Below are 57,671 nucleotides of genomic sequence, written 5' to 3'. Positions count from 1 at the left end.
AAGAAGACGGAACTATTCTTACCTACGACATCGACAAGTACAACATCGATATGCTGAATAGCGGAAACGTATTGCTTTATCTTTACGAAAAAGAGAAAAAAGAAAAATATCTGAAAGCGCTACAAACGCTTCGCTTACAAATTGACGAACAGCCAAGAACCAACGAAGGTTCTTTCTGGCATAAAAAAATCTATCCTTATCAGGTTTGGCTGGATGGTCTTTACATGGGAATGCCTTTCTACACACATTATACGAAAGATTTTATAAAAGGTGCAGAGGCAACAAAAGCGTATGATGATATTGTTTTCCAGTTTGATTCGGTTCAGAAAAATCTCTTGGACAAAAAAACAGGATTGCTGTATCACGCTTGGGATGAGAGTAAAAAAGAAGCCTGGGCAAATAAAGAAACCGGACTTTCACCCAATTTCTGGGGAAGAGCAATGGGCTGGTACGGAATGGCAATGGTAGATGTTCTTGATTATTTACCTAAAGATCATCCGGGAAGAGCCAGAATTATTTCTTACCTAAAATCTTATTCTGATGCGATAATCAAGGTTCAGGATAAAAAGTCAGGCCTTTGGTATCAGGTTTTGGATAAGCCATTGGCAAACGGTAATTATGAAGAAGCAACTGCATCCGCAATGTTTGTTTATACAATGATCAAATCAGTAAATAAAGGATATCTTCCAAATTCATATAAAGCTGCTGCAAAAAAAGGCTACGAAGGAATCATCAAAAATTTAATTACAGTTGACGAAAACGGAGTGGTAAACTTAAATAAATGTTGCGCTGTTGCCGGACTAGGAGGAAAACCTTACAGAGATGGTTCTTACGAATATTATGTAAATGAAGAAATCCGTTCTAATGATGGAAAAGGAACAGGACCATTTATTCTGGCAAGTTTAGAATTTGAAAAATAAAACCTCAAGTCTGCAGCCAATCTCCTAAAACCTCCAATGAATCTGATTTTATGACGAAAAACATTTTAAATATACTTTCTATCACCGCATTTTCAATTGCGTCAACTTATTTGAACGCGCAGGAAAAGCCTTATGTTTCAGAAGTCTGGACTGCCGATCAGGGAAAAAATTACAGAAATCCGATCTTATACGCAGACTATTCAGACCCTGACGTTACGCGCGTTGGTGATGATTATTATATGACCGCTTCAAGTTTCAACGAAGCTCCGGGATTGCCAATCTTACATTCAAAAGATATGGTCAACTGGAAATTGGTCAACTATGCAATCCAGGATGTTTTGCCGAAAGAACATTTCGCAGTTCCGAGAAGAGGTGACGCAGTTTGGGCACCAAGTATTCGTTTTCATAAAGGTGAATTTTATATTTATTGGGGCGACCCAGATTTTGGAATTTACATGGTGAAAACTAAAGATCCCCTCGGAAAATGGGACGAACCCATTTTAGTAATGGAAGGAAAAGGTTTGATTGATTCTTGCCCTTTCTGGGACGAAGACGGACAAGCCTATTTAGTTCACGGTTGGGCAGGAAGTCGTGCCGGAGTGAAAAGTATTTTATCTTTAAATAAAATGAACCCCGAAGGAACGAAAGTTTTAGATAAAGGTGTTCACATTTTCGATGGTCACGATGCACATCCGACAGTTGAAGGTCCAAAAATGTATAAAAGAAATGGCTATTATTACGTTTTCGCTCCGGCAGGTGGCGTTGCTACAGGTTGGCAATTGGTTTTAAGATCAAAAAATATTTACGGTCCATACGAAGAAAAAGTAGTTCTTGAACAGGGAAAAACAAAAATCAACGGTCCACATCAGGGAGCTTGGGTTGACACGCAATCAGGTGAAGATTGGTTCTACCATTTTCAGGATGTGGATGCAGGAGGAAGAATCGTGCATTTGCAACCAATGAAATGGGAAAAAGGCTGGCCTGTAATAGGAATCGACAATGATAAAAACGGAATTGGCGAACCGGTTCTTACTTATAAAAAACCAAACGTTGGTAAAGCTTACCCTCTTGTAACTCCAGCAGAAACGGATGAGTTTGATGGTGAAAAATTAGGTTTACAGTGGCAATGGAGCGCCAACGAAAACATTGTTTGGTCTTCTAAACTTCCCGGACAGAAATTCCTGAGATTATTCTCCATGAAAATGGCTGAAAATGACAAAAACCTCTGGAATGTTCCGAATCTTCTGACTCAGAAATTCCCGGCTCCGAATTTTGTGGCTTCTACTAAAGTTAAACTGACTCCCGAAGATGCTAAAGAAGGAAAAACTGCCGGACTTTTAATAATGGGAATGGATCATGCATCGATTGTCATCACCAATAAAACTGACGGATATTATGTCCAATTGAGAAAAGCTGAAAAGGCTGAAAAAGGAGGCGAAGAAAAAGTTTTGTTTGAAACCAAATTAAAAGGAAACGAAGCTTATTTTAAAGTAAACGTTAATGAACCGAACGGAATTTGCACATTCAGTTACAGCGAAAACGGAAAAAATTTTATCAAAGTTGGCGATCCATTTCAGGCAAAACCCGGAAAATGGATTGGAGCTAAAGTGGGATTATATTCTGTAAGTACACAAAAAGCAAACCGCGGTGGCTATGCAGATTTTGAATATTTCAGAATAACAAAAAACTAATTTTTCCACTCGCAGATTTTGCTGATTTCGCAAATTAATTTTACCTTAATTAAATCTGCCCGATCTTTTTAATCAGCGAGAGTAAAAAATCAAAAAATCTCAGATTTCAAAACTTTGGTGGTTGATAATTTTAAAAATGAACAAAACATTTAATCATATCATTTTATTTTTAGTTGCAGCATTTCTTCTGTCGTCATGTCAGCCTCAAAATGCCGTTACTAAAAATAAAAAAGATAAAAAAGTCACTCATATTTACCTCATCGGCGATTCTACAATGGCAGATTACACAGGAAATTATGAGCCTGGTAAAGATTATATGAAAGTTCGTTATCCCGTTACAGGATGGGGACAGGTTTTTCAGCCCTTTTTTGTAAAAGACAGTTTGAAAGGTTTAAATGGATTAAAAGATTCGGTAAAAATTATCGACAGAGCGCATGGTGGAAGAAGCACAAGAACATTTTTTCAGGAAGGAAGATGGCGATATGTTTATGAAAATCTGAAACCCAACGATTATGTTATTATTCAGTTTGGTCATAACGACGGTTCAGAAAAACATACAGAACGTTACGTGAATATCGAAGGCTACAAAGAATTTTTGAGATTATTTGTCACTCAAACGCTACAAAAAGGAGGAAAGCCAATCATCGTAACCCCGGTTGCAAGAAATTATCCGTGGAAAGATGGCAAACTGGAAAATGTTCATGGAGAATATTGGCAGGCTCCGATTGATATTGCGAAAGAAATGAACATTCCCTATATCGATTTAAACAAATTATCGATGGATTTTTTTACAAAAAAAGGTCAGGATTACGTGAGCAATCATTACTTTATGAATCTTCCTGAAGGAATTTATGAAGCATATCCTAAAGGTCAGAAAGACAATACACACTTTCAGCCGGACGGAGCAAAAGTGGTGGCACAAATGGTATTCACTGAATTTAAAAATATAATTAAAACTAAATAGTAAAAGAATAATGAAGAAATCATTCAAAATAATTAGTCTTGCCGCAGCAATAATGTTTTCGGGGCAAATCCATGCACAAAACTCTGATATTTATAAAGAAATTGAGTTTAAAATGCCGCAGGTGATGGAAACTTCTTTTCCAGCTAATACCGTTTCAATTAAAGATTTTGGAGGTATTGCAGGCGGAAAAGTAAAAAATACCGACGCTTTCAAAAAAGCAATGGATGCTTTGGTAAAAAAAGGTGGTGGTAAACTGGTGGTTCCGAGAGGAATCTGGTTAACAGGACCAATCGTGTTACAAAGCAATATCAATCTTCATATAGAAGATGGTGCTTTCATTACGTTTAGCAAAGATAAAAATGATTATCCTTTGGTTGATGTGAGTTTTGAAGGATTAAATACAATCCGCTGTCAATCTCCAATTTCTGCCAGAAATGCTACAAATATTGCGATTACAGGAAAAGGCGTGATCGACGGAAATGGTGATGTATGGAGAGCCGTAAAAAAAGGAAAACTTTCTGAAACTGAATGGAAAAAATTTGTTGCATCAGGCGGAATTGTTTCTGCTGACGGAAAAACCTGGTATCCTTCAGAAAGTTATAAAAAAGGATTTGAAAGCAGCTCAAGCTTCAATGTTCCCGATAAAATCTCAAAAGCTGAACTGGAATCTGTAAAGGATTTTCTTCGTCCGGTAATGGTAAGCATCGTAGGTTGCGATAAAGTTCTTCTTGACGGACCGACTTTTCAGAATTCTCCTGCGTGGAATCTTCACCCCTTGATGTCTTCAAATATTATTCTTAAAAATCTTACGGTTAGAAACCCGTGGTATTCTCAAAACGGTGATGGTTTAGATTTAGAATCTTGTAAAAATGTTTTGATCTATGACAATACTTTTGATGTGGGTGACGATGCCATCTGCATCAAATCTGGTAAAGATGAAGACGGTAGAAAAAGAGGAATGCCTACTGAAAATGTGATCATCAAAAACAACGTAGTTTATCATGGTCACGGAGGTTTTGTGATCGGAAGTGAAATGTCGGGAGGCGCAAGAAACATTCACGTTTCAGACTGTACTTTCATCGGAACCGATATCGGGCTTCGTTTCAAAACAACCCGCGGAAGAGGTGGCGTTGTTGAAAATATTTATGTGAAAAACATTGATATGATCAACATTCCTACACAGACCATCGGCTTTAATATGTTTTACGAAGGAGCTTCTCCTGTTTTGGAAGACGGACAAAAAGCGGAAGGTAATAAGGTTCCGGAAAAAGTATTTGCGGTAACTGAAAAAACTCCTGTTTTCAGGAATATTTATTTTAAAAACATCAATGCAGTTAATTCTGATGAAGCAGTAAGCATCAATGGCTTGGCTGAAATGAATATTAAAAATATCGTAATAGAAGATTCTCAGTTTGACACCAGAAAAGCACTGACCATCGTTGATGCAGACGGAATTGTATTGAAAAATGTTACATTGAAATACAGTGAAGGAACCGGTGCAGTGGTTTATAACAGTAAAAATGTGGACCTTTCAACACTTCAGTTAGAATCGACTCAAAAACCAACAATAAAAGTTTTAGGAGGCAAAACTTCTGCGGTAAAATTACCCAAAAATGTAACTGGTGAACAATTGCAGGTTTCCAAAGAGATTGCAAAAAATGCAGTGAAGTAATCACAATTTGAACGGTTTTTTAAAAATTAAAAAATGAGTTTTCACAAACTATATTTTCTTTTTGTTTTTTTTGTAGGAGCAAAAGCATTCGGTCAGACAAGACCGAATGCTACTCCTTACACAAACGAGGCAACGTATGAAAAACTTAGAAAGAAACATCCGTTTATTACTCCTTTGAACAGACCTGTTCCGGCAAACATTGGGATTCATAAAGATGTAGAATATGACAACATCAACGGATTATCTTTAAAAGCAGACATCTATTATCCTCTCGATACATCTCAAAAACATCCGGGAGTTGCTTTGGTTCACGGTGGCGGCTGGATTTCCGGAAGTAGGGAAAACGAAAAATATATGGCTCAGGAATTGGCAGCAAAAGGTTATGTTGCCATTGCAGTCGGTTATCGATTAGCTGATGTTGCAAAATATCCTGCAGGAATAGAAGATGTTGAAACAGCCATTAATTGGTTAAAAAAAAATCATAAAAAATATTCTCTTGATAAAAAGAAAATAGCCGTTCTGGGTGAGTCTGCAGGAGCCCAAATTGCCACTCTGGTTGGTGTCAAGAAAAATAATAAAATTCAGGCAATCGTCAATGTTGATGGAATTGTTTCATTTATTCATCCCGAAGCTGAAGAAAGCACTTATGCTGCATATTGGTTAGGCGGTGACAGAAATGTAAATCTCAAAAACTGGACAGAAGCCTCTCCTTTAGAATATGTAGATAAAAATACACCTCCTACCCTTTTCATCAACAGCTCACAACCACGTTTTCATGCCGGAAGAGACGACATGATGAAAAAACTGAAAAGCTTTAATATTCCGACAGAGTTTCATGAAATTAAAGATACACCACATTCCTTCTGGTCGGCAGAACCTTGGTTTACAGAAACTTTAAATTTAACGGTTCAGTTTTTAGATAAAAATTTAAAATAACTTTATATGAAAAAGTTTCTTTTAATATTCTTTATTAGTTTAGCTCAATTTTTTTTGGCTCAAAATGCTCCTTACCGTACTATAATAGTTGCAAAAGACGGAAGCGGAGAATTTTCAGCGGTTCAGAAAGCCATCAATTCTGTCAGAGATTTAGGTCCCGGTGAAGTTTTAATCAAAATAAAAACAGGGACTTATAATGAGAAAATTGTTATTCCATCCTCAAAACATAAAATCACTTTACAGGGCGATAGCAAAGACAATACAATCATCACCAACAATGATTTTTCCGGCAAACTTGATCTATTGAATGAAAAAATGACCACTTTCAATTCTTACACCCTTTTGGTGATGGCGGATGATATTAAAATTTCTAATCTTACCATTCAAAATAGCTCTTGCAATGAAGGTCAGGCGGTTTCACTTCATGTGGAAGGAGATAGATTTATCATTAAAGATTCCAAAATTTCAGGTTGTCAGGACACAATTTATACTGGCGGAAATCACAGCAGACAATACTACGAAAACTGTTATATCGAAGGAACGACTGACTTTATTTTTGGCTCGGCAACAGTTGTTTTTAAAAATTGTACGATTAAAAGTTTAGCCAATTCCTACATTACCGCCGCATCGACAGATCAAAGCAAGAAATACGGTTATGTATTTTTTGATTGTAAACTGATTGCAAAAGAAGGAATCACAAAAGTTTTCCTCGGAAGACCTTGGAGACCGTATGCAAAAACGGTGTTCATCAATACCGAAATGGGAAAACACATCGTTTCCGAAGGCTGGAATCCGTGGAAAGGTGACAAAATGTTCCCTGAAAAAGAAAAAACAGCTTATTACGCAGAATACAACAGCAAAGGTGAGGGCGGAAATATGGCTCTAAGAGTTCCATGGTCGCACCAATTGACTAAAAAAGAAATGAAAAATTACACCATCAAAAATATTTTTGAAGGCTGGAACCCGCATATGAGTAATAAGTAATTGGTAATGAGTAATTATTACCACAAGAAAACGACATAGGAAAATGGAGCGTTAAGAAAATTAAGTTTTCATCCGTTAAAAAATTCCCACTGTTGAAGCGCGAGACCAATTTTTAACCGAAGAACAAACTTTGAATTTGTGCAAGTTTTGGGAATTTTAGGATTAAAATTTAGTTTTTAGCGAAAGTTTCCAAGTCTTGAACTTTTGGCTCTTTTGTTTCAAGACAAAGAACATATTTATAAAATTATTTAAAATGAAAAAGATACTTTTAATTCTAGGCATTGTAATTTCATCATTATCAATAGCACAGAAAAAACCAACCCTATTTTTAATCGGCGATTCAACCATGTCAAACAAAGACAATCCCGATAAAAATCCGGAACACGGATGGGGACAAGTTTTACCCCAATTTTTAACAACCGGAATTGAAGTGCAGAATCATGCGATGAACGGAAGAAGTTCAAAAAGTTTCAGGACAGAAGGAAGATGGGATAAAGTTGATAAACAGCTTAAAAAAGGCGATTTTGTCGTTATCCAGTTTGGTCATAACGATCAGAAACTGAAAGATTCTACAAAATTCACCAATCCTCATACGCAATATAGAGCCAATCTTGAGAGATACGTAAACGAAACCAGAGCAAAAGGAGCAACACCCATCTTGATGACGTCAATTGTCAGAAGAAATTTTAATGAAAACGGAGTTTTAATTGATACACATTCTGATTATCCTTTGGTTGTGAGAATGGTTGCCAATGATATGAAAGTTGCTTTCGTAGATTTACAGCTTTTGACCGAACAAATGGAAATCTCTAACGGACCGGAAAAATCAAAACTGCTTCACCTGCATTTCAAAGAAGGGGAAAATTCTTATTATCCTAAGGGAAAAGCTGACGATACGCATTTATCAAAACTCGGCGCAGAAACGGTTGCAAAACTGGCTTTGAAATCGTTGAAGAGCTTGAAAATCGGTTTGGAAAATTATATAAAATAGTTTTAAACACAAAACACAAGAATTTTACTCGTTCTTGTTATTTTTGTTCGTAAAGTCGTTTCATTCACCAATTAAACGTTCTGTTTGTCATCCTGAAAGGATCTAAATTATTCTTAATTCATTGTTAAGATGCTTCCAGCATGACAAAGTGAGTGTAAAATTTAATTAATAATTTAAAAAAGTATAAAATGAATTTCAAAAAAGAACCCTTCTTTGACGGAAATTCCGAATGGGAAGATTTAGGAAACGGTGTCTCAAGACAATTCGTAGGATACAATTCTCAGGTTATGATGGTGATTGTAAAATTTGAAAAAGATGCGGTCGGAGCATTGCATCAGCATTTTCATTCACAAATCACTTATGTTGCTTCCGGAACATTTGAAGTAACCGTTGATGGTGAAGTTAAAATATTACAGAAAGGTGACGGATTTTTTGCTCAGCCAAATATTTTTCATGGTGTAAAATGTCTGGAAGAAGGACAGCTGATTGATGCTTTTACACCATTTAGAGAAGATTTTCTTAAAGATTAATTGATCAGATTCAAACCTCACAGGTTTTTGAAACCTTTGAGGTTTAGAAATACATTTTAAATTAACAAACAATGAAAAAATCTGTTTTAATCATATTGATGATGGTTTTTAATCAAATATCCGCACAAGAAAAAATTAATATCTGGCCAAAAGGTCAGATGCCAAATTCCAAAGGATTATATTTAAAAACCGAAGAAAAAGATGGAAGAATTACACAAATCAAGGAAACCGAGCTTTTTGCTTTTTTGCCTCCCAAAGAAGACAGAAAACAGATGTCTGTTATCATCATTCCCGGCGGCGGTTATTACAAACTTACTTACGATCTGAACGGTTTCCAAATTGCAAAATGGTTTAATACTTTAGGAATTTCAGCCTTTGTTTTAAATTACCGGTTACCGATTTCCCCCGATGTTAAACAGAGAGAACTCGCTCCGTTACAGGATATTCAGGCAGCGATAAAATATCTTAGAAAAAATGCTGATCAGTATGGTATTTCACCCGATCAGGTCGGAGTTATAGGAACTTCTGCAGGCGGACATTTAGCTGCAATGGCAAGTAATATTTCTACAGATTACACAGAATTAAAAGGCGATTGGGAAAATTTGTCTACCATTCCGAATTTTGCTATTCTGGTTTCTCCTGTTATTGATTTAGGAGAGTTTGCACACGCAGGAAGCCGCAACAGCCTGCTTGGTGAGAACGCTTCCCAGGAAAAAATCAGCGAATATTCTATGCAAAACCGTGTAACAGAGAAAACACCGCCTACTCTTTTGATTCATGCACAAAATGATAAAGCAGTTCCTGTGATGAACAGCATTTTGTATTATCAGGCAATGACAAAAAATAAGGTAAAAGGCGCCATGTTTATTTTCCCTGAAGGAGAACATAAAATCGGAATCATGAACAGAACCGAACTGACCGACAACTGGAAAAAATTATGTTCGGACTGGCTGAAAACGATAAGTAATAAGTAATTGGTAATATGTATTTTTTTTAAATTGTGCTTTTGCAGGTAACCATTATCTTTTATTAAAAATAAAAATCCTGATACTTTCATATCAGGATTCTGTGTTTTACTCGGAAATTTTGTTTTTCTTCAGCCATTTCGGAAATTCTTTTTCTATAAGCTTGGTTCCTGATTCATTATACCAGCTGTATCCCATTCTTCGCTCTTCAGAAACATCTTCATAATTAAATTTTACGCTTCCGTCACGATCGCCGAAGATCGGTCTGTTGGTAGGAATGTCATAAAATCTCGCCCAGACTGCAGATCCTTCTTTTTTACTTAAAGTACGGATTGCTTTGCCACCCTCTTTCGAAACATCATAAGCATAACCATCGATTTTACTTTCTTTAAACCACTGTATTGCAGATTTGACGGATTTTTCAATCTCAGGAGTTACTGGCTGCATCATAAGAAATTTGACAATATTTACGGATTCTCCGGTTGCCAGAGACATCGGCTCAAAAGCTCTGGCTTTTTCAGGTTTTAACGTGATTTCATTATACTGGTCTGCCCAAATTGAAGGCTTTCCATTTTGGAGAACCTGAGTTTTCAAAATACATGTAATTCCTTTTTGTAGAGCGACTTTTGACTTCTCCTTTAACTGAGGATTTACGACTTCAAAACCTTCTTTTCCTTCAGATATATTGTACAAAATCGTCAATACGTTGATCATTGCATTGTCATTGTAAGTCACCTGCTTTCTGTAGATCGCCGAATTTGGAAAATACTGCGGAAAACCACCATTCTCGTACTGCATAGAAAGTAAATATTCAATTCCTCTTTCTGCTGATTTTAAATAAGCCGGATTTTTTGTTGTGCTGTAAGCTCTTATCAGTCCGTTGATTTCTTTTGACGTTGCATTATTATCGATGGTGGCAAGATCATTGTCGTTCGCTTTGATTATTTTTAAAAGTTTAGAATCTATTTTTAAAGTGTAATCAACATTTTTTTTATCGCTGTTATGTTTTCCCCAACCGCCGTTCGGAAGCTGATAAACCAACATTTTTTCCGCCAAAGTATCTTTTACCTGAGCAGAAAAAACCGTTGTGATCAAACAGAAAGATGCAATTGTGAGTTTTAAATCAGTCATTTAAAATTTAGTTATTTAATTGTAATAATTAAAGGATTGGCAAGAATCTGCGTCTGTTTCTGAAGCATTTTTTCCCAGTCACTTTGAGTTTGTATCTGTCTACTTTTCTGCCACGCAAATCCTGCGTAATAAGTCAGTTTTTCCTGAGGTTTCGTTACCACGAGCAAATTGCTCTGATCCGGAGTTTCAGATTTGAAAGCTACCGATTTTTGAACGATTTTAGGATCAATTACGATTCCTTCGCCTACAAAAGCATCATCTATTTTTTCCCAGTGCAGATAATATCCGTTTTTATCATTGAGTTTGCTCTCGCCCTCATTTTTGTGCAAAGTAATTCCTACAGTATAATTCGGAACAGGTTTTTCGGATTCAAAAGTTGATTCAAACTTAGAAAAATTTGAACCCAGATCAAGAGAAATTCTTTTGGTTTCTTTCACACCAAATTCACTCCACGGAGCATATGTTAGCTCGAATACCGTTCTCAGCGGACCTTCTGCAATTGTTTTGGAGGTAATAAAATTCCGGGAAACCTGCAGTTGTTCATCTTTCCAGATTCCGATGCCTCCCGTTCCGCGGCTGTCTCCTACGTGATAAGGATCGTAGCCTTCTCCTCTCGTGTCTTTGTGATAAAACATAGGATCAGTCAAATATCCTTTGTACCATTTATTAATTACGGGTTGATCCGTTCTTTTCAGCCAGATATCGACACCACTTGAAAGTGTGCTTCCTTTTACTTTTGCCAAAGCTTCCGCCTGACCTTTCGGACCATACACTCTGAAAGCAACCTTATCATTTTCCCATGTGTAATCATCTGCTCTTTCAGGAACCAATCTTGAATAAGTGGTTACTTTACTTTCAGGAACAGGAGTTGTTGCATCTGCAACAATTGTATAAGAGTTTGTTTTTTTCGCATCTAAATTTGCCTGAAAAAGCAATTCGTCATTTTTTCCGTCTCCATCGTTGTCAATCCATTGAATAGGAAGATATTGTTTTTGGGCATCTTTTATTCTTAAGTCTTCTGCTTTATTTTTCCCTAAAAACGTCTTCAGCTGATCAATTGAAATAGAAACGACTTCATTTCTTGCAAAATCCTGAGTATTTTTCACCTGAATTAAAGTCTGCGCAATCACGGAATCCGCCGTTATGCAAACGATTGCACAACTTAATGCTTTTGTTAAAAGTTTATTTATCAACATAAAAAGTCATTTTATCAAAAGTAAAAATATTCTTTAAATTTTCACTTTTTAAAACCTTAAATCTTTCATAAAAAATTAATTAATTTCCCAGACAAAATTTCTTTATTTGTAAATGTTAATTAAATCCATAAGTAAGGATCACACTTTTTACAAAAAGCACAGTTTCATAGAATAGTGGGTTTGGATTTTACTTATTTTCGGTTTCGTTTAGATGATTTATAATTGCTTGATAATGATGAGTAATTTTCAGCTTCAGAGTTGATCTTTAATTAATCAGACTACCTCAAATCCTTTTTAATAACCAGATATTTTAAATCTTTATCTCCGGCATTGCTTATGCCATGCTCCGAATTTGGCGGACAATACAAACTCGTATTCGAACCTACTTCGATCGTTTTACCATCAAGATAAAAAGAAGCCTTTCCTTCAAGAATATAAAAAAACTCTTCTTCAGGATGACGGTGTGGCGCGTGGGTCGATTTTCCCGGTTCCACAATGCTCATTTTCAGAGTATTTTCTTCAGTAAGTTTTTTATCGGCAAACCAATACTGATATCCTGATTTTGTTTTTGTAGCCTTGGTCAAAACAAATTCATTCACACAGTTTTCTATGGTATATTTAGCAGATTCTTGCGCTGTAGATATTTTCTGAGCATATCCTGTTTGTTGACACAGAACACTAAAAACTATGGCTATTGTAAATTTGTTTAATTTTTTCATTCTTTGGAAATTATAAGTAAAAAAACAAATTTAAAAATTTAAAGCAATTCTCCCATTCCGTGAAACCGTTTTGTCAATATCCTTTTTATTTCTAAATTGCGCTATCTCCCGAAAAAGAGAGTGATAAGCACAAAAAAATTTATGAATCAGATTATTCCATTCGACTTACAGATACAGCACCATTCATACATCAACTATACATTTGTTTTAAATAAATACAACTTCCTTGAAAAAATATCTTTTCGAGAAGTGACGGAAGATCTGGAAAATTTAAACCTACAAATTTCATCCTCACTCGGAATATTTGAAACTTACAATGTTTATATCGACCAACTGAAAAAAGGTTCGTTGTATAAAATATCATTATTCAATTTTGCCTTTGATAATGCTTTGCTTAGAAGTCTTTCAGAAAAAGATTTAGACACAATCACAGTTGAAGTCCTTCAGAATAACGCATCGCTTTTCAGACAAAATTTTTCTGTTGAAGTGCTCCCGGTTGATTATTTTGGCGGTTTACAGACGTTTCCACAATTATTGGCTTCTTATGTGACTCCAAACCATTCGCTGATCTATAAAATTAAATCTGATGCGATAAAAATTCTTGAACAGAACAATCTGAATCCGTCTTTTGAAGGATATCAGGCAAAAGATAAAGAGCGTGTTTTACAAATGGTTTCGGCTATTTATAAATCGATTCAGAATTTAGAATTAATTTACAGTGCGATGCCGCCGAGTTTTGAGGAAACCGGACAGAGAATCCGGTTAGCAGATCAGGTTTTAGAAACAAAATTCGGAAACTGTATTGACATTTCTCTCCTGTTTGCAGCATGTCTGGAAGCAATTGACCTGAATCCTATTCTCATAATTACAAAAGGTCATGCCTTCGTCGGCGTCTGGCTCGATGATCAGAGATTTGATGCAATGGTCAATTTTGATCAGGCCGCCATTTCAAAAAGAATTGCCAGCGGAATTAAAGAAATTGCTTTGGTTGAATCGACCCATCTCTGCAAAGGAAGCACTCTTTCATTTAAACAGGCGATGAACAGCGCCGAAACGCAGATCATGGATTCTCACAATTTTATCTTGTCGATTGATATAAAAAATACAAGATCAAACGGTATTTCTCCATTACCTTTATTAAAAATTGAAAATATATTTAATGAAGATTTAAAGATCAATTCTCAATTAAATAATGATGATCTGGATGATGATTTTGAGATGGGAACTTTGTATTCCGATCTCGAACTGACCGACACTTCAAACCTCACCAAGCAGAAGATCTGGGAAAGAAAACTGCTCGATCTGTCACTCCGAAATAATCTTCTCAATCTGAGATTTACCAAAAGTATGCTGCAACTGGTAGATTACAAAGTCAATTTGCTTGAAGACAGTTTGGCAGACGGAAAAACTTTTACTATTCATCCGAATAACAATCAGCCGGTTCTGAGAAAATACAATCTGTATCATGAGCCGCTTCATCCATCGCAACCTCTTTTCCAATTGGCGGATGATGAATTTAAGTATAACAAAATCCTAACCTATTATCATCAGGATGATCTGGATGCCATTCTGACCCATCTTTTCAGAAGTTCAAAATTAGCTGAAGAAGAAAACGGAAAAAGCACTTTGTACTTGGGAATCGGACTTTTAAAATGGTACGAACCTAAAAATAAAGATGTTCCAAGATTTGCACCAATTCTTTTGATTCCAGTTGAACTTTCGAGAAAATCGGTAAACTCCAAATTCATGCTTCGAAGCCGTGAAGAAGAAACGATGATCAACATTACACTTCTGGAGTACCTGAAACAGGAATTTAAATTAAATCTAAACAGCTTAGAAACTCTACCGACAGACGAGTTAGGCGTTGATGTTCCTAAAGTATTAGCCATAATTCGAAATGCAATTTTGAATCTTGAAGGTTGGGATGTTTTGGAACAAATGGTTCTCGGAACTTTTTCGTTTAACAAATTGATTCTTTGGCAGGATATTTCGAAATATGCTGAAGAAATTCAAAAAAGTTCGATTGTCAAAAGTCTGATCGACGGAAAGCTAAGTGAAACATTAGAATCAGTTGAGCTTGATACCGACAATCTGGAAAATATGTCTGCTTCAGAACTGATGCTTCCGATTTCCACAGATAATTCTCAACTGAATGCAGTAAAAAATGCCCATCAAAATAAAACGTTTATCCTTCACGGTCCTCCGGGAACAGGAAAATCGCAGACGATTACCAATATCATTGCAGATGCTTTGGCGAATGATAAAAAAGTATTGTTTGTTGCTGCAAAAAAGGCCGCTCTGGATGTTGTTCACAGCCGGTTGGAAAATATTGGTCTGGGAGCTTTCTGTCTCGAACTTCATTCCAACAAATCAAAAAAATCTGATGTTCTGAAACAGTTTGAGAGAACTTTGGAAGTTCCGAAATATCAAATCAATGCAAATTTTGCGGAAGAGGCGAAACGTCTTGATCACCGCAAATTGGAATTAGGAAAATACATCAATCAGCTTCATAAAAAATTTAAAATCGGATGGAGTCTTTTTGATACTATTTCTTATCTCGAAACGCATCAGATCAAAATGGATGACCGTTTTATGATTGATATTCCGTTAGAAAACATTGACGTTACCACCTGGAATAACTGGAAAGACTGGCTGATTCCTTTTGCTTCTATCGTTCAGAAAATCGGGAAACCCTCTTCTCATCCTTTACAACTGATAAAAACCGAAAGTCATCAATATGAAAATAAAAATCTGATTATCAATGCGATCAATCAATATATAGATAAGGAAAGTGCAGCATTAAGAATCAAAGAAAACCTTCAGTTACAAAAATCTGATAATAATTCGGTAACTGATTTGCTGGAGTTTTTACAAACCAATTCAGTTAAAACCAATCTTATCGATATCAGCTTTGACGAAACGCAATCGAATCTGTTTAAAAACTGGCTGACTCAGCAAGATTTGCTTCAGAAAATTGAAAATCAGATTTTGGTACAGTTTAATTCGGGAATTTTTAATCTAGACATTCAGCCATTGAATATTTTGTGGAATCAGGCGAAACACACCTGGTTTATTCCAAAATGGTTTAAGCAGAGAAAAGTAAAGCAACAATTGAACGGTTACAGCAAATCCGGAATTGAATCTGATGTGCAGATTGATGAATTGTTTGCGAAGCTTGAAGAATTTAAACAAATTAAAAATCAGCTTTCGAATCAGAATTTTGCATTGATTACAACTTCTGCGACTCCTTATTTTAACGGAAATTCTTATGATATTTTAAGTATTGAAAAAGACTTCAACATTATTCAAATTGCAAAAGATTTAGGTCAGAAAACCGGAACTCAGAACTTTCAGATGTGGTTGAAGGAATTTTTAACCAAAAACGAAACGCAACAAAACTTACCTGATTTTATCAATCAAATTAAAGGTTTTCAGGAAAGCAGAATTGATCTTCTACATTATATTTCTGAAATTCCTGCGAATCCGGAACTTCAAAATATTATTCAGAATATTGACCAACTCGACAATTGGGTCAACTATAATGTCTTAAAAGCTAAGGCAAAAGATCTCGAACTCGATTGGTTTATACGATTTTTGGAACAGGATGTACTCAACACAAATTCTATCGAACAGGAATTTGCGAAAATCATTCATCTGAATTTATTCATTAAAACCATTTATAAATTCCAGACACTCAACAGCTTCGACGCCGATATTTATGAATCTCAGATTCAGCAATATAAAGATCTGCACAAAGAATTTACGCAGCTTACGAAAAATCAATTGATTTTAAAACTGAGTGACAGAATCCCGAATTTTGTACAGGAAGCCGCTCAAAGTTCAGAAATCGGAATCTTACAAAAAGCCATCCGAAACAAAGGTCGAGGTTTGTCGATCAGAAAACTGTTTGACCAGATTCCTGCTTTGATTCCGAGATTGAAACCATGTATGTTGATGAGTCCGATTTCTGTGGCGCAGTATTTTGATGTGAATCAGGAACATTTTGACCTTGTAATTTTTGATGAAGCATCACAGTTGCCGACTTCAGAAGCGATCAGTGCTTTGGCGAGAGCAAAACAGGCAATCATTGTGGGAGATCCGAAGCAAATGCCGCCAACAAGCTTTTTTGCTTCCTCAAAAATTGACGAAGATAATATGGAACTGGAAGACCTTGAAAACATTCTCGATGATTGTTTGGCTCTTTCAATTCCTTCAAATTATCTTTTGAGACATTACCGAAGCAAACATGAAAGTCTGATCTTGTTCAGTAATGCTCATTTTTACGACAATAAATTGCTCACCTTCCCTTCTCCTGATGATCTCAACCGAAAAGTGACGTTTGAGTTCATCGATGGGTTTTATGACAAAGGAAAAACGAGAACCAATGTAAACGAGGCAAAAACGATTATCGGTTATATCAAAAATCATTTTCAGAATAAGAATAAAAAGTCGATTGGGGTGGTCACATTCAGTCAGACTCAGCAAAATCTGATCGAAGATTTATTACAGAAATTATTCCAGGAAAATCCTCATCTGGAAGAATTTTCGATGAATAATGAAGAACCTATTTTCATTAAAAATCTTGAAAATGTGCAGGGTGACGAAAGAGATATTATTTTGTTTTCTGTGGGCTACGGACCGGATGAAGAAGGAAAAATTTCGATGAATTTCGGACCGCTGAACCGTGACGGCGGATGGAGAAGGCTGAATGTTGCGGTGACGAGAGCCCGATATGAAATGAAAGTATTTTCATCTTTGAAAGCTGATCAGATTGACCTCAACCGTACCAATGCTGAAGGCGTAAAAGGTCTGAAAAACTTCCTGAATTTCTCTGAAAAAGGTTTGGCAAATCAAAATCCGGTTGTTCAGAATCAAAATGAAACATCGATTGTCAGCTCGATTGCTCAATTTTTGGAAACTCATGATTTGAAAGTGAAAACCAACATTGGAACATCAGACTACAAAATCGACATCGGAATTATTGATCCTGAAAATAACAATGAATACCTGCTTGCAATCTTGGTAGACAGTGAAAATTATTTTAAAATCAGTACAACCAACGATCGTGAACTTCTTGCCCCGAATGTTCTGAACAGTCTTGGATGGAATGTTTTCAGAATCTGGACACTGGACTGGATTAAAAACAAGGAAAAAATTATTATTGAGATCAAAACGCAGCTTGAACAGATTAAAAACAATGTAAAAATCAAAGAAGAGGAAAATTCAGAAATAAAAATTCCTGTTAATCACCTTTTGAGCGAAATTGATCAGGAAGAAATGATTCCTTCTTCTCTACCTTATGTTTCAGCAGAAATTATTGCTTCACAAGATGCGAATTCTGAGTCTATTTATTTCCCGGAGAACAGGAATCTTTTGGAAAATCAAATCACGAAGATCATTGAAACAGAAGCACCGATCAGCCAGAATATGTTGCTTAAAAAAATCCTGAAACTCTGGAATACTTCGAGAGCGGGTACGAAACTTAGCAGTTATTTGGATGAAATTATAAATTCTGTCCCGAATGTAAGCAATACTGAAACCTATCAGAAATTTTATTGGACAGAAACTATCAAGCCTGAAAACATATCTGATTACAGAGATAATTCAGTCGAAAAAAGATCGATCGATGATATTGCCGCAGAAGAAATCTCTATGGCGATGATGGAAATTATGAAGTCAAATTTAAGTGTTAATAAAGATGAATTAATCAGGGTAACTGCAAAACAATTTGGTTTTTTGAAAGTGGGTGCACAGATTGAAACGGTAATAAAATATTGTATTGATGATTTGATCAGAAAAGAATTGTTGGTTGAGAATGAAGGAAGAATTGTTTACACAAATAAATAGATCAATAAAAGTAATTTTCATACCTTCGTTTTCGCAAATAATCATCGATGAAACTACTTATACAATTTATTGCACTGTTCTGCTGTCAATTTATTTTTGCTCAAGGCTTTGAATATACCTCTGAGCAAAAATTAAAACAAGATTCGACAAATTCTCGTTTTTATAACTCAGAAAAAAAACTTTTAGATTCTACTTCGATAGCAGATAAAACAAAGGGAATTGAAAATAAAAAAAAATCTTCTGATACAGAAAAATCTATTGTGACACAAAATATTGATATCATTAAGGAAATCAATGCTGTGTTAAATTATAAGATTAACCGAATTTGGCGAAGAGATTTATACTGTCTGGTTTGCGAAAATTTTGATACAGGAAGGGTTGCGTAAATTATGATTTGCCAAAATTTTATAATTACTTTAATTTTAAAATTTCACCTCTTTCAAAATCAATTCTAAAATGATCTGCAGGCTCTCCGGAAGAAAGCGTATTCAAAATTTTGAAAAATAATTTTAATTGTAAGAGAAACTCATCTTTTGTAGTTAAATTTTTGAAATTATCATTCAGTATTTTAAACTGTGAAAGTCTTTCTTTTGGAATGTCTTTTTTTGCCAGTTCGTCTGCAGACTGCAATTGATAAAGATTCAACAAAGCATCTTCAAAATTCCACTTATTGAATTTCACTGAATTTATTTTAATTGAATTTTTATTATCAACACTTAAATAAAGTAAATCTTCACCGGAAAGTTTTCCTGCTTTTTCGATAAAATTTTTTGACCAGTCGGATGGAATAAACCTCAGTCTCACCAATTCTTTTAAATGAAAGAGAGTAAAATCACGATATGTTCTGCTTTTTAAAATATCTGCCTTCCATATCTCATTTCCTCCTTTATTTCTTAAGACTTCATATTCTTTCTGATATAACGGAAAAAGCTCGTTGAAACGCGGAACCTTATTTACGGGAATTGTTTGCACTTCGAAATCAGTCTGCGAACTGACCTTCAGAATTTTATATCCCGGAAGATAGGCTGCCAACGAAGGAACCTGAATATTGACCATCATTTTTCCATTTTCAAATTTCCTTACTCCGGTGTCGTTGATATGCATGTGTCCGGCAAAATGCAGTCTTAAGCCCACATCCGCAAAAACCTCAGCGACCTTATCAGTTGGTAGCCTGTCTAGTTGCCATTTATTTTTTCCGAGTAAATTTTTAATATCATCAGAGGCATTATCATTAAAATCGAGCATTGGATAATGGGTAAAAGCAACCAGAACTTTATTGTTTTTCTCTGCTTCCTGTGAAATTTTCTTTACCCAATCGATAAGATGTTTTTTGCCTGATAAGACGTTGTTGTACCCAACAGATGCTCCGTGAAAATTGCCCGGATCTTTTGGATTTCCGTTTTCATCTTTGGGCAGATAGGTGTTTCCGTCAATTGCCAAAAGCCAGATTCCATCTATTGGTTCTACGACATAACTGAGATCAGGAACTTTAAATCCCGGTCTTACCTCATACATTCTTTCAGCATATTCAGATTTTTTTAAAGCATTTCCGAATGTATAGTTCTGATAAGAAACAGTATCAAACGGAGTCTGCCAAAACAGGTCTTTCTCAGACGGCGTAAAACCAAAATTTTTCAGTTCATCCAATATTTCGAGATAACCCGACATGGCGATATCTTTGGTTATAATGGTTTGCTGGTTTTTATTTTTCACCAACTTCTGGTCGCTGAAAATATTAACAGGACTTCCCCCTTCTCCTAAAAAATCATCTTTTCCGCCTTGTTTTAAAAACGGACTTACAGGATCGTGATTTCCTGTGGTGATGAAAAATCTGATTTCGTATTTTTTTTGATATTCATCCAGAATTCTTTTTAATCCACGAAGATTATAGGCTTGCCCGTCATCAGTGTAGTCACCGGGAAGCGCTACGATCTTAATTCCTCTTTTTGCGATATCATCCAAAGCTGCCAGAAATGCAAAATAGTTTTCGTTAAATATTCTTGTAGAATGCAACTGAGAATCCATTGTTCTTAAAAGTGTTTTCTTTTTTGTTTTTGGATTTTCCACACCTTTGAAAGCGTTGTCCGAAAAATCTCCGTACAAATCCTGAAAATGAATGTCCGCCAAAAAAGCAACCTCTACAGGTTTTTGTTGTGCATTTAGGTTAATCGAAGAAATTATGAAAAGAAGAAAGCAATATGTATAAGAATTTATCAAAATAGAAATTTTAGTGCTGAAAGATATATTTTCATTATCAACTGAATGTTGCTGTAAGTTTATATTTATTTTAAGTTTGCCATTGTGATTTAAGTTTAAAAAGAACAAGCCATCGCCTTTTCAGAATTTTCTGTATTAAGGATTATATTAAAAACACTTATTAATTAATCAAATTATAAAAATCCTTTTTTAAATATTGACATAAAGCTGATCTCTTATGCTCTATTTTTTTACGTAAAAACACGTATCAAACAATTTAATACAGAAAGTTTATTTATTTAAAATAGTTACACATAACTAGTTATCAGTACGATTACCATATTAATAATTGTAAAAATTTATGAATATTTACATCATAACTAAATATTACTCAAAATATTATTGCAGATTACAATTAACATTTTTATCTTTGACAATACCAAATCATTAAGATTTAAACAATCCGTAATAACACGGAAAATCAATAAACCATTACAAAATACTAATAGTAGAAAAAATGAAGGTTTCTAATTGTACCATTGCAAAAATAACAGCGTATAGTCTTCTGACTATGATGACGGTCATGTTACTTTGTGTAGTAGTTGTCAATCAAACTCTTTTAAACAGTTTATTTTTTGCTGTAATTATTGTATTGAGTATCCTATTGACAAAAATCAGAATCGTCACGTATGAGTTTTCAGGAGGATGTGTAACGATCCGAAAAATACACCCTTTTAGTTTTAAGAAATTTACATCTCCGACAGTAGAATTTCCACAAAACTATATTCATGATTACAATGTAAATTATCATATGGTTTCAGGATCTTTGATATTAAAAGTGAGATCTAAAAGAAATAAAAAGTATGCAGTGAAAATCAAACTTTTCGGATTTACTTATGCCCAAAGGCAAAAGATATCATCATCACTGGTTTCTATTGTATCTCAAAATAATTTTGATCCCATATAATAATATACTAAAATAACATTTAAAAAATCTTATTTTAGGCATAATAATTGCAAAATATTTTTCCGAATAAAGACAACCAAATCATCATTATATTCTTTGAAAAATCCCCATAGTTTTATTGTAAACTGGGGATTTTGTTTTTTTTAGGTTATCTTCCACTGTCCCTCTAGTCACAATCTTGAAACCGCTTAGCAATATAAATCAGACTTACACAACCATGGAGAACTACTTTCTTCAAAATGTAATGTTAAATCAGGTTCTGTATCCTCCCTACTCTCTTCCTTAAGGTTAAAAAGCTCAAATGATTTAACAAATTTTGATTTTGATTTTTGCAACTCCTTCTGAGGTAAGAGAATCTTCAATTTTTTGGAAAATAGAATTTTATCAGTCAAAATCAAATGTTTCACTTACATTTCACACAGCAAAAACAAAAAAGCACCTACATTTCTGTAAGTGCTTGATTTAAAAAGTGGTCCCACCTGGGCTCGAACCAGGGACCACCTGATTATGAGTCAGGTGCTCTAACCAACTGAGCTATAGGACCTCAAAATTTGGTTAAATTTTGTGATTGCAAAAATAGCAAAATTTCTTTCACTACAAAACTTTTTTATTGTTTTTCTTGACAAAGTTCTACCAAGACACCATTGGTAGATTTGGGATGGAGAAAGACAACTAATTTGTTATCAGCACCTTCTTTCGGTTCTTCAGAAATAAATTGAAAACCCTCTTTTTTTAATCTGTCAACTTCCTGCAGAATATTTTCTACACCAAAAGCCAAATGATGAATTCCTTCGCCTTTTTTTTCGATGAATTTAGCAATCGGGCTTTCGGGATTATTGGCTTCCAGCAATTCTATTTTACTTTCACCTGTTCCGTAAAAAGATGTAGTAACCCCTTCCCTTTCGACTGTTTCATTTTTATATGATTTCTTTCCCAATAGTTTTTCAAAAAGCTGATCAGAAGCTCCCAAACTTTTTACAGCAATACCGATATGCTCTAATTTCATATGTAGATTTATTATTTAAAAGTCAACTTAAGACAATTTACCAATGCTTAAAATATAGTTCATATTGCAATTTTGATTCAGAAACCAAATTTCAATGAGCAATTCAAACAAAAATAGTAAATTTGCAGAACTTATGGAAAGCAATAGACAAAGAAAAGTAGCACAGATTATACAGGAAGATTTCGCAGAACTTTTCCGCAAACAGTCAGCAGAAAGCAAACAGAGTTTTTTAGTATCTGTTTCTGATGTCAAAATTTCACCGGATTTAGGCGTTGCCAAAGTGTATCTTAGTATTTTTCCACAGGAATTCAGGGTTTCAATCATGAAAGAGATCGAGGAAAATAAGGCACAGTATAGAAATTTTCTTGGTCAGAAAATGGCGAAGCAGGTACGGGTGATCCCTCATCTGAATTTCTACCTCGATACCGCTCTTGATGACGTAGAAAAGATCGAAAAAGAACTTAGAGGTGAAGGCGACAATCCTGTATTGTAGAAGATTTGAAAAACATTGCATTTTACATAGCATCACGATACCTTTTATCTAAAAAAGGCAGCACTGCCGTCACTTTCATTACGTGGTTGGCAGTTGGGGCTATGACGGTGGCTGTCGCTGCAATGTTTGTCATCATCTCCGTTTTTTCCGGTCTTGAGGTTTTCAATCAGAATCTTATATCTAATCTTCATGCCGATTTAACAATAAAAAGCAGTTCTGGTAAAACCATTACTGATCTGAAGAAAACCAATAGTATTTTAAAAAACAATAAAGATATTCTTCATTTTTCAAGAGTCATCGAAGAGAAAGTTTATGTGAACTATAACGGAAAAGGTGATATTGCATATTTAAGAGGTGTTGATTCTGCCTATACCAAGGTCAATCCTATCGATACTGCCATTTTTTATGGAAAATATCCCAGTTTTCAGTATTCCAATGAGGTGATCATGGAAAACTCTCTGGACAACAGACTTTCTATCCCTGTCGATACCATACAAGATTTTGCAACGGTTTTCATGCCTAAATCAGGAACCGGTATCATCAACAAGGAAGAAGATATTTATAACAAGAAAAACATCATGGTGACCGGTGTTTTTCCGGGAAATGACCAGCTGAACAATTATATCATTGCACCAATTGAATTATCTGAAGAATTATTACAGCTTCCCGGAAATTCAGCTTACCAAATTGTTATTAAACTTAAAAACCCTGAAAACGCAGACCAGGTAAAAAAAGATTTGCTCAAGTCTCTTGGAAAAAATGTTGAAATAAAAACAAAGCAGGAAGAGAATGCCGCATTCTGGAAAATGATCAATACAGAAAAGCTTTTTATCTATCTTATTTTTGCATTGGTTATTTTTATTACCACTTTTAATCTCGCAGGTGCTATTATTATCTTACAGCTTGATAAAAAAGAGCAGGCAAAATCTTTGATCTCATTAGGATTTCCATTAAGTCACCTTAGAAAAACTTATTTTTACACAGGGATTTTAATTGTAGTTTCCGGCGTTATTTCAGGTTTGATACTGGGAAGTGCACTCTGTCTTTTTCAACAGTACACAGAATTTTTCAAAGCTGTCGAAAATGTACCCTTCCCTGTAAGAATCGTCGCAGAAAACTATCTCATTGTAGCAGCAACGGCGTCACTATTCGGAATCTCTATTTCGTGGTTTTTCTCTAAAATCAGCAAAGATTACATTACCAAAAGTTAATATAAAAAGGTTAATTTTTTTCGTAAATTTGCCTTCCAATTTAAAAAAAATGAAGCGAATTTTATATTCTTTATTACTAAACCTTGTATTCATCAGCGCTTTTGCGCAGGCTCCAAGTGGATACTATAGCTCTGCAACCGGAACCGGAGCAGCACTTAAAACTCAGCTTAAAAATATTATAACCACAGGACACAATCCAGGCTCTTACGGTGGTCTGTGGATAGCTTACCAAACAACAGATATTGACAATTTTTACGAAAACGACGGTTCAGTTTTAGATATTTACTCAGAAAACCCTACAGGTACAGATCCTTATACTTACAGTGTAGGTAGTGCCAATCAGTGTGGAAATTACAACAGCGAAGCAGATTGTTACAATCGTGAGCATATTATTCCTCAAAGTTTATTCAACGAAGCCTCACCAATGGTATCTGATATTCATTTCATCCGTGCTACGGACGGCTATGTAAATAACATGAGAGGCAGTTTTCCTTTCGGAACAGTAGGAGTTACCAATTACATTTCAAATAATGGTTCCAAAAGAGGAAGCTCTGTATCTCCAGGATATACAGGAACTGTATTTGAGCCTATCAACGAATTCAAGGGCGATGTGGCGAGAATGATTTTTTATTTTGTTACAAGATATGAAACACAGCTTTCTAGTTTTAGTTCAGGAGATATGCTTGGCAACTCTGCTTATCCAGGGTTACAGCAATGGCAGCTTGATCAGTTGCTTGCATGGCATGCGTTAGATCCTGTATCTGCTGTAGAAATTGCAAGAAACAACGCATCATACACTTATCAGGGAAACAGAAATCCATATATTGACAACCCACAATATGTTAATTTAGTTTGGGGAACACCAACTACCGACACTCAGGCCCCGACCGCCCCAACTAATTTGGCTGCAAACAATCCAACTTCAAACTCCATATCATTGAGTTGGACAGCTTCTACTGATAATATAGGGATTACAGGATATGCAATCTACGTCAACGGAGTATTACATTCTACAGTGACAGGAACTACAGCAACCATTCAGGGATTAAATCCTTTAACAACCTACAGCTTCTACATCATTGCAAAAGATGCTGCCGGAAACTCTTCTTCTCAAAGTAATACTGCTTCAGCAACTACATTGGCAGGACAACCGGGAGGCGGATCTTGCGGAACTGAAGATTTTTCAAATATGCCTGCAAATGCTTCAAATTACACTACCAGAACCTGGACATCGAATGGGATTAACTGGATAGCAACTGATGCACGAACCGATCAAGAGATCAACGGAAGGGCAATTACCATTCAAAACGGAAGTCTTACCAGCTCATCAATTTCGGGAGGTATTCAGAGTTTAACTGTTACCACACTTCGTAAATTCAACGGCAGTTCAACTACTCTGAACCTACAAATCAACGGAGTGACGGTCGGAACAGTACCTTATGGTGATACTGCCGTTACAACAACAATTAACAATCTTAATATTTCAGGAAATATAACAATCTCACTTATCAACCCTGTGTCATCCAACAGAGTTGCAATTGATGATCTTTCGTGGACGTGTTACAATGCTTTAAGCACAAACGAAACTATAAAAGAAAAATCATTCAGCATTTACCCTAATCCGGTAAAAAACAATGAATTATTTGTAAAAGGTGAAAACTTAAGCAAAATTCTAAAAGCTGACATCTATGATCTATCAGGAAAACTGATTCAAAGCATTGCCAATCCTTTCAAAAATTCCAACAAAATCAACCTTCACAGAATCACGAAAGGAATTTACATCCTGAGAACTGACCATACTTCTACAAAATTCATTGTAGATTAAAAAAAATATAATTTAACTTAAAGACCGATTTTTTCGGTCTTTTTTTTATTTTTGATTTATGGATTCAAAAAAAAAACTAGGTCTTATCGGGAGAAATATTTCCTATTCCTTTTCCAAGAAATTCTTTGAAGAAAAGTTTCAGAAACTGATGCTTGATCAACTTTCGTATAGTATTTTTGATCTTCAGGAAATAAATGAAGTTAAAGATCTATTCCAAGATCCTGATCTTTTAGGCTTTAATGTAACTATTCCTTATAAAGAAAAAATCATTGATTATCTGGATGAACTCAGCGATGAAGCTCAAGAAATCGGTGCAGTCAACTGTGTCTTAATAGAAAACGGTAAAAAAACCGGATACAATACAGATGCTTTTGGCTTTGAGAAAACTTTAAAAATCCATAGAAAACCTCACCAGAATTCTGCCCTGATTTTAGGAAACGGAGGGGCAGCAAAAGCGGTAGAATATGTTTTAAATAAAAATGGAATTTCAACTCAGACTGTCTCAAGAAAATCAGAACTCAATTTTAAAAATCTTGATAAAGAAACCGTACAGAATCACCACATCATTGTGCAGTGTACTCCTTTGGGTACCTTTCCGAATACAGAAGATTGCCTGGAATTTCCTTTTGACGGACTTTCAAAAGATCATTTGGTAATTGATCTGATTTACAACCCGAATTACACCAAATTTATCATTAATTCTGCAGAAAAAGGAGCAAAAACAGTCAACGGATATTACATGCTTGAGCAGCAGGCAGAAAAAGCCTGGGAAATTTGGAATTTTAAAAAAAAATAACATAAATTAGTACTTTATTTGGCTTTTCGCTATATTTAAAGAATAAACGCCACTCACATAAAAGATTTGCTATGACTACAGAAAACAATCTTTCTGAAAACGAAGAAAACAAAATTTCTACCGAGACATCTCCACAGGAAGCACCGGAAAATACAGCTCCCGAAGAACAGAGTATTCAGGAAGAGGAAACGGAACATGCCGAAGACCTTGCACATGAAGATATCTCTCTGAATGATGCTCTCAAAGAAATGGAAACTATTATCAATTCTAAAAACGCAGGTGAGAATTTCAAAAGATTCAATGTGTTGAAAGAAAGAGCAAATCACGCCATTCACGATGAAATCGAAGACAAAAAGCACGAATATACCGATGCAGGAAATGCCCCTGAAAATTTCAGCTATGAGCATCCTGCACAATCGAAACTTTCTGCACTGATCCATATTTATAAAGAAAAGCATGATGAGTTCCAAAAAGGTCAGGAAGAAGAACAGAAAAAAAATCTTGATCACCGTCAGGAACTGATTGACAGACTGAAAAATTTATACACCAATTCTGAACCTGGAACCAATCTCTTCAAATCAATTCGTGAGATCAAAGAAGAGTGGTCAAAAGCCGGACAAGTTGCAAAATCTGAATTTAAAATTCTTAATAATAATTATTTCCATCATTTGAATCAGTTTTATCAGATGCTGGATCTGAATAAAGAGTTTCTTGAGCAGGAATACAGCCACAATCTTGAGAAGAGACAACACATTATTGCCCGTGCAAAAGAACTTGAAAATGAACCTGTTGTACAAAAAGCTTTAAACGAGCTACAATATCTTCACAAGCTTTGGAAAGAAGAAGCTGAGCCGGTTGCAGAAGAATTCCGTGAGAAAACATGGGATGAATTTAAAGAAATCTCTAATAAAATTCACGAAAGAAAATCTGAGCTTTCTGCAGCAATTGAAACAGAGCAAAACGCCAATCTTGAAAAGAAAAATGAGATCATCGCTGAGATCAAAAAATTATCTGAGCCGAAAGACACTCCAAATCATAACTACTGGCAAAACTCGATCAAACGGGTGGAAGAACTTCGTTCTGAATTCCTAAAAACAGGAAGTGTACCAAGAAAATTATCCAACAACAACTGGAATGATTTTAAATCGACACTCAGAAGTTTTAATACTACAAAAAACAATTATTATAAATCATTGAAAGGCTCTCAACAGGAGAATCTGGATGAAAAATTAAAACTGATCCAGACCGCAAAAGACAATATGCTTTCTGAAGACTGGGAAATTGCGGTTGCGCTTTTCAAAAAACTTCAGGAAGACTGGAAAAAAATCGGTCACGTTCCGAAAAGCATGACCAATAAGATCTGGGACGAATTCCGTGAAGCCTGTAATACATTCTTTAATAATTACAGAGAAAAAAGCAATGCTTCTACCGACAACTGGAAAGAAAATTATAAGCTTAAAAAAGAAATTCTTGAAGAGCTTAAAACAATTTCTGACGAAGAAGGAAGCATTGAAAAAATTGAAAACATCAAAACTTCGTGGAATAATATCGGAAAAGTTCCGAGAGATAAAATCGGGATCAATTCTGAGTTTAATAAGACTTTAAGAGAAAAATTAAAGCTTAATAAAATCAACGAACTTGAACTTAAGGAAGAAGGTTTATCCGAAAACCAACTGACCGATAAAGCAAGAAAGATTAAAAACCAGATTACTGATCTTGAAGCCGAAATTGTAAAACTGGAAAACAACTTAGCATTCTTTAAAAATCCGTCGAGAGAAAATCTTATGCTAAGAGATACTTACAATACGATTGATGATAAGAAAGCTCATCTGGAAACTTTGAAGCAGAATCTTCACAATATCATCTCCGGAGAATAAATATTTAATACAATTTATAACGGCGAAGCAAAGAAATTTGTCTTCGCTTTTTTAATGATATGCAGGACGAAATTTACATCAAAAGATGCATTGAACTGGCTAAAAAAGCTTTGGGAAACACTTACCCAAATCCTTTAGTTGGAAGTGTAATTGTGCACAATGGTAAAATCATCGGTGAAGGTTATCATCATAAAGCGGGTGAACATCATGCAGAAATCAACGCAATCAATTCAGTAGAAGATAAAAGTCTGATTCCTGAATCCACCATTTATGTTTCGTTGGAACCATGTGCTCATTTTGGAAAAACTCCGCCTTGCGCTTTGAAAATCGTTGAATTAGGATTTAAAAAAGTCGTGATCGGTGCTATGGATTCTCATGATAAAGTCAACGGAAAAGGAAAAAAAATCATTCAGGACGCAGGAATTGAAGTCGTATCCGGAATTCTGGAAAAAGAATGTATTGATTTAAATAAAAGATTTTTCACATATCATGAGAAAAAACGACCTTTTATTGTTTTGAAGTGGGCGCAATCAGGTGATGGATTTATGGATAAAGATTTCAAACCGACACAGATCAGCAATTCTTTAACGAAACAATTTGTGCACGAATTACGAAATAACGAACACGCAATTCTTATTGGAACAATGACTGCACTTCGTGACAACCCTAGTCTTACCACCAGAGAAATGACCGGAAGAAATCCTGTCAGAATCCTGATTGACATCGATCTGAAAGTTCCTGCAGATTACAATATTTATAATGATGAGGCAGAAACTCTTGTTTTTAATTCCGTGAAAAATTCTGACGAAGGAAATATCAGATTCATCAAAACCGAAAGAGAAAATTTCATTGAAAAACTGATCAGAAAATTATACGAATTACAGATTCAATCGGTCATTATAGAAGGTGGAAGTTTGGTTTTACAACAATTTATTGATGCAAATCTCTGGGATGAAACAATTGTCATTAAAAATGAGCGTCTGATCATTGAAAACGGAACGAAAGCTCCAAGATTTCAACATGCGCCATTTGAAGTCAAACAATTCAGAGATAATGTAATGGAATTTCATAAAATTTAGATTAGAAGCTGAGCCCAATGCTGCACGAATATAAGACCATTGAAAAGCCCGTTGAAAATACACTTCTCAAAGAAAAAGGAAGTAAGTTTATCGGATTTGCATTCCCTGTCAATAATGAAAGTGAGCTGAAGAGTGCTTTGGAGAAAGTAAAATCAGAACACCCAAAAGCGACTCATCATTGCTATGCTTTCAGAATGGGGCTCAACGGAGAAAATTACCGCGCCAACGATGACGGAGAACCTTCCGGAAGCGCAGGTTTACCAATCTACAATCAACTTTTAGCCAATGAGATCACCAATGTTCTGGTCATTAGTGTAAGATATTATGGAGGAACAAAACTGGGAGTTTCCGGTTTGGTAAAAGCGTATAAAGAATCTGCCAAAATTACTCTGGAAGAAGCAGAAATCATCACCAAAGAACTGGAAACGGAAATTGAAATTCAGTTTAACTTTAATCAGCAAAATATCATTTTTACGCTTTTATCAAAGTTTGACGCAAAAGTCCTGAACTTTGATGCTCTTGAAAACTGTATTCTGACTGCTTTACTGAAAACTGCACAAAAAGAAAATATCTCAGAAAAATTATCTGAAATGCAAAATGTGAAATATAAATTTATAGAATAAAAAGCTATATATCTATAATTCTATAGTTTTCCTGGTTTCTGTATTGTGCAGAAAAATTTTAACATTTTTATTGCCATATTTTTTCTTCATTTCTATCCCTATTTTTTGATACACCTCAAGGTCCGGAAATGGAGCTGATTTGATTTCCGACATTGCCCAATTTTGCAAATTCAGATAAGGCTTGTCTTTGCATAATTTACCATCTACAGGTTGCAGATAAGGTTTCAATTCATAATTGTCATTGTTGACACAGATATACATTTGATATCCTTTGCCCGAATACAGATTAAATGAAAAATACTGATACCAATTTCCAAAAAAACTAAATATTGGCATGATAAACCATAAAATAAGCCAGTAAGAATTATTCAAAATCATTTTACTATCTGTTTTCTCTACCGGTAAAGCATACAGGAGAAACAGAATAACGATTAAAGTAAGATTCCAAAACCAAATTACCGAATTATAGTTTAAACCAAAAGGTCCGATTAGAATTAAAATGCAGATATGCATTATAATTAAAAAGAAACTTATTTTCCTTTTAGATTTTGAAACAAGTAGTAAAATCGCCAATAACACTTCAGTTACAGGAATCAGTAATCCTGCAAAAAAGAGTTTGAATTTTAAAATAAATTCTAATGACAGACCAAAAAAACCTTTCAGAATATCATCCATCCAGAAAGAAGACAGAAAGTTCCGATTCAATTTATGAAGACCACTAAACAAGTACATTGCCACTAACAATAAGTGAAAAAGAAAAATGATATTTTTAGGTCTTGAAAAATTAATGATCACGACCGCAAGCATACACAAGTACATATATTCCCAAGGTTGCCATCTTACTGTATCTAATGAGCAACTCAGAAATTCAAATAAAAAAAGAGAAATCAACAGTAATCTGTTTACTCTAAGAAATACGATCAACAATAGATTTAAAAGAGATAGCCCAAATATAATTAAATGTAAAGAATCCGGAATGTATTTTAAAAAATCAAACGGAGGAATTACAGGATAAATTCTTTCTGAAATCCATGTCTTATAACTCCATATTTTTGTAATCAACCAGAAAAGAGCAATAACTTTGATCAAATATTTAATCTGTTGATTTCCTGAAACTAAAACTTTTTTCTGATACATTCAAAAATTATTTGATATAATTAACAAAAATATCAAATTTCATTTAAAATTGATTGTAAAATTTTGAATGAAACAAAAAAAACATCCCAGAAAACTTTCTGAGATGCAATATATTTTTGATTTTTAAGATTAAATTCTAATCTCTGCGACCACCCATTAAAAGTGATGCAAAGTAAAGAAGTTGAGCCAGAGAGCCGATTGCAGCTACAAGATAAGTTCTTGCCGCCCAGGTAAGACTGTCTTTTACGCCAACAAATTCTTCTGATGTTACCGTTCCTGTATCTTTCAACCACTTCATCGCTCTGTTGCTCGCATCATATTCTACCGGAAGTGTTATAAATGCAAAAAGTGTTGTTAATGCAAACATGATAACGCCTATCAGGAGAAGGATTTTATTTCCGCTTGCCGCCATCAGAATGATACCTCCAATAAGCACAAACTGCATCAAATTTGAACTGATGCTTACCACCGGAACCAATTTTGATCTTAGCTGCAACATCGAATATCCAACGGCGTGCTGCACCGCATGTCCGCATTCATGAGCTGCAACTGCCGCCGCTGCTGCATTTCTCTGCATATATACACCTTCCGAAAGGTTCACTGTTTTATCTGCTGGATTATAATGGTCTGTCAATTGTCCGGGAACCGATATCACCTGTACATCATTAATTCCGTTATCTCTCAACATTTTTTCTGCCACTTCTTTTCCTGAAAGTCCATTTCTAAGATGTACGTTGGAGTAATACTCAAATTTAGATTTCAATCTTGAGGAAACCAGCCAGCTTACCAGCATTGAAATTCCTATAATAAGATAATAACCTGTCATTTTTTCTGAAATTTTAAATATAATAATTCTATTAAGGGATGTAATAATTGTGCCAAAGTATTAACAATTATTAATTATATTTGTGGTAGAAATTACCCTAAAATACTATGTCAGAAGTTTCAATTCTTGAAGTAAAATCACCTAACGAATTAAAACAATTTGTGAAATTCCCGATGGATCTGTACAAAAACAATCCTTATTTTGTTCCCTCATTTATAAAAGACGAAATAAACGTGTGGAATCCTCAGGAAAACCCTGCCCTGCAATATTCTGAAGCAAAGCAGTTTCTGGCATGGAAAAACAATAAATTAGTCGGGAGAATTGCGGTAATGATCAATCATAAAGAAGAAAAAGAACTTGGCATCAGAAAAGTACGATTCGGATGGATTGATTTTATTGATGATCAGGAAGTTTCAAAAGCATTAATTGACACTGTAATCAATTATGCCAAAGAACACAAAATCGACAATATTGAAGGACCGATGGGATTCACCAATCTTGATAAAGCAGGAATGCTGACATTCGGGTTTGAAAAGATCGCTACAATGATCGGAATTTACAACCATGAATATTACCCAAAGCACATTGAAAATCTTGGACTTGTAAAAGAAAAAGAATGGGTGGAATTTGAAATGAATTTTCCAAAAGTTCTTCCTCCAAAAGTTGAAAAGTTCAGTAAGTTGATTGCCGAAAAATATAATCTGCGGGTTTTAGATTTCAAAAACAAAGAAGAGATTTTACCTTATGTAAAACCTATGTTTAAATTGCTTGACGAGACCTACAAACATCTTTCAACTTACACGCCTATTTCCGAAGAACAGATCAAAACCTATAAAGAAAAGTTTTTCCCGATGATTGCAAAGAACTACGTCATTTGCGTGGTTGACGAGCACGACGAGTTGGTTTCTTTTGCCGTAACCATGCCTTCTTACTCCAAAGCTTTGCAGAAAGCCAAAGGAAAACTTTTCCCTTTTGGATGGTGGCATTTTTTACAGGCTCAGAAGAAAAATGACCGTGCCAATTTTTATTTAATCGGAATTCATCCTGAATATCAGAGACGTGGTGTAACCGCTATTATTTTTAAAGAAATTTTCGTGCGTTTCAATAATATGGGTATCGATTTCGCAGAAACCAACCCGGAACTGGAAGAAAACAAAAGCGTACAGGTTCTTTGGCAGGATTACAATCCTGTGAATCACAAAAGAAGAAGAACATATTCATTAAAGTTTTAGCATGAAAGTACATCTGATATTTTTTGCTGTTTTGATAGCAGGTTTCATCACTTACAATGTATTTTTTAAAGCTGACGACGACCGGCAGAATACCATCATCAATATACTTTACGCAAGTATACTTTTCGGATATATTGCCTTCATGGCGTTTGCTTTGCTTAAAAAAATGAAGAAATAAGCGCTATTTTTATTGATTCTAAATTATCGGTTTTTCTCAATTTCATCATACTTTTAAGTTGATTAATTTCATGCTTTATTGTTTATTGCCTAAATTTGCAACTTGAGATAATAATGTAAAAATGAATTTACCCGAAAGTTATATTCCAATACTCATACAAGCCGGTGTAGCCATTGGTTTCGTTGCCATTTCTTTGCTTGGTGCTCATTTTTTGGGTCCGCAGCAGAAAAAAGGGAATTCTGTAAAGAACTCAAGCTGGGAATGTGGTATTCCTGTTGAAGGCAATGCAAGAACTCCATTCTCTATTAAATATTTCTTAACAGCAGTACTTTTTGTGCTGTTTGATATCGAAATCGTATTTTTTTATCCTTATGCTGTAAATTTCAGAGAATTTGGTCTTGAAGGCTTTTTCGCAGTTCTGATGTTTGTAGCCATTTTCTTTCTTGCATTTTTCTATGTCTGGAAGCGTGGAGCATTAGACTGGGATAAATAAATTCATTATAATTTTAAATAAGAGATTTAGATAAACGTAATTAAATCAAAGCTAACATTGGCAGCGATTTATCATCTAAATTAAAATCTTAAAATCAAAAAAATGTCAGATCAAAAACCAATTATAAGAACAGATGCACCGGCTCCCGAAGGATTTGAAGGAGAAGGTTTTTTCGCAACAAAACTGAGCAGTGTGATCGGGATGGCAAGAAAGTTTTCACTTTGGCCTTTGCCTTTTGCAACCTCTTGTTGTGGTATCGAATTCATGGCGACCTTAAACCCAACCTATGATGCTTCACGTTTTGGTATGGAAAGAAACTCTTTTTCACCAAGACAGGCAGATATGCTGATGGTTTGCGGAACGATTTCTAAAAAGTTAGGACCTGTTTTAAAAGAAGTATACACTCAAATGGCTGAGCCAAAATGGGTGGTAGCTGTCGGAGCATGTGCTTCAAGCGGGGGTATTTTTGATACCTATTCAGTTCTACAGGGGATTGACAAAATTATTCCGGTAGACGTGTATGTTCCCGGATGCCCGCCAAGACCGGAGCAGATCATTGAAGGGGTAATGCAGGTTCAGGCTTTGGCAGAAAGCGAAAGCATCAGAAGAAGAGATACTCCGGAATATCAGCATTTACTAGATTCTTACAATATTAGCAACGAGGGAAAATGACAAACGAATTTGTATTAGAAGCAATAACGAGAGAATTCCCGGAAACTGTAATTTCCAGTTCAGAACCTTACGGAATGCTGACGATTGAAGTTAAAAAAGAAGATCTCAAAAAGGTAGTTCATTATCTGAAAGACTCTACTTTAGAAATAAATTTCCTTACCGATGTTTGTGGAATCCATTATCCTGAATTTCCTGATAAAGAAATTGGTGTAGTGTATCATTTACAAAATATGATGACCAACTTCAGATTGCGTCTGAAGATTTTTATGCCGAGAGAAAATATCGAGGTAGATTCTCTGACTGAATTGTACGCAGGAGCCAACTGGATGGAAAGAGAAACTTTTGATTTCTATGGAATTAAATTTAAAGGTCATCCGGATCTAAGACCTATTTTAAATATGGAAGATCTCGGATACCATCCTATGTTGAAAGAATATCGCCTTGAAGACGGTACAAGAACCGACAAGGACGATGCAATGTTCGGAAGATAATATAGCCAATGGCAGATGGCAGTTAGCCAATAGCCAGAAGCAAATAGCTAAAAGCAAATATTATGAAAGATAACTCATTATCTAATATACTTAACCAACACGAAAGTAAAGAACAGATTGACGGGCAATTATACACCCTGAATCTTGGTCCTACTCACCCTGCAACACACGGAATTTTCCAGAATGTGTTGACGATGGATGGAGAGAGAATTCTTCATGCTGAGCAGACGGTTGGTTATATTCACAGAGCTTTTGAGAAAATTTCTGAAAGAAGAAACTATTCTCAGATCACTACCCTTACTGACCGTATGAACTACTGTTCTGCTCCTATCAATAATTTAGGATGGCACATGACGGTTGAAAAACTCATCGGTATTAAAGTTCCTAAGCGTGTAGATTATATGCGTGTTATTTTAATGGAACTGGCAAGAATTGGTGATCACTTAATCTGTAACGGAGTAACCGGAATGGATGCAGGTGCAATTACAGGATTGACTTATATGTTCATCGAAAGAGAACGTATTTATGATATGTACGAGCAGATTTGCGGCGCAAGAATGACAACAAATATGGGAAGAATCGGAGGTTTTGAAAGAGATTTCACTCCAAAATTCCATGAGTTGCTGAAAGATTTCTTGAAAACTTTCCCGGCAAGATTTGCAGAATTTGGTCAGTTGTTAGAAAGAAACAGAATCTTTATGGACAGAACCATTGGCGCAGGTGCAATCTCAGCAGAGCGTGCATTAAGCTACGGTTTTACGGGTCCAAATTTACGTGCTACGGGTGTTGATTATGATGTAAGAGTTGCAGAACCTTATTCTTCTTATGAAGATTTTGATTTTATCATCCCTGTAGGAACTGCGGGTGATACTTATGATCGATTTATGGTTCGTCAACAAGAGATTTGGGAATCATTAAAAATAATCAATCAAGCTTACGATAATCTTCCGGAAGGACCATTCCACGCAGATGTTCCTGATTTTTATCTTCCTGAAAAAGCAGATGTTTATCAGAAAATGGAAGCTTTGATCTATCACTTCAAAATTGTAATGGGAGAAACTGATGTTCCGAAAGGAGAAGTTTATCATGCAGTAGAAGGCGGAAACGGAGAATTAGGATTTTATTTGGTAAGTGACGGTGGTAGAACACCTTACAGACTACACTTCAGAAGACCTTGTTTCATCTATTATCAGGCTTATCCTGAGATGATTACAGGTTCTGTAATATCTGATGCGATCGTTACGATGTGTAGCATGAATATTATTGCAGGAGAATTAGACGCCTAATTAAAATTATAGATGTTGGATTATGAATTTTAGATTAATCCAGGCTAAATATAAAAATTGAAATTTTTTAGAATTTAAAATCTAAAATTCAAAATTTAAAATTTAAAAAAGTGAGCGAAACAATAGCTTTTAAACCGGAAAGTTTACAGCAGGTCCATAAAATCATGGCAAGATATCCTGAGGGAAGACAAAAATCGGCTCTTCTTCCTGTGCTTCATTTGGCACAGAAGGAATTCGGGGGTTGGTTAGACGTTCCCGTCATGGATTATGTTGCTGAATTATTGAGTATTAAACCAATTGAAGTATACGAAGTAGCCACTTTCTATACCATGTTCAATATGAAACCGGTTGGTAAATATGTTTTGGAAGTTTGCAGAACCGGACCATGCATGGTACGTGGAAGCGAAAAAATACTAGACCACATCAGAACCAAACTGAATATTAAAGACGGTGAAACAACTGAAGATGGTATGTTCACTTTAAAACCTGCTGAATGTCTTGGTGCTTGTGGATATGCGCCAATGATGCAGTTGGGGAAATTCTTTCATGAAAATTTAACGATAGAAAAAGTAGACGAAATCCTTGATCTTTGCAGACAGGGACAGGTTGCTTTAGATTAATTAAAATATACAATGAGTAAAAAACTTTTACTTAAAGATGCACATATAGAAGGCATTCGCTTCTTTGAAACTTACCGCAAACAGGGAGGTTACGCAGCAGCCGAAAAAGCCCTTAAAATGACACCCGATGAAATTCTTGAAGAAGTAAAAGTTTCAGGACTTCGTGGTCGTGGTGGCGCAGGTTTCCCGACGGGAATGAAGTGGAGCTTTCTGGCAAAACCGGAAGGCGTACCAAGACACTTGGTCGTGAATGCAGATGAATCTGAACCGGGAACTTTCAAAGACAGATATCTGATGGAATTTCTTCCGCATCTTTTAATCGAAGGAATGTTGATTTCTTCTTACTGTTTGGGTTCAAATGTTTCTTATATCTATATCCGTGGAGAGTATTCATGGATTCCCGATATTTTAGAAGAAGCGATTGAAGAGGCTAAAGCTGCAGGATTTTTAGGTAAAAACATCTTAGGAACAGGTTTCGATTGCGAAATTTATGTTCAAAGAGGTGGTGGAGCTTATATCTGCGGCGAAGAAACGGCTTTACTTGAATCTCTTGAAGGTAAAAGAGGAAACCCAAGATTGAAACCACCTTTCCCTGCGGTAAAAGGACTTTGGGAAAGACCAACCGTTGTCAACAATGTTGAATCTATCGCGGCAATTGTTCCTATTATCGATATTACAGGAGCAGAATATGCTAAAATCGGTGTTGGAAGATCGACAGGAACTAAATTAATTTCTGCTTGCGGAAATATTAATAAGCCGGGAGTTTACGAAATCGATATGACCATTACGGTTGAAGAATTCATTTATTCTGACGAATATTGTGGTGGAATTCCGAACGGTAAAAAGCTGAAGGCTTGTATTCCCGGAGGAAGTTCAGTTCCGATTGTTCCGGCAAACTTATTACTGAAAACGATAAATGGTGAACCAAGATATATGAACTATGAATCTCTCGCAGATGGTGGTTTTGCTACCGGAACGATGATGGGTTCAGGAGGTTTTATTGTCTTGGATGAAGACCAGTGTATCGTAGAACATACCATGACTTTGGCGAGATTTTATCACCACGAAAGTTGCGGGCAGTGTACTCCTTGCCGTGAAGGAACGGGATGGATGCATAAAATTTTAAAGAAAATAGAAAAAGGAGAAGGAAAAATGGAAGACATCGATTTACTTTGGGATATTCAGAGAAAAATTGAAGGAAACACCATTTGTCCGTTGGGTGATGCGGCAGCATGGCCTGTTGCAGCAGCGATTCGTCACTTCAGAGATGAATTTGAATGGCATGTGAAAAATCCTGAATTAAGTCAAACTCAAAACTACGGATTGGCCAATTATGCAGACCCTATCCCAGTTGCAGCAAGTAATTAATAGAGTCTCAAAAATTGAAAAATATAATCGTTCTTTTATTATTGATCGGATTCAGTTCAGTTAATTTAAAAGGACAACAACAGGAGGAAAACAGCAGAGTTTTCAAAAAAGGAAGCTTCGTCGTGTTTTGGGGATGGAATAATGCGAAATATTCAAAATCAGACATTCACTTTAAAGGTGATGGCTATGATTTTCAATTGGATAATGTAGTTGCCCACGACAGGCAGACAAAGTTTGATTGGGGAGTTTATTTTAATCCGGGCTATATTACGATCCCGCAGGTTAATTATAGAATTACGTATTTCCCTAAAGATAATTTTGGTATTACTCTAGGAATGGATCACATGAAGTATGTGATGGATCAAAACCAGACCGTAGATTTGAAAGGATACATCAATGATCCCAAATATGCAGGAATGGTCAATAACGGACAGGTAGACCTGAACAGTGGAGAATTTTTAACATTCGAACACACAGACGGTCTTAATTATATCAATATTGGGGCTCAGAAATATCATAATGTTTTAAATAAAAAACATATTGCTGTTTTTCTGAGTTATGGAGCAGGATTAGGCGCTTTATTGCCAAAATCAAATGTTCAGCTGATGGGAAACGAAAGAAGTGACAGATTCCATCTAGCAGGATTCGGATTGGATGCAAGAGCTGCTTTAAGTGTAGTGGTTATCAAGCATATTGTATTGCAGGCGGAAGGAAAGCTGGGTTATATCAATATGCCGGATATTAAAACCACTCTTAATAACAAGCCTGATAAAGCTTCACAGGATTTTACCTATGCACAGGTGAATTTTGGAATAGGATATACATTTAACACAGCAAAAAAGTCAAAGTAATTTGATTTTAATTAATAAAAAAAGAACTATTGCTTAGCGCATTATAAAGCGAAAGAATATGAGCGAAGAGGTTAAAAAATTCAAGATAACAATAGACGGACAGACTGCTGAAGTATTGCCTGGAACTTCTATTTTGGAAGCAGCCAGACAAATCGGCGGAAAATCTGTACCACCTGCAATGTGCTACTACAGCAAATTGGAAGCCAGTGGAGGAAGATGCAGAACGTGTTTGGTAGAGGTTTCTAAAGGTTCGGAAGCAGATCCGCGACCGATGCCGAAACTGGTAGCAAGCTGCAGAACGAATGTGATGGACGGAATGGAAGTGAAAAACCTTTCTTCTGATAAAGCACAGGAAGGTCGTAAAGCGGTTACTGAATTTTTGTTAGTAAACCACCCTTTAGATTGCCCGGTTTGTGATCAGGCGGGAGAATGTCATCTTCAGGATTTGGGCTACGAACATGGAAATCTTGAAACCAGAACTGAATTTAAGAGAAACACATACGATGCAGACGATTTAGGTCCACACATCAAACTGAATATGAACCGTTGTATCTTGTGTGCAAGATGCGTCTTAGCGGCTAATCAGTTGACTGGTGAGCGTGAACACGGAATTTTGTTCAGAGGAGATCATGCTGAAATTTCTACTTATTTAAATAAAGCTTTGGATAATGACTTCATCGGAAACGTAATCGACGTTTGTCCGGTTGGAGCATTGACTGACAGAACAGCACGTTTTGCAAGCAGAGTTTGGTTTACAAAACCAATGAATGCTTCTTGTAAATGTGATAAATGTTCCGGTAAAACTACTGTATATTTGAAGGGTGACGAAGTGGTAAGAGTTACTGCTAGAAAAGACCAGTGGGGAGAAGTAGAAGAATTCATCTGTGATACTTGCCGTTTCGAAAGAAAGAGCCTTAGCGACTGGAACATTGAAGGTCCTAGACATATCGACAGACATTCTGTTATTTCATTGAACCATTACGAGAAACCTAAAGATGAATTGAGAGTTTTAGACAATCCGATGGCGAAAGAAATCAGCGAAAAAGACGAAAAATAATTTTTAAAGACGTAAGATTTCAGACATCAGACCTCAGATTTTAAATCTGATATCTAGCATCTGGTATCTATTATCTAAATAAATAAAAAATGGATTTACTTACATTTAAATTGATACTTGTACTGGCACTTTTCCTGTTATCATTGACGATAGCAGCCTACTCCACTTGGGCAGAAAGAAAAGTGGCGGCAATCATGCAGGACAGAATCGGGCCAAACAGATCCGGACCATTTGGTTTACTGCAGCCTCTTGCAGATGGTGGAAAATTTTTCTTTAAAGAAGATTTTACTCCGCAAAATGCAGAAAGATTCCTTTTTGTATTGGGTCCTGCATTGGTGATGTTTATTTCATTGATTACCGGAGCGGTGATTCCTTGGGGTAAAACGTTGAATATCGGTGGTGAATCTTTCGATTTACAAGTTGCCAATATTGATGTAGGTGTATTATTCATTATCGGGATGGCTTCTATCGGAGTTTACGGAATTATGATCGGAGGCTGGGCTTCCAACAACAAATATTCTTTACTTGGTGCCATCCGTGCTTCTTCGCAGATGATTTCTTATGAATTAGCGATGGGTCTTGCTCTACTTTCTATCATCATGATGACAGGAAGTTTAGATTTAAAAGTAATTACCGAAACTCAGACTTCTGGAAAAATCTGGGGTCTTTTTGAGATAGACGGATTAAACTGGAATATACTTTACCAACCTTTAGCATTTTTAATTTTCTTTGTATCGGCTTTGGCAGAAACCAACCGTCACCCTTTCGATTTACCTGAATGTGAATCTGAATTGGTAACAGGGTATTCTACCGAATATTCTTCAATGAAATTAGGATTGTATATGTTTGGTGAATATGTAAATATGTTTATTTCAAATGCATTTATCGTTGTTCTTTTCTTTGGTGGATACAACTATCCGGGAATCGAATGGGTAACTCAGAACTGGGGAGAAAATGCAGCAGGAATTTTAAGCATCGTAGCATTTTTAACGAAAACGGTTGTCGGAATTTTGATCTTTATGTGGATCAGATGGACGCTTCCAAGATTCAGATATGACCAGTTGATGCACTTAGGATGGAAAACATTAATCCCATTGGCATTGGTAAACCTGATGATTACAGGAGCTGTAATTTTAGCTTTTGGAAATTAAAAAAATTGAATATAAATTAAGATAAAAGACAAGATTAGTCTAAAATCTAATGTCTAACATCTAATATCTATAAATAAATGAAACTTACAAACAGATCAAAAGTTGTTTCAAATAAAGAGATGACCTTTTCTGAGAAAATCTACCTTCCGGCGATTTTCAAGGGAATGGGGATTACTTTTAAGCATGCTGTGAGAACCGTTGTAAAACGTGCTCCGAATGTTTATTCTTATCCCGAGGTACAAAAGCCGAGAACAGAAATCTGGAGAGGTCAGCACGTTCTGAAAAGAGATGAGGAAGGCAGAGAAAGATGTACAGCTTGCGGATTGTGCGCAGTGGCTTGTCCTGCAGAAGCAATCACAATGACTGCCGCAGAAAGAACAAGAGAGGAAAAAGATCTTTACAGAGAAGAAAAATATGCATCAGTATATGAAATCAATATGTTGCGATGTATTTTCTGCGGGATGTGTGAAGAAGCCTGTCCGAAGTCTGCAATTTATCTTACAGACCGTTTGGTTGATGTAGAAACCAACAGGGGTTCTTTCATTTATGGAAAAGATAAATTGGTTGAAAAAATTAATGAAAGGATTGACATCACAGAAAGACAGTCCGAGAAACAAAAAAATGCGGTAAAATAATGGATCAGTTTTTATTTTTCTTGGTGGCGTTTTTAGCAGTGTCGAGTGCGGTTTACTTCGTATTTGCGAGAAATCCTCTCTACGCTATTCTGTCATTAATTGTTACAATGTTTTCAATCGCCGGAATGTACATTCTTCTGAATGCTCAGTTTCTGGCCATCATACAGATTATCGTTTACGCAGGTGCGATCATGGTTTTATTCCTTTATATCCTGATGATGCTTAATCTTAATAAAGAAGACGAAAGTAAGAAGAACAATACTTTAAAGTTTGTTGGAGTTTTTACCGCAGGTCTTTTATTAATTGGGGTTTTAGGTGTTTTCAGAGGAGTTCAGGAACAACATGTAGTGGTAGAAAATGTAGACAAAGGCGTTGGCCTTACAAAGAATCTGGGAAGACTTTTATTCAACGAATATGTTTTGCCGTTTGAGCTTGCTTCCATCCTCATTTTAGCAGGGATTGTAGGTGCGGTATTAATCGGTAAAAAAGATTTATAAATTATGGGAGAAGTAAATACTTTTATACAAAGCGTCCCTCTGGAATATTTCATTATCCTTTCGTCAGTACTGTTCTGTCTTGGGGTTTTAGGAGTATTGCTGAGAAAAAATGCGATTGTAATTTTGGGTTGTGTGGAGCTTATGCTTAATTCTGTAAACCTTTTGCTGGCTGCATTTTCAGCGTACAACGGGAACAGTGACGGACAACTTTTAGTTTTCTTCATTATGGTGGTTGCTGCTGCAGAAGTTGCTGTAGGTTTGGCAATTATTGCGATGCTCTATAGAAATACCCGTTCTGTGGATGTAAGTATATTTAATAAATTAAGAGGATAAAGAATGGAGAATTTAGTCTATGCAATAATACTTTTACCACTTTTAGGTTTTCTTATTAACGGTTTATTCGGAAAAAATCTTCCCAAAATAGTTGTTGGAAGCTTGGCTACCATTGCTGTTTTCGGATCTTTCTGTATTGCGGTAAGCTTATTTCTGAATTTCGATTCTGAAAGCCAGCCCGTGATCGTAAAAGCTTTTGAATGGTTCAGAGTTAACGGAATTCAAATTAATTTCGGTTTCCAGATTGATCAGCTTTCATTAATGATGGTAATGATCATCACAGGAATCGGATCTTTGATTCACCTCTACTCTATTGGATATATGAGTCATGATAAAGGTTTCTATAAGTTTTTCACTTATTTAAATCTGTTTATCTTCTCGATGTTACTTTTGGTAATGGGTAGCAACTACTTGATCTTATTCATCGGATGGGAAGGGGTAGGTTTGTGTTCTTACTTACTCATCGGTTTCTGGTACACGAACGAAGAATATGGGAAAGCGGCAAGAAAAGCTTTCATCATGAACAGAATTGGTGACCTTGCTTTGTTGATCGGAATCTTTATGATTGCCTCTCAGACAAACGCAGTGGATTATTTAACTGTCGCTCAAAACGCAGGGAAATTTGAACTGGACGGAACGATCATCATATTTATTACGGCGAGTTTATTTATCGGTGCTACCGGAAAATCTGCTCAGGTTCCTTTATATACTTGGTTACCAGACGCAATGGCTGGTCCGACACCGGTTTCTGCATTAATTCACGCAGCGACGATGGTAACTGCGGGTATTTATTTGGTGGTAAGATCCAACTTCTTATTTACTTTAGCTCCAACCGTACAGGACGGAATTTTATTAATCGGATTCTTAACTGCGGCTTTGGCAGGTTTCTACGCACTTCGTCAGAACGACATCAAAAAAGTATTGGCATATTCTACAGTATCACAGCTTGGTTTCATGTTTATTGCTTTAGGTTTAGGAGCATATACAACTGCAATGTTCCATGTAATGACTCATGCTTTCTTTAAAGCTCTGTTATTCTTAGGTGCAGGTTCTGTGATCCACGCAATGAGCAACGAACAGGACATGCGTTTCATGGGAGGTTTGAAAAAATACATTCCTATCACTCACGCAACTTTCCTGATCGGAACTTTAGCAATCTCAGGATTCCCTTTATTATCAGGGATGATTTCAAAAGACGAAATTTTAGTAGCAGCTTATGCTAAAAACCCAATCTACTGGGTAATGCTATTCATCTTAGCAGCTGTTACTGCAACTTATATGTTCAGACTGTATTACCTGACTTTCCACGGAGATTTCAGAGGTACGGAAGATCAAAAACATCATTTACACGAAAGTCCATTAAATATGACTTTACCATTAATTGTTTTGGCAATCCTATCAGTGCTTGGAGGTTTTATTAATCTTCCTCACTTCATCGGTCACGGTCATTATGCTAAATTAATGGAATGGCTGAAACCTGTTTTGACAGAAGAAAGCTTTAAACAAATGGAAACTACACTTACAGGAGTGGCAGAAAGCACCGAATTTATTCTTTTGGGAGCAACTGTTGCCATGTTCTTTGCAGTTTGGTTTATCGTGAAAAATACTTATGTAAATAAGAAAAAAAGAGCTATTGCTGAAGACGATTATACAGGATGGGAAAAACTTTCTGCTAAGAAACTGTACGTTGACGAGCTTTACAATGCATTGATTGTAAAAACTGTTGAAGGACTTGGACGTGGCGGAAAAATGTTTGACAAAGGCGTTTTGGATCGTTTTGTAGACTACATCGGAGAAGGCGCTGAAGACAGCGGAAGATCGATGAAGCGTATACAGAACGGAAATGTAGAAAACTACATTCTGATCATGTCTTTAGCTGTGGGAATTATATTAATTGTTAACTTTATATTACAATAATGTCTTATTTACTATTAACATTATTACTTTTACCTCTGGTAGGTTCGGGATTGGTCTTTGCATGGAGGAATACTTCCAGCAAATACCTGGCATTAGGAATTGCTTTGATTCAAATGCTGCTTACATTTTACGTTGTTTCGGATTTTGATTTTAATCCGACCGTAGACAGCGTATTGCAGTACGAGATCAACTATCCTTGGTCACAATTTATAAAAAGTAATCTTCATTTCGGAATTGACGGAATGAGTTTGCTTCTTTTATTGCTGACCAATATTTTGATGCCGATCATTATTTTATCATCTTTTAACGAAAATGTAAGCTATAAAAATTCTTTCTACGGTCTGATTTTGCTGATGCAGTTCGGATTGGTGGGTGTTTTCACTGCTTTAGACGGATTGTTGTTCTACATTTTCTGGGAAGTAACTTTGATTCCGATCTGGTTTATCGCCGCACTTTGGGGTCAGGAAAACAAAAGACTGGAGTTCACAACAAAATTCTTCGTGTATACTTTCGTAGGATCTTTGTTTATGTTGGCAGGTTTAATCTACGTTTACACACATTCAGCATCATTTGCTTTAACAGATTTGTATAATGCGGACCTTGGCGAGACTCAGCAGATCGTTGTTTTCTGGTTTATCTTCTTTGCATTTGCAGTAAAACTTCCGGTTTTCCCTTTCCACACTTGGCAGCCGGATACTTATACCTACTCTCCTACTCAGGGATCGATGTTGTTATCAGGGATTATGCTTAAAATGGCCATCTATGGTGTACTTCGTTATCTTCTTCCAATTACGCCAACCGCAATCTTCGGAATCTCCGGGCAGATTGTAATCATTCTAGCGATTGTGGGAATTGTACATGGAGCATTGATCGCAATCATCCAGACTGATATGAAAAGAATCATTGCATATTCATCTTTCTCACACGTTGGATTGATGGTGGCAGGTATTTTCTCTTCTGCAGTGCTTACTTTAAGAGGAACATTTACCATTGAAGGAGCTGAAGGAGCTTTGGTGCAGACATTTGCTCACGGTATCAACGTAGCAGGTTTGTTCTTCTGTGCGGATATTTTATATAAAAGATTTAAATCAAGAGATATCAGACAGATGGGAGGTTTGGCGAAAGTCGCTCCTAAGTTTGCCGTTTTGTTTTTGATTATCATATTAGGTTCAATGGGTGTTCCATTGACGAATGGTTTCATCGGAGAATTTATTTTGATTAAATCGATCTTTGACTTTAATGTACTGGCTTCAGTAATTGCAGGTCTTACCGTTATTCTTTGTGCGGTTTATCTATTGAGATTCTACGGAAAAGCAATGTTCGGACAGGGAGACGATGCAGTCTTAAGCACAGCAAAAGATTTATCAGCAGTAGAATTCTCGGTATTGGCGAGTATTGCAGTATTTGTAATTGTTTTGGGAGTTTTCCCGCAGCCGGTCATTGATATGGTAAGTAGTTCACTGAAGTTTATTTATACTTCAATGATTAATTAACATTAAAAGATTTAAAAATTAAAAGATTAAAGAACTAAGAGGTAAAAAGTAAAAAGAGACCTGTTGAAAGTTCAACTTCAAACATTGAACTGAAAACTTTAGACTAAAAAACTTTAAACCTTCTCATCTCAAATATAAATTATGAGTGTTTTAATTATTGTTTTCCTAACTGCAGTTGCTGCGTTATTTTCGGGAGTTTTTGAACAGGGAAAATTCGCAAGATACATTGGGATTTTTGGATTAATCATTGCCCTGTATGTAAGTTTTCTGCCTGAAGCGTCTTTCTTCGAGCAGTACAGACACATGTATGAATTCAGCGCAAATGCAGCTTTATTCACAAAGATTTCTATTGTAACGACTTTACTGTTATTCTTTCTGGGAGGTTTTGCATTCAGCAATCACAGAAGCCATCAATCAGAATTGTATGCATTAATGTTGTTTGCGCTTTGTGGAGGAATTATCCTTTTCGGCTTCCAGAACTTAGTGACTTTATTCTTAGGAATTGAGATTCTTTCTATTCCGCTGTACGTAATGGCAGGAGCAAACAAAACAGATTTAAGATCAAACGAAGCTTCAATTAAATATTTTTTAATGGGGGCATTCGCAACAGGTTTCCTGTTGTTTGGTATTGCATTTATCTATGGAAGTACAGGAACTTTCGATTTATATAGAATTCAGGAATTCACCATTACGAATCCTAAAAATATCATGTTGATTTTAGGGGTTATCTTAATGCTTTGTGCAATGTCATTCAAAGTAGCTTTGGCACCCTTCCATATGTGGAGCCCGGATGTGTATGCAGGTTCGCCTTCATTGATTACGGCTTTCATGGCAAGTGTTGTAAAGATCTCAGGGTTTTTTGCATTATTCAGATTAATGACGATCGGATTTTCGGGCGTAACTGCTGAATGGATCAATATTCTTGGAGTTTTCTTAATCATCACTCTGGTTCTTGCGAACGTAATGGGTCTTGCACAAACCAATGCGAAAAGAATGTTGGCGTATTCGTCAGTTTCTCACGCAGGATATATCGGTTTGGTATTCTTCGGAATGAATGCACTTTCTACGTATACTTTAGCATTTTACTTATTCGCATATTCACTTTCAACTGTTGGAGTTTTTATGTGCCTGATTTGGGTAGAAAAAATAAAAAGAGAAACATCTTTCGGAGCTTTCAAAGGATTGGCAAAAACAGAACCTTTACTGGCTGTAGTAGCTACAATTTCTTTACTTTCTATGGCAGGAATTCCACTGACGGCAGGTTTTATGGGTAAATTCTCTTTATTTGCTCAAGCACTTACGAAGGATGACAATACCTTCTTAGTCATTGTCGCAGTTTTAGGTTCGGCGATTTCTATTGCTTATTATTTAAGATTGATTATTGCGATGTTCTTCTTTAAAGAAACGACTTTCAAAACTTCAGAGAAAGTAACCATTACTTATAATATTGTTGCGGTAGTGATTATTGCATCATTGGTTGTTTTGGGTGTTTTCCCTGATCTGTTTGCAAAGCAGTTTGGTCTGTAATTCAATTTTAAAAATATATACTCAACCTTTCAATTCTTTTGAAAGGTTTTTTTGAACTAATTTTGCATCATCACATATAAAGATCTATGAGAAAAATCGCATTAACAGGAATAATAGTTTTCGGAGGTTTTCTTGCAGCAAATGCACAGTGTAAGACCTTAACCACAATCGCAGAAAATTTTGATACCTGGAAAGATATTAACAAATGTTGGACTGCTCAGCAGGGAAAAGCAATGCTTTATGCCAGTGATAAAAAAATAGTTTTCTATTCGATGACTAATCCCGGTGAAAATATGTATTTGGTAACTCCAAAAATTAAAGCAGGAAAATACACCCTGACTCTTGACATTTCTGATAACGGTGGTGAAACTGCATTGGAACTGTTCTCAATCAAAACTTCAGATACAAAATCGTATGTTTCAATAGCTAAATCTGCAAAAATAACAGGAGGCAAAAAAACATATGACATTGCTTTAAAGAAAGATTCAAATTTAGGTTTGAAAGTTTTGCTGAATGGAGTGCATCAGGCAGTTTATGTAGATAATTTTTCTTTGAAGCCAAAAAAATAATCATTTTAGATTCTGATTCATTGTTGCGCAGAGCTTCTGGCTTTGGGTAGCATTTACGATGTATACCGCTATCGGAGACATGGTAATGATTTGATTTAAAATATAACTAAGTGAAACTTATTTCAAAGATGTATGGATAAATATTTCACTATAATTATCTCATTCCGTTTACCTTTTAAAAGACCTTTTTTCATACCTTTATCCTCACAATTTTTTTCAGATTTTGTCGAATTTTTACAAGAAAGAAAGTCCGTTTCAGGTTTTTATATCATTCAAAAAATATTTGGATGTGTTGGAGCATATCCGTTACAATGACCGTCTGGAATATCGGGCCAATTATGCAGAATCGCTGATTGAAAGAACCAAAAATTTCAAAGAATTGCGTGAAGGTTTTCAGGATCTTTCTGTTTTCGAAAAACACAAAGACCTCATCAGACTTTTACTCGCAGACCTCTTCCCTACCGGATTGACCCGAAATGAGATTAAAGCTGCAGGAATTCCTCTCACCAACATTACATTTAATTATACTGAAAGATTTCAGAATATTCTTACTGATGCCGGAAAAGATTTTGAAATTGAATTCAGAGACATCAGCGATGATGAATATTATGTATTTTGCTGCTGCCTTATATTGCAGACCTATCTTAAAAAAGATATTAAGGTTACGATCCCTTTTTATTACGACATCCCAAACAAAGACGGTATTATCAAGCATTACAAAATCACCGTCAATTCAGATTTCAGCGATGTTTATCCGGCTGAAGGAACTGAAATTCCTGATGACGAAATCCTTGATATACTTCTTGAGAATTTAGATGATATCAATCTCTGGAAAAAACATTTTCCCCCAGAATCGTGGATTTTAAATGGTTTCAGCATCATTTCACTTGTCGACTGTACTTCAGAAGTTGCCCTCTCTGATCTGAAATCTACCCTTATCAGAATTGACCCTGAAAATCCAGCTCCGGATGAAAATCTGAAAGAAATTTTCAAATCGTATTTTGATGTCGCCGAGCTCAATTTCGGGTTAATGCTTTTCAATACCAAAAATAAAAGACTCGAAAAACTTCCGATCTACGAAAACGTCTTTACCAATTATCTTTTAGATTTTTGGCTGAATACGTTTGATGAAGAAACCCGCAAGACCGCTTTTGAAAACATCACCTATAATTCTAAGCCGATCGTAATCTCCAACGTTGATAAATTGGATGACGAGATCAGACAACTGCCTTCCTTCAGTATTCTGAAAGACAACCAGATCAATAGTTTCATGGTGATTCCGATCATGAAAGACAACGAACTTCTCGCTATTATGGAGTTTACGTCTTCCATTCCCAACAGTCTCAACGGTCTGAAACTGAAAAAGCTGGAATTTGTTGCCGATATGATTATTTTTTCTCTCACCAGATTTTCTTACGAAAGAAATAATCAGATAGAAGCCATCATTCAGCGGGAATATACCACGATTCATGACAGCGTTATCTGGAAATTCAGAAACGAAGCAGAACGGTATTTTAATGCTTATCTATCAAAAAAAATATATACTCTGAAAGAAATTTCGTTTAAAAATCTTACTCCGTTATTCAGCTTTTCCGATATTCGTGCTTCTTCTGAGAAGCGGTATAATCTGATGCTTGAAGATCTCAATCAACAGATTGACGGCATTTGTGAAGTAATTGCTCTTTTGAATTCTCCTGAAGCAGAAAAATATACGCTGGCTCTGGATGTTTTTGAAAACGAGCTCAACAATGAGATCAAAGCCGATACCGAGCAGAGGTTTCAGAGATTTTTGCGTGAAGAGATTCATCCCTTTTTCCAGGCGAATCTTGAGATTAAAACCGACGAAAATACTAAAGATAAAATCAAAAATTATTTCAGTCAGGTTTTTAAACAAAATGATCTTTTTTACGCCAACCGAAAAAATTTAGATGATTCTATTACACTTCTCAACCGTAAGCTGGCTGATATTTTAGATGAGAAACAGGTGATTGCTCAGGAAATTTTCCCTCATTATTTTGAAAGATTTAAATCTGACGGAGTCGAGCATAATCTCTATATCGGTCACAATATCGCTCCAGAATTACCTTATTCTACAAAAGTAGTTCATGAATTAAGATATTGGCAACTGGAAACCATTTGTATGATGGAACAAGAATTTCATCTGTTCAAAAAAGATCTTCCAATATCTTTGGATATTGCTTCGCTGATTTTTGTTTATAACGAAAAAATAGACATCCGTTTCCGAATGGATGAAAAACGTTTTGATGTAGACGGCGCTTTCAATTCAAACTTTGAAATCATTAAGAAGAGACTTGAAAAAGCCCACATCAAAGATTCTACAGAAAGAATTACCAGTCCGGGAAAAATCACCATCGTTTATTTCGGCATGGAAAATCAACGCGAATATCTGCAATATATCAACCGACTTCAAAAACTAAATGTTCTGAAAGCAGATGTTGAATTTCTAAGAGTTGAAGATCTTCAGGGGATTACAGGATTGTTGGCTTTGAGGGTTTCTTTTGTTTAAAGGAAAATATGCATATTTTTTCATCCTTCCACTTTCCAATTTAGAAAAAGCTTCTTCTTAAACAGGTTTTAACCAAAATTAAATATAAATATTTCTATTTCTAAAGCGTCAGAAAAGCATACGCAAAAGACAGTACAGAGATAATAATTCCTGCCATAAAAATCTGGTATGTTACCGAAAGAAGTTTGTACTTTCTGTCTAAAACTTTTCCGAGAAAATATAAATCTTTCACCATAGAATCGTAAATATAATCTCTGTCTTTGATCAAATCATGCATTGAGCTCAGGTAATGGTCAAATTTCATCTGATGGAAATTCCCGAAGAATAAAAGATTGACTTTTCGGTCTTCAATATCCTGATTGGTAAATGTTGTTTTGGTGACATTCGGTTTTGTAGAAAGAATGGCAAAAATGATCGTCATCACACTCGAAATCAACAGAAAAAAAGTGGGGATAATCAAATGTGCATTCTTCGGAGTATCCAATTTCGGAACTAAAACAGATAGACAAACCGAAATGATGATCGCATTCACCGAAAGTAAAATATTGGCTTTACTGTCTGCAATATCACTTAATCTTGTATGATTATTCAAAGTCACTCTGAAAAGCGTGTCTACACTTCTGTCAGACTTTGGGTCTTTATCTTTTTTAGAATCTGAATTTTCTTTCTTTGGTTTTTCTTCTTTATCAAGCTTTTTCTCCAACTTTTTTACATTTTTCATTTTAAGCGGCTCCCAGTTTTCTTTGGCGTAATCTGTAAAATATTTGTGCTTGTTTTTCAGAAAATCTACGTTCATCACGTTCCACTCGTCATTAGAAAAGCACATTCCGCCAGTTAGTTCCCATTCTTTTCGCAAAGCTTCCGCAGAATCATTGTAAAACGGACTTGCAAAGTGACTGAAATCTGCATCTTTCATGATTTGCTCCAGAAAATTCTGTGGCTGATGATATTTTTCTGTTGAAAGAATCAGTTTTGAAACTTCATCAATATATTCTCTGGACGCATTTTCACGAAGCAAAAATTCGGTAACGATTTCCACTCCTTTTTTCTCATGACCTTCTGCATTACAATCAGTAAAACCCACGTCATGAAACCAGAGTGCAAGTAAAATTTTTTCCCGGTCAGCTTCAGAAACATCAGAGTGACTGATGATCTCTTCAGCCTTATTGACAGCGTACGTGGTATGTATAAAATTATGGTAAAAATATACGGAAGATAACTTATCTTTGAATAAGTTTTCAACATAATTTTTGGCTTTGTTTAAAACGCTCATTTCTGAATTTTTCTTAATGTAAATGTATGAATTTATCCTTTAAATTTGATCGAAAAATATTCTCGGCAATTGTGAGAACTGTCCTTCTTTCCGGATTTTTGTTTTCGTGTGCAACCTATAACGTACAAAAAGGAAAAAACTTGCATGAAATACAAAATTCTGATGCAAAAACTGAAAATGATTTTAAAATTTTCCTCGTAGGTGATGCAGGAAATGCCGATGAACCGCAGGCGCAGCATACTTTAAATTTTATAAAAAATAAATTAGATTCTGCTGATAAAAACTCCATGCTTTTGTTTTTGGGAGACAATATTTATCCGTTGGGAATGCCGAAAGAAAGTGATAAAGGTTATCCTTTAGCCAAACAAAAACTGGAAAACCAATTAGCCATTACCAAAAATTTCAAGGGGAAAACATTGGTCATTCCCGGAAATCACGACTGGTATCACGGTTTGGAAGGTCTGAAAGCTCAGGAAGAATTTGTAAAATCTTATCTGAATGACAAAAAAGCTTTTTTACCTAAAAATTCCTGTCCGATTGACGATATTAATTTAACCAAAGACATCAAACTCATCGTTCTTGATTCTGAATGGGCTTTAATCAACTGGGACAAATATCCGGGAATCAACAAAGGTTGCGACATTAAGACGACCGCAGATTTTTATGCTGAGTTTAAAGATTTAATTACAAAAAATCAGGATAAAAGAATTATTGTTGCTTTACATCATCCCGTGATCAGCTCGGGTGTACATGCTGGTTTTAATTCGGCTAAATCTCACCTTTCTTCATTTCATGGAAAACTTCCTGTTCCCGGAGTTGCAAGTCTGATCAATGTTTTGAGAAGTTCTTCCGGAGCGAGTATGGAAGATATTAGCAATGCACACTATGCAGAATTTGCCAACAGAATCAAAAGCATTATTCAGGATAAAGAAAATGTCATTCTGGTTTCAGGTCATGATCATAATCTGCAATATCACGAAAACAAAAATATCAAACAAATCATCAGCGGCGCAGGTTCTAAAACAGATCCGGCAACGATTGTGGAGAAGACCGACTTCTCTTCCGGTGGAAGTGGTTTTGCTGTTTTAAATCTAAGAAAAGACTTAAGTTCGGACGTTGAATATTTTTCGACTAAAAACAATAAACTTGAGAAACTGACACAAATTGCAGTCATTTCAAAACCTGATGAGTTTAAAAATAACTATCCAGATACTTTACCCGCAACTGTAACAACAACAATTTACTCCGAAAGACAAACAAAAGCTGGGAAATTTTACCGGTGGCTTTGGGGAAATCATTACAGAAGATATTACGCACTTCCGATTGAAGCGAAAACAAAAAACCTTTCAGATATGAATCCCGGATATTCTCCTGTCAGAGAAGGGGGTGGAAACCAGTCAAACAGCCTTCGTTTGAGAACCAATGACGGACAGGAATTTGTGATGCGGGGAATCAAGAAAAGTGCAGTCCGTTTTCTAAATGCTCAGGCTTTCAAGAAAAACAGTTTTGGAAGCGAACTCAACAATACGTTTCCCGAAAGGTTTTTACTCGATTTTTATACTACCAATCATCCTTTTACAGGATTTGCGGTTAATAATATGATTGACAAATTAGGAATTTTCCACAGCAATCCTGAATTGTATTACATTCCGAAACAAAAATCATTAGGACGATACAATCAAAACTACGGTGATGAACTGTATATGATTGAAGAACGTTTTTCTTCAGATCCGAAAACTTTACAGTCATTGGATAATGCTTCAGACATTCTTTCGACTTCAGATGTTCTGAAAAACATGAGAAAAGACGGTAAATATTCTGTTGATCAGGATCTTTACATCAGAGCAAGAATTTTTGATATGCTGATCGGCGATTGGGACAGACACGAAGATCAATGGAAATGGGCAGAATATAAAGTTGGTGATAAAGTGGTTTACAAACCAATTCCCCGCGACCGAGATCAGGCATTCAGCAATTATGATGGTGCAGCTTTTAAAGTGTTGATGAATATTCCGGCAATCCGACATATGAAAACGTTTAAAGACGATATTAAAAGCATTCGTTGGATGAATATGGAACCTTATCCAATGGATTTAATTTTCTTAAAAAATGCGAATCAGGAAGATTGGACGACTCAGGCAAAATACATTCAGGAACACTTATCAGATACTGATATTGACCATGCTTTTGATAATTTACCTAAAGAAGTTCAGGATGAAACTATTACTGACATCCAAAGAAAACTGAAACTGAGAAAAGGTAAACTGGAAGAATATGCGACAAAATATTTTGATGTTTTGCAAGAAAAAATTCCTTTAACAGGAACGGTTAACAAGGATAAGTTCGTCATTATTAAAACCGGAAATTCTGTCGAAGTAAAACAATATCAGTTAGACAAAAATAAAGGTGAAGAGCTGGTTTTTGAAAAGAAATACGACGATATCAAAACTAAAGAACTCTGGATTTACGGTCTGGAAGAAGATGATATTTACGAAGTTTCAGGAGAAGGAAAATCTAAGATCAACATCCGATTAATTGGTGGTTATAATCACGATACGTACAACGTAGAAAATGGAAGTACGGTTAAAATTTACGATTTTAAATCTTCAAAAAATACCTACAACGCAAAATCCGCAACCAAACATATCACCGATGATTACGATGTTAATACCTACAATTGGAAGCACCCGAAATACAATTTCTTTGCAGGATATCCGATGGCGAATTTCAATCCGGATGACGGAGTGATTTTGGGAATCGTTGCAAATTACACAGTCAATAATTTCATCCGTGATCCCTTCACCCAAAAGCATAGTTTCAGTGCCAATTATTATACCGCAACAGGTGGATTTAATGTTGGATATAAAGGGATTTTCAAAAAAGCAATCGCTGGTTGGGATGCAGGAATTGATGCGACTTACACCACTCCGTTTTTTGCGAGAACGTTCTTTGGTTTGGGTAATGAAAGTTTGAATGATGCTGATGAAGATAACCGGGACTACAACAGAGTGCGCATTTCTCAATTTAAATTTGCTCCTTCTATCTCAAAAACAAGCTGGCTGAATCTGAAACATCAGTTCCAGTTGAATTTTGAGCATGCAAAAGTACAGTTCAACGATGACCGTTTTATAGCTGTATCAAAAGATGTTAGCCCAGAAGTTTTTAACGGACAACAATTTGCGGGAGCAAACTATACGTTTAGTTTTAAAAATTTAGACAATAAAGCCTTCCCGACTTTAGGTTTGGAAATGATTTTAAATGCAGGCTGGAAAGCGAATATTTCAGAATTTAATCAAAACTTCGCCAATTTCAATGGAACGTTAAACATCTTCCACAGAATCGATAAAAGAGGAAAATTTGTGTTTGCCAACTCGAGCAACGCAATGATTATCAACAATAATAATTTTGAATTTTATCAGGCTGCAGCCATCGGTGGAAACAATGGAATGCGTGCTTACAGAAATGAGAGATTTGCCGGCAAATCTTATTTCTCCAACAATTCTGAAATCCGTTGGGATTTTGGTCGTGTAAAAAACAATATTGTACCAACCAATATGGGAATTTTAGTGGGTTACGATTTGGGTAGAGTATGGAAAGATGGTGAACAGTCAGACAAATGGCATCAAGGTGTTGGGGCAGGATTCTGGATGAATATTCTTGAAACATTCTCTGCGAGAGTTGATTATTTTATCGGTGAAGATGGCGGAAGAATTTCCGGTGGTGTTGGATTGAGTTTTTAACGGTCACTGAATTCCTTATTCAACTTTCTTAAACTAAATTGGTAGTTTTTAAAAACAAAGTTTGTCATTCTGTAAGAATCTATACAACATTTTAAATAAACTCTTAAGATTCCTCCGGAATGACAAACTAATGTATATTTTTATTTTATAGAAAACTGATAGATATTCCCACCCGTTTTCTTATCCTTTTCATCGGCAATCAATAATGTTTTATCATCAACAAAAACAACCGCTTCCTTTTGCGAATTGTGATTCAATGGTATTTTCTGAATTTTGGCTGAACTAAAATCATTCGCTGTAAATCCGGAAAGTACATTGATATTTTTATGGTTCAGTAGAGCTATCTGATTGTTAGAATTGATGGTAGCTGAAGTAATTGCAGCATCAGTGTAACCACCTTCCAATTTCAGTTTACCTACCAATTTAGCTTCAAAATCACCTTCTTTATTGGGAATCTGGAAAACTAAAAAAGTCCCGTCAAAACCTTTGCTTCTGTTTTTCGTGAACAAATAAAAGTTGCCATCTTTCTCTACAAAAGCTTCACAGTCGTATAATAAATTTGATTTTTTAGGCGGAAATTCAGTCTGTCCTTCATAATGAAATTTCGTTGTCTGAATGACTTTTGTCGATTTCTGAGAATCACTTTTTAAATCTAATTTTAAGATAGAAAGATTCTGTCTGTCGTTTTCGTTATTTCCGAAATCTCCGATATAGATATTTCCGGCTGCATCTTTTGTAATGTCTTCCCAATCATTGTTGTCGGCATTTTCCACCAAAACATCGGTAGTCAAATTTCCTTGTCGGTTCAATCCGTACACCACATTTTTATTTCCTGCGTCTTCGATTGCCCAAATGGTTTTCTGATCCTGCGAAAGAGCAATCCCGGAAACTTCTTTCAATTTTTTGGGTAGAGAAAACTCTGTTTTCAGATCGTCCTGTGATTTTGTCACTGAATCCTGAGCTTTTGGATTACAACTTAATAACATACATGCAAATACAACGAGAATGCGCATAATTTCTAATTTTTTAATTTTTTAAACTGAAAAAAGGAATACCTGATATTTTTCTCCAGCTGATTAATAATTTGCTGATGATGTAGAAAAAATCCGGCTGCCAGTCCCATCAAACTTCCGATAATCGTATCGAGTAATCTCGCCTCCATGAGATTTTCAACTTGAT

General features: G+C 35.7%; 49 protein-coding genes and 1 tRNA gene (2 of these 50 cut by a window edge). 39 read left to right on the top strand and 11 right to left on the bottom strand.

Annotated elements, in window-relative coordinates; translation table 11 throughout:
* The 9 genes from AC4FQ5_RS14905 to AC4FQ5_RS14865 all read left to right on the top strand — a co-directional run.
* A protein-coding gene (locus AC4FQ5_RS14905) for a glycoside hydrolase family 88/105 protein (RefSeq protein WP_491144558.1) crosses the window boundary here: on the top strand, nucleotides 1-920 show its 3' portion. It extends 340 nt beyond the left edge of the window; the window shows 920 of its 1,260 coding nt (coding positions 341-1,260); its start codon lies off the left edge, out of view; it ends in the stop codon at nucleotides 918-920.
* Between the two features lie 50 nt (nucleotides 921-970).
* Nucleotides 971-2,611: a glycoside hydrolase family 43 protein gene (locus AC4FQ5_RS14900; protein WP_491144556.1), complete on the top strand. Its 1,641-nt coding sequence runs from the start codon at nucleotides 971-973 to the stop codon at nucleotides 2,609-2,611.
* 136 nt (nucleotides 2,612-2,747) lie between these two features.
* The gene (locus AC4FQ5_RS14895; RefSeq protein WP_491144554.1) at nucleotides 2,748-3,575 is read left to right on the top strand and encodes a rhamnogalacturonan acetylesterase; all 828 of its coding nucleotides are present in this window, start codon (nucleotides 2,748-2,750) and stop codon (nucleotides 3,573-3,575) included.
* Nucleotides 3,576-3,585: 10 nt separating this feature from the next.
* Nucleotides 3,586-5,247: a glycoside hydrolase family 28 protein gene (locus tag AC4FQ5_RS14890; RefSeq protein ID WP_491144552.1), complete on the top strand. Its 1,662-nt coding sequence runs from the start codon at nucleotides 3,586-3,588 to the stop codon at nucleotides 5,245-5,247.
* 33 nt (nucleotides 5,248-5,280) lie between these two features.
* Nucleotides 5,281-6,183: an alpha/beta hydrolase gene (locus AC4FQ5_RS14885; protein WP_491144550.1), complete on the top strand. Its 903-nt coding sequence runs from the start codon at nucleotides 5,281-5,283 to the stop codon at nucleotides 6,181-6,183.
* A 6-nt stretch (nucleotides 6,184-6,189) separates the two neighbouring features.
* Entirely contained in the window at nucleotides 6,190-7,167 is a 978-nt protein-coding gene (locus tag AC4FQ5_RS14880) for a pectinesterase family protein (protein ID WP_491144548.1), read from the top strand.
* Nucleotides 7,168-7,420: 253 nt separating this feature from the next.
* Complete coding sequence (locus tag AC4FQ5_RS14875) at nucleotides 7,421-8,158, top strand: rhamnogalacturonan acetylesterase (protein ID WP_491144546.1); 738 nt, start codon at nucleotides 7,421-7,423, stop codon at nucleotides 8,156-8,158.
* Between the two features lie 188 nt (nucleotides 8,159-8,346).
* A complete protein-coding gene (locus AC4FQ5_RS14870) occupies nucleotides 8,347-8,688 on the top strand; it encodes a cupin domain-containing protein (protein ID WP_491144544.1) in 342 nt (113 codons plus the stop codon).
* A gap of 71 nt (nucleotides 8,689-8,759) precedes the next feature.
* Nucleotides 8,760-9,662, top strand: coding sequence for an alpha/beta hydrolase (locus AC4FQ5_RS14865; RefSeq protein WP_491144542.1), 903 nt, complete (start codon nucleotides 8,760-8,762; stop codon nucleotides 9,660-9,662).
* Between the two features lie 99 nt (nucleotides 9,663-9,761).
* Here the strand turns inward: AC4FQ5_RS14865 and pelA are convergent, their stop codons facing one another.
* The 3 genes from pelA to AC4FQ5_RS14850 form a co-directional block, all read right to left on the bottom strand.
* Nucleotides 9,762-10,784, bottom strand: a complete 1,023-nt coding sequence (pelA, locus tag AC4FQ5_RS14860; protein ID WP_491144540.1) for a pectate lyase — start codon at nucleotides 10,782-10,784, stop codon at nucleotides 9,762-9,764.
* 11 nt (nucleotides 10,785-10,795) lie between these two features.
* Entirely contained in the window at nucleotides 10,796-11,980 is a 1,185-nt protein-coding gene (locus AC4FQ5_RS14855; protein ID WP_491144538.1) for a BT3233 family polysaccharide utilization protein, read from the bottom strand.
* Between the two features lie 278 nt (nucleotides 11,981-12,258).
* The gene (locus tag AC4FQ5_RS14850) at nucleotides 12,259-12,699 is read right to left on the bottom strand and encodes a cupin domain-containing protein (RefSeq protein WP_491144536.1); all 441 of its coding nucleotides are present in this window, start codon (nucleotides 12,697-12,699) and stop codon (nucleotides 12,259-12,261) included.
* Nucleotides 12,700-12,840: 141 nt separating this feature from the next.
* On the opposite strand from AC4FQ5_RS14850, the gene proA reads away from it, so the two are divergent.
* Both proA and AC4FQ5_RS14840 read left to right on the top strand, forming a co-directional pair.
* Nucleotides 12,841-18,546, top strand: coding sequence for an anti-phage protein ProA (proA, locus tag AC4FQ5_RS14845; protein ID WP_491144535.1), 5,706 nt, complete (start codon nucleotides 12,841-12,843; stop codon nucleotides 18,544-18,546).
* A 47-nt stretch (nucleotides 18,547-18,593) separates the two neighbouring features.
* A complete protein-coding gene (locus AC4FQ5_RS14840; protein WP_491144533.1) occupies nucleotides 18,594-18,932 on the top strand; it encodes a hypothetical protein in 339 nt (112 codons plus the stop codon).
* Between the two features lie 25 nt (nucleotides 18,933-18,957).
* Here the strand turns inward: AC4FQ5_RS14840 and AC4FQ5_RS14835 are convergent, their stop codons facing one another.
* Nucleotides 18,958-20,763: a metallophosphoesterase gene (locus tag AC4FQ5_RS14835; RefSeq protein WP_491144531.1), complete on the bottom strand. Its 1,806-nt coding sequence runs from the start codon at nucleotides 20,761-20,763 to the stop codon at nucleotides 18,958-18,960.
* A gap of 496 nt (nucleotides 20,764-21,259) precedes the next feature.
* Between AC4FQ5_RS14835 and AC4FQ5_RS14830 the strand changes: the two genes are divergently transcribed.
* Nucleotides 21,260-21,709 (top strand): hypothetical protein, encoded by a 450-nt coding sequence (locus AC4FQ5_RS14830; RefSeq protein WP_491144529.1) that lies wholly within the window; start codon nucleotides 21,260-21,262, stop codon nucleotides 21,707-21,709.
* 470 nt (nucleotides 21,710-22,179) lie between these two features.
* Here the strand turns inward: AC4FQ5_RS14830 and AC4FQ5_RS14825 are convergent.
* Together AC4FQ5_RS14825 and mce are read right to left on the bottom strand one after the other, a co-directional pair.
* Nucleotides 22,180-22,253 (bottom strand) — tRNA-Ile (locus tag AC4FQ5_RS14825).
* Between the two features lie 63 nt (nucleotides 22,254-22,316).
* Entirely contained in the window at nucleotides 22,317-22,715 is a 399-nt protein-coding gene (gene mce / locus AC4FQ5_RS14820; RefSeq protein WP_491144528.1) for a methylmalonyl-CoA epimerase, read from the bottom strand.
* A 133-nt stretch (nucleotides 22,716-22,848) separates the two neighbouring features.
* Here mce and rbfA point away from each other — a divergent pair, with 133 nt between their 5' ends.
* The 7 genes from rbfA (at nucleotide 22,849) to AC4FQ5_RS14785 (ending at nucleotide 30,619) form a co-directional block, all read left to right on the top strand.
* Complete coding sequence (gene rbfA, locus AC4FQ5_RS14815; protein ID WP_491144658.1) at nucleotides 22,849-23,208, top strand: 30S ribosome-binding factor RbfA; 360 nt, start codon at nucleotides 22,849-22,851, stop codon at nucleotides 23,206-23,208.
* Nucleotides 23,209-23,213: 5 nt separating this feature from the next.
* Nucleotides 23,214-24,419, top strand: coding sequence for an ABC transporter permease (locus AC4FQ5_RS14810; RefSeq protein WP_491144526.1), 1,206 nt, complete (start codon nucleotides 23,214-23,216; stop codon nucleotides 24,417-24,419).
* A 49-nt stretch (nucleotides 24,420-24,468) separates the two neighbouring features.
* Nucleotides 24,469-26,244 carry an endonuclease gene (locus AC4FQ5_RS14805; protein WP_491144525.1) on the top strand — a complete coding sequence of 592 codons (1,776 nt, stop codon included), beginning with the start codon at nucleotides 24,469-24,471 and terminating at the stop codon, nucleotides 26,242-26,244.
* A 58-nt stretch (nucleotides 26,245-26,302) separates the two neighbouring features.
* The gene (locus tag AC4FQ5_RS14800; RefSeq protein WP_491144523.1) at nucleotides 26,303-27,040 is read left to right on the top strand and encodes a shikimate dehydrogenase family protein; all 738 of its coding nucleotides are present in this window, start codon (nucleotides 26,303-26,305) and stop codon (nucleotides 27,038-27,040) included.
* Between the two features lie 71 nt (nucleotides 27,041-27,111).
* Nucleotides 27,112-28,917, top strand: a complete 1,806-nt coding sequence (locus AC4FQ5_RS14795; protein ID WP_491144521.1) for a DUF349 domain-containing protein — start codon at nucleotides 27,112-27,114, stop codon at nucleotides 28,915-28,917.
* A gap of 59 nt (nucleotides 28,918-28,976) precedes the next feature.
* Nucleotides 28,977-29,996, top strand: a complete 1,020-nt coding sequence (gene ribD / locus AC4FQ5_RS14790; RefSeq protein ID WP_491144520.1) for a bifunctional diaminohydroxyphosphoribosylaminopyrimidine deaminase/5-amino-6-(5-phosphoribosylamino)uracil reductase RibD — start codon at nucleotides 28,977-28,979, stop codon at nucleotides 29,994-29,996.
* A 17-nt stretch (nucleotides 29,997-30,013) separates the two neighbouring features.
* Nucleotides 30,014-30,619, top strand: a complete 606-nt coding sequence (locus tag AC4FQ5_RS14785) for an IMPACT family protein (RefSeq protein ID WP_491144518.1) — start codon at nucleotides 30,014-30,016, stop codon at nucleotides 30,617-30,619.
* 12 nt (nucleotides 30,620-30,631) lie between these two features.
* On the opposite strand, the gene AC4FQ5_RS14780 is transcribed toward AC4FQ5_RS14785, so the two are convergent.
* Both AC4FQ5_RS14780 and AC4FQ5_RS14775 read right to left on the bottom strand, forming a co-directional pair.
* Nucleotides 30,632-31,756: a hypothetical protein gene (locus AC4FQ5_RS14780; RefSeq protein ID WP_491144516.1), complete on the bottom strand. Its 1,125-nt coding sequence runs from the start codon at nucleotides 31,754-31,756 to the stop codon at nucleotides 30,632-30,634.
* A gap of 136 nt (nucleotides 31,757-31,892) precedes the next feature.
* Nucleotides 31,893-32,582 (bottom strand): zinc metallopeptidase, encoded by a 690-nt coding sequence (locus tag AC4FQ5_RS14775; RefSeq protein WP_491144514.1) that lies wholly within the window; start codon nucleotides 32,580-32,582, stop codon nucleotides 31,893-31,895.
* 107 nt (nucleotides 32,583-32,689) lie between these two features.
* Between AC4FQ5_RS14775 and AC4FQ5_RS14770 the strand changes: the two genes are divergently transcribed.
* The 19 genes from AC4FQ5_RS14770 (at nucleotide 32,690) to AC4FQ5_RS14680 (ending at nucleotide 51,479) form a co-directional block, all read left to right on the top strand.
* Complete coding sequence (locus AC4FQ5_RS14770) at nucleotides 32,690-33,814, top strand: GTP cyclohydrolase (RefSeq protein WP_491144512.1); 1,125 nt, start codon at nucleotides 32,690-32,692, stop codon at nucleotides 33,812-33,814.
* 1 nt (nucleotide 33,815) lies between these two features.
* Nucleotides 33,816-33,992 (top strand): hypothetical protein, encoded by a 177-nt coding sequence (locus AC4FQ5_RS14765; protein WP_491144510.1) that lies wholly within the window; start codon nucleotides 33,816-33,818, stop codon nucleotides 33,990-33,992.
* Nucleotides 33,993-34,113: 121 nt separating this feature from the next.
* Nucleotides 34,114-34,485 (top strand): NADH-quinone oxidoreductase subunit A, encoded by a 372-nt coding sequence (locus AC4FQ5_RS14760; protein ID WP_263004757.1) that lies wholly within the window; start codon nucleotides 34,114-34,116, stop codon nucleotides 34,483-34,485.
* Nucleotides 34,486-34,587: 102 nt separating this feature from the next.
* Complete coding sequence (locus AC4FQ5_RS14755) at nucleotides 34,588-35,157, top strand: NADH-quinone oxidoreductase subunit B (protein WP_491144508.1); 570 nt, start codon at nucleotides 34,588-34,590, stop codon at nucleotides 35,155-35,157.
* Complete coding sequence (locus AC4FQ5_RS14750; RefSeq protein ID WP_491144506.1) at nucleotides 35,154-35,648, top strand: NADH-quinone oxidoreductase subunit C; 495 nt, start codon at nucleotides 35,154-35,156, stop codon at nucleotides 35,646-35,648. Before AC4FQ5_RS14755 ends, AC4FQ5_RS14750 begins: the two co-directional genes overlap by 4 nt.
* A gap of 62 nt (nucleotides 35,649-35,710) precedes the next feature.
* A complete protein-coding gene (nuoD, locus tag AC4FQ5_RS14745) occupies nucleotides 35,711-36,934 on the top strand; it encodes an NADH dehydrogenase (quinone) subunit D (protein WP_491144504.1) in 1,224 nt (407 codons plus the stop codon).
* A gap of 110 nt (nucleotides 36,935-37,044) precedes the next feature.
* Nucleotides 37,045-37,554 (top strand): NADH-quinone oxidoreductase subunit NuoE family protein, encoded by a 510-nt coding sequence (locus tag AC4FQ5_RS14740; protein ID WP_491144502.1) that lies wholly within the window; start codon nucleotides 37,045-37,047, stop codon nucleotides 37,552-37,554.
* Nucleotides 37,555-37,566: 12 nt separating this feature from the next.
* Nucleotides 37,567-38,922 (top strand): NADH-quinone oxidoreductase subunit NuoF, encoded by a 1,356-nt coding sequence (nuoF, locus tag AC4FQ5_RS14735; protein ID WP_491144500.1) that lies wholly within the window; start codon nucleotides 37,567-37,569, stop codon nucleotides 38,920-38,922.
* Nucleotides 38,923-38,936: 14 nt separating this feature from the next.
* Nucleotides 38,937-39,773, top strand: coding sequence for a hypothetical protein (locus tag AC4FQ5_RS14730; protein ID WP_491144498.1), 837 nt, complete (start codon nucleotides 38,937-38,939; stop codon nucleotides 39,771-39,773).
* A gap of 58 nt (nucleotides 39,774-39,831) precedes the next feature.
* The gene (locus AC4FQ5_RS14725) at nucleotides 39,832-40,830 is read left to right on the top strand and encodes an NADH-quinone oxidoreductase subunit G (RefSeq protein ID WP_263004761.1); all 999 of its coding nucleotides are present in this window, start codon (nucleotides 39,832-39,834) and stop codon (nucleotides 40,828-40,830) included.
* Nucleotides 40,831-40,919: 89 nt separating this feature from the next.
* The gene (gene nuoH / locus AC4FQ5_RS14720) at nucleotides 40,920-41,981 is read left to right on the top strand and encodes an NADH-quinone oxidoreductase subunit NuoH (protein ID WP_047447228.1); all 1,062 of its coding nucleotides are present in this window, start codon (nucleotides 40,920-40,922) and stop codon (nucleotides 41,979-41,981) included.
* A 77-nt stretch (nucleotides 41,982-42,058) separates the two neighbouring features.
* A complete protein-coding gene (locus AC4FQ5_RS14715; RefSeq protein WP_267598371.1) occupies nucleotides 42,059-42,616 on the top strand; it encodes a NuoI/complex I 23 kDa subunit family protein in 558 nt (185 codons plus the stop codon).
* Nucleotides 42,616-43,113, top strand: coding sequence for an NADH-quinone oxidoreductase subunit J family protein (locus AC4FQ5_RS14710; protein ID WP_047447235.1), 498 nt, complete (start codon nucleotides 42,616-42,618; stop codon nucleotides 43,111-43,113). Before AC4FQ5_RS14715 ends, AC4FQ5_RS14710 begins: the two co-directional genes overlap by 1 nt.
* Nucleotides 43,114-43,116: 3 nt before the next feature.
* A complete protein-coding gene (nuoK, locus tag AC4FQ5_RS14705) occupies nucleotides 43,117-43,446 on the top strand; it encodes an NADH-quinone oxidoreductase subunit NuoK (RefSeq protein ID WP_219970681.1) in 330 nt (109 codons plus the stop codon).
* 3 nt (nucleotides 43,447-43,449) lie between these two features.
* Nucleotides 43,450-45,363, top strand: coding sequence for an NADH-quinone oxidoreductase subunit L (nuoL, locus tag AC4FQ5_RS14700; protein WP_491144495.1), 1,914 nt, complete (start codon nucleotides 43,450-43,452; stop codon nucleotides 45,361-45,363).
* Nucleotides 45,363-46,856 (top strand): complex I subunit 4 family protein, encoded by a 1,494-nt coding sequence (locus AC4FQ5_RS14695; protein WP_491144493.1) that lies wholly within the window; start codon nucleotides 45,363-45,365, stop codon nucleotides 46,854-46,856. The genes nuoL and AC4FQ5_RS14695 overlap by 1 nt, the downstream gene beginning before the upstream one ends.
* A 141-nt stretch (nucleotides 46,857-46,997) precedes the next feature.
* Nucleotides 46,998-48,383, top strand: coding sequence for an NADH-quinone oxidoreductase subunit N (locus tag AC4FQ5_RS14690; protein WP_491144491.1), 1,386 nt, complete (start codon nucleotides 46,998-47,000; stop codon nucleotides 48,381-48,383).
* An 86-nt stretch (nucleotides 48,384-48,469) separates the two neighbouring features.
* Entirely contained in the window at nucleotides 48,470-48,952 is a 483-nt protein-coding gene (locus AC4FQ5_RS14685; protein WP_491144490.1) for a hypothetical protein, read from the top strand.
* A 223-nt stretch (nucleotides 48,953-49,175) separates the two neighbouring features.
* On the top strand, nucleotides 49,176-51,479 hold the full coding sequence (locus AC4FQ5_RS14680; RefSeq protein WP_491144488.1) for a GAF domain-containing protein: 2,304 nt from the start codon (nucleotides 49,176-49,178) through the stop codon (nucleotides 51,477-51,479).
* Between the two features lie 100 nt (nucleotides 51,480-51,579).
* Here the strand turns inward: AC4FQ5_RS14680 and AC4FQ5_RS14675 are convergent, their stop codons facing one another.
* Complete coding sequence (locus AC4FQ5_RS14675; RefSeq protein ID WP_491144487.1) at nucleotides 51,580-52,752, bottom strand: Pycsar system effector family protein; 1,173 nt, start codon at nucleotides 52,750-52,752, stop codon at nucleotides 51,580-51,582.
* A gap of 26 nt (nucleotides 52,753-52,778) precedes the next feature.
* On the opposite strand from AC4FQ5_RS14675, the gene AC4FQ5_RS14670 reads away from it, so the two are divergent.
* Nucleotides 52,779-56,492, top strand: coding sequence for a metallophosphoesterase (locus tag AC4FQ5_RS14670; protein WP_491144485.1), 3,714 nt, complete (start codon nucleotides 52,779-52,781; stop codon nucleotides 56,490-56,492).
* A 140-nt stretch (nucleotides 56,493-56,632) separates the two neighbouring features.
* On the opposite strand, the gene AC4FQ5_RS14665 is transcribed toward AC4FQ5_RS14670, so the two are convergent.
* Both AC4FQ5_RS14665 and AC4FQ5_RS14660 read right to left on the bottom strand, forming a co-directional pair.
* Nucleotides 56,633-57,505 (bottom strand): hypothetical protein, encoded by an 873-nt coding sequence (locus AC4FQ5_RS14665; RefSeq protein WP_491144483.1) that lies wholly within the window; start codon nucleotides 57,503-57,505, stop codon nucleotides 56,633-56,635.
* A 5-nt stretch (nucleotides 57,506-57,510) separates the two neighbouring features.
* Nucleotides 57,511-57,671, bottom strand: partial view of an FUSC family protein gene (locus tag AC4FQ5_RS14660; RefSeq protein ID WP_491144481.1) — the final stretch only. 919 nt of this gene lie beyond the right edge of the window; the window shows 161 of its 1,080 coding nt (coding positions 920-1,080); the start codon falls outside the window, past its right edge; it ends in the stop codon at nucleotides 57,511-57,513.

The organism is Chryseobacterium sp. DT-167 (assembly GCF_058310155.1).
The sequence above is the reverse complement of the archived record's forward strand: the minus strand, read 5'-3'. Positions and strand labels throughout refer to the sequence as shown.

Excerpts from the sequence above, each read along its gene's own strand:
- AC4FQ5_RS14900 (WP_491144556.1), top strand. The coding sequence starts at position 971 with ATGACGAAAAACATTTTAAATATACTTTCTATCACCGCATTTTCAATT.
- AC4FQ5_RS14895 (WP_491144554.1), top strand. The coding sequence starts at position 2,748 with ATGAACAAAACATTTAATCATATCATTTTATTTTTAGTTGCAGCATTT.
- AC4FQ5_RS14890 (WP_491144552.1), top strand. The coding sequence starts at position 3,586 with ATGAAGAAATCATTCAAAATAATTAGTCTTGCCGCAGCAATAATGTTT.
- AC4FQ5_RS14885 (WP_491144550.1), top strand. The coding sequence starts at position 5,281 with ATGAGTTTTCACAAACTATATTTTCTTTTTGTTTTTTTTGTAGGAGCA.
- AC4FQ5_RS14880 (WP_491144548.1), top strand. The coding sequence starts at position 6,190 with ATGAAAAAGTTTCTTTTAATATTCTTTATTAGTTTAGCTCAATTTTTT.
- AC4FQ5_RS14875 (WP_491144546.1), top strand. The coding sequence starts at position 7,421 with ATGAAAAAGATACTTTTAATTCTAGGCATTGTAATTTCATCATTATCA.
- AC4FQ5_RS14870 (WP_491144544.1), top strand. The coding sequence starts at position 8,347 with ATGAATTTCAAAAAAGAACCCTTCTTTGACGGAAATTCCGAATGGGAA.
- AC4FQ5_RS14865 (WP_491144542.1), top strand. The coding sequence starts at position 8,760 with ATGAAAAAATCTGTTTTAATCATATTGATGATGGTTTTTAATCAAATA.
- pelA (WP_491144540.1), bottom strand. The coding sequence starts at position 10,784 with ATGACTGATTTAAAACTCACAATTGCATCTTTCTGTTTGATCACAACG.
- AC4FQ5_RS14855 (WP_491144538.1), bottom strand. The coding sequence starts at position 11,980 with ATGTTGATAAATAAACTTTTAACAAAAGCATTAAGTTGTGCAATCGTT.
- AC4FQ5_RS14850 (WP_491144536.1), bottom strand. The coding sequence starts at position 12,699 with ATGAAAAAATTAAACAAATTTACAATAGCCATAGTTTTTAGTGTTCTG.
- proA (WP_491144535.1), top strand. The coding sequence starts at position 12,841 with ATGAATCAGATTATTCCATTCGACTTACAGATACAGCACCATTCATAC.
- AC4FQ5_RS14840 (WP_491144533.1), top strand. The coding sequence starts at position 18,594 with ATGAAACTACTTATACAATTTATTGCACTGTTCTGCTGTCAATTTATT.
- AC4FQ5_RS14830 (WP_491144529.1), top strand. The coding sequence starts at position 21,260 with ATGAAGGTTTCTAATTGTACCATTGCAAAAATAACAGCGTATAGTCTT.
- mce (WP_491144528.1), bottom strand. The coding sequence starts at position 22,715 with ATGAAATTAGAGCATATCGGTATTGCTGTAAAAAGTTTGGGAGCTTCT.
- rbfA (WP_491144658.1), top strand. The coding sequence starts at position 22,849 with ATGGAAAGCAATAGACAAAGAAAAGTAGCACAGATTATACAGGAAGAT.
- AC4FQ5_RS14805 (WP_491144525.1), top strand. The coding sequence starts at position 24,469 with ATGAAGCGAATTTTATATTCTTTATTACTAAACCTTGTATTCATCAGC.
- AC4FQ5_RS14800 (WP_491144523.1), top strand. The coding sequence starts at position 26,303 with ATGGATTCAAAAAAAAAACTAGGTCTTATCGGGAGAAATATTTCCTAT.
- AC4FQ5_RS14795 (WP_491144521.1), top strand. The coding sequence starts at position 27,112 with ATGACTACAGAAAACAATCTTTCTGAAAACGAAGAAAACAAAATTTCT.
- ribD (WP_491144520.1), top strand. The coding sequence starts at position 28,977 with ATGCAGGACGAAATTTACATCAAAAGATGCATTGAACTGGCTAAAAAA.
- AC4FQ5_RS14785 (WP_491144518.1), top strand. The coding sequence starts at position 30,014 with ATGCTGCACGAATATAAGACCATTGAAAAGCCCGTTGAAAATACACTT.
- AC4FQ5_RS14780 (WP_491144516.1), bottom strand. The coding sequence starts at position 31,756 with ATGTATCAGAAAAAAGTTTTAGTTTCAGGAAATCAACAGATTAAATAT.
- AC4FQ5_RS14775 (WP_491144514.1), bottom strand. The coding sequence starts at position 32,582 with ATGACAGGTTATTATCTTATTATAGGAATTTCAATGCTGGTAAGCTGG.
- AC4FQ5_RS14770 (WP_491144512.1), top strand. The coding sequence starts at position 32,690 with ATGTCAGAAGTTTCAATTCTTGAAGTAAAATCACCTAACGAATTAAAA.
- AC4FQ5_RS14765 (WP_491144510.1), top strand. The coding sequence starts at position 33,816 with ATGAAAGTACATCTGATATTTTTTGCTGTTTTGATAGCAGGTTTCATC.
- AC4FQ5_RS14760 (WP_263004757.1), top strand. The coding sequence starts at position 34,114 with ATGAATTTACCCGAAAGTTATATTCCAATACTCATACAAGCCGGTGTA.
- AC4FQ5_RS14755 (WP_491144508.1), top strand. The coding sequence starts at position 34,588 with ATGTCAGATCAAAAACCAATTATAAGAACAGATGCACCGGCTCCCGAA.
- AC4FQ5_RS14750 (WP_491144506.1), top strand. The coding sequence starts at position 35,154 with ATGACAAACGAATTTGTATTAGAAGCAATAACGAGAGAATTCCCGGAA.
- nuoD (WP_491144504.1), top strand. The coding sequence starts at position 35,711 with ATGAAAGATAACTCATTATCTAATATACTTAACCAACACGAAAGTAAA.
- nuoF (WP_491144500.1), top strand. The coding sequence starts at position 37,567 with ATGAGTAAAAAACTTTTACTTAAAGATGCACATATAGAAGGCATTCGC.
- AC4FQ5_RS14725 (WP_263004761.1), top strand. The coding sequence starts at position 39,832 with ATGAGCGAAGAGGTTAAAAAATTCAAGATAACAATAGACGGACAGACT.
- nuoH (WP_047447228.1), top strand. The coding sequence starts at position 40,920 with ATGGATTTACTTACATTTAAATTGATACTTGTACTGGCACTTTTCCTG.
- AC4FQ5_RS14715 (WP_267598371.1), top strand. The coding sequence starts at position 42,059 with ATGAAACTTACAAACAGATCAAAAGTTGTTTCAAATAAAGAGATGACC.
- AC4FQ5_RS14710 (WP_047447235.1), top strand. The coding sequence starts at position 42,616 with ATGGATCAGTTTTTATTTTTCTTGGTGGCGTTTTTAGCAGTGTCGAGT.
- nuoK (WP_219970681.1), top strand. The coding sequence starts at position 43,117 with ATGGGAGAAGTAAATACTTTTATACAAAGCGTCCCTCTGGAATATTTC.
- nuoL (WP_491144495.1), top strand. The coding sequence starts at position 43,450 with ATGGAGAATTTAGTCTATGCAATAATACTTTTACCACTTTTAGGTTTT.
- AC4FQ5_RS14695 (WP_491144493.1), top strand. The coding sequence starts at position 45,363 with ATGTCTTATTTACTATTAACATTATTACTTTTACCTCTGGTAGGTTCG.
- AC4FQ5_RS14690 (WP_491144491.1), top strand. The coding sequence starts at position 46,998 with ATGAGTGTTTTAATTATTGTTTTCCTAACTGCAGTTGCTGCGTTATTT.
- AC4FQ5_RS14685 (WP_491144490.1), top strand. The coding sequence starts at position 48,470 with ATGAGAAAAATCGCATTAACAGGAATAATAGTTTTCGGAGGTTTTCTT.
- AC4FQ5_RS14675 (WP_491144487.1), bottom strand. The coding sequence starts at position 52,752 with ATGAGCGTTTTAAACAAAGCCAAAAATTATGTTGAAAACTTATTCAAA.
- AC4FQ5_RS14670 (WP_491144485.1), top strand. The coding sequence starts at position 52,779 with ATGAATTTATCCTTTAAATTTGATCGAAAAATATTCTCGGCAATTGTG.
- AC4FQ5_RS14665 (WP_491144483.1), bottom strand. The coding sequence starts at position 57,505 with ATGCGCATTCTCGTTGTATTTGCATGTATGTTATTAAGTTGTAATCCA.